Source organism: Sphingomonas sp. CFBP 13733 (assembly GCF_014841795.1).
In the GTDB taxonomy this organism is placed as follows: domain Bacteria; phylum Pseudomonadota; class Alphaproteobacteria; order Sphingomonadales; family Sphingomonadaceae; genus Sphingomonas; species Sphingomonas aerolata.
Map to the genome: position 1 here is coordinate 682,239 of NZ_JACYUP010000004.1, position 55,554 is coordinate 737,792.

55 protein-coding genes and 4 tRNA genes (2 of these 59 running past the window's edge) are annotated in these 55,554 nt (G+C 67.6%); 27 read left to right on the forward strand and 32 right to left on the reverse strand.

The window, feature by feature from the left end:
• Positions 1-1,068: the 3' portion of an MATE family efflux transporter gene (locus IFT71_RS15765; protein WP_192141926.1), read on the forward strand. Its footprint begins 402 nt before the window's first position; the window shows 1,068 of its 1,470 coding nt (coding positions 403-1,470); the start codon falls outside the window, past its left edge; its stop codon occupies positions 1,066-1,068.
• An 8-nt stretch (positions 1,069-1,076) separates the two neighbouring features.
• On the opposite strand, the gene IFT71_RS15770 is transcribed toward IFT71_RS15765, so the two are convergent.
• Complete coding sequence (locus IFT71_RS15770) at positions 1,077-2,024, reverse strand: diacylglycerol/lipid kinase family protein (protein WP_192141927.1); 948 nt, start codon at positions 2,022-2,024, stop codon at positions 1,077-1,079.
• Positions 2,025-2,142: 118 nt separating this feature from the next.
• Between IFT71_RS15770 and hemB the strand changes: the two genes are divergently transcribed.
• Genes hemB through IFT71_RS15785 form a run of 3 tightly spaced genes read left to right on the forward strand, consistent with a single transcriptional unit; the run spans position 2,143 to position 5,879 of the window.
• Positions 2,143-3,135, forward strand: coding sequence for a porphobilinogen synthase (gene hemB / locus IFT71_RS15775; protein ID WP_031396015.1), 993 nt, complete (start codon positions 2,143-2,145; stop codon positions 3,133-3,135).
• A complete protein-coding gene (locus tag IFT71_RS15780; RefSeq protein ID WP_192141928.1) occupies positions 3,128-3,673 on the forward strand; it encodes a GNAT family N-acetyltransferase in 546 nt (181 codons plus the stop codon). The genes hemB and IFT71_RS15780 overlap by 8 nt, the downstream gene beginning before the upstream one ends.
• Entirely contained in the window at positions 3,666-5,879 is a 2,214-nt protein-coding gene (locus tag IFT71_RS15785) for a hypothetical protein (protein ID WP_244654950.1), read from the forward strand. Before IFT71_RS15780 ends, IFT71_RS15785 begins: the two co-directional genes overlap by 8 nt.
• A gap of 15 nt (positions 5,880-5,894) precedes the next feature.
• Here the strand turns inward: IFT71_RS15785 and IFT71_RS15790 are convergent, their stop codons facing one another.
• Positions 5,895-6,410 carry a hypothetical protein gene (locus IFT71_RS15790; RefSeq protein ID WP_192141929.1) on the reverse strand — a complete coding sequence of 172 codons (516 nt, stop codon included), beginning with the start codon at positions 6,408-6,410 and terminating at the stop codon, positions 5,895-5,897.
• A gap of 94 nt (positions 6,411-6,504) precedes the next feature.
• Between IFT71_RS15790 and IFT71_RS15795 the strand changes: the two genes are divergently transcribed.
• The 6 genes from IFT71_RS15795 to IFT71_RS15820 all read left to right on the forward strand — a co-directional run bounded on the left by IFT71_RS15795 (position 6,505) and on the right by IFT71_RS15820 (position 11,514).
• A tRNA-Arg gene (locus IFT71_RS15795) sits at positions 6,505-6,581 on the forward strand.
• Between the two features lie 65 nt (positions 6,582-6,646).
• Positions 6,647-6,723: transfer RNA gene (locus IFT71_RS15800), tRNA-Arg, on the forward strand.
• 230 nt (positions 6,724-6,953) lie between these two features.
• Positions 6,954-7,030: transfer RNA gene (locus IFT71_RS15805), tRNA-Pro, on the forward strand.
• A 290-nt stretch (positions 7,031-7,320) separates the two neighbouring features.
• Entirely contained in the window at positions 7,321-8,004 is a 684-nt protein-coding gene (locus IFT71_RS15810; protein ID WP_192141931.1) for an NAD(P)H-dependent oxidoreductase, read from the forward strand.
• 64 nt (positions 8,005-8,068) lie between these two features.
• Positions 8,069-10,480, forward strand: a complete 2,412-nt coding sequence (locus tag IFT71_RS15815) for a phosphoketolase family protein (protein WP_192141933.1) — start codon at positions 8,069-8,071, stop codon at positions 10,478-10,480.
• Entirely contained in the window at positions 10,468-11,514 is a 1,047-nt protein-coding gene (locus IFT71_RS15820; protein ID WP_192141934.1) for an acetate/propionate family kinase, read from the forward strand. The genes IFT71_RS15815 and IFT71_RS15820 overlap by 13 nt, the downstream gene beginning before the upstream one ends.
• 23 nt (positions 11,515-11,537) lie before the next feature.
• Here IFT71_RS15820 and IFT71_RS15825 read toward each other — a convergent pair whose 3' ends face one another.
• From IFT71_RS15825 to IFT71_RS15850, 6 genes are all read right to left on the reverse strand, one after another.
• Positions 11,538-11,951 (reverse strand): response regulator, encoded by a 414-nt coding sequence (locus IFT71_RS15825; RefSeq protein WP_192141936.1) that lies wholly within the window; start codon positions 11,949-11,951, stop codon positions 11,538-11,540.
• A gap of 70 nt (positions 11,952-12,021) precedes the next feature.
• Positions 12,022-12,654 (reverse strand): response regulator transcription factor, encoded by a 633-nt coding sequence (locus IFT71_RS15830; protein ID WP_192141938.1) that lies wholly within the window; start codon positions 12,652-12,654, stop codon positions 12,022-12,024.
• Positions 12,647-14,284, reverse strand: coding sequence for a PAS domain-containing sensor histidine kinase (locus tag IFT71_RS15835; protein ID WP_244654951.1), 1,638 nt, complete (start codon positions 14,282-14,284; stop codon positions 12,647-12,649). Before IFT71_RS15835 ends, IFT71_RS15830 begins: the two co-directional genes overlap by 8 nt.
• Before the next feature lie 96 nt (positions 14,285-14,380).
• On the reverse strand, positions 14,381-14,956 hold the full coding sequence (locus IFT71_RS15840) for a GNAT family N-acetyltransferase (RefSeq protein WP_192141940.1): 576 nt from the start codon (positions 14,954-14,956) through the stop codon (positions 14,381-14,383).
• Between the two features lie 164 nt (positions 14,957-15,120).
• Positions 15,121-15,195, reverse strand: a tRNA-Glu gene (locus tag IFT71_RS15845).
• Between the two features lie 113 nt (positions 15,196-15,308).
• Positions 15,309-16,682 (reverse strand): class II 3-deoxy-7-phosphoheptulonate synthase, encoded by a 1,374-nt coding sequence (locus tag IFT71_RS15850; RefSeq protein ID WP_031441317.1) that lies wholly within the window; start codon positions 16,680-16,682, stop codon positions 15,309-15,311.
• A 207-nt stretch (positions 16,683-16,889) separates the two neighbouring features.
• Between IFT71_RS15850 and IFT71_RS15855 the strand changes: the two genes are divergently transcribed.
• Positions 16,890-17,045 (forward strand): hypothetical protein, encoded by a 156-nt coding sequence (locus IFT71_RS15855; protein WP_183936458.1) that lies wholly within the window; start codon positions 16,890-16,892, stop codon positions 17,043-17,045.
• Positions 17,046-17,082: 37 nt separating this feature from the next.
• Here IFT71_RS15855 and IFT71_RS15860 read toward each other — a convergent pair whose 3' ends face one another.
• Together IFT71_RS15860 and cysS are read right to left on the reverse strand one after the other, a co-directional pair.
• A complete protein-coding gene (locus IFT71_RS15860; protein WP_192141942.1) occupies positions 17,083-18,021 on the reverse strand; it encodes a D-2-hydroxyacid dehydrogenase in 939 nt (312 codons plus the stop codon).
• A gap of 61 nt (positions 18,022-18,082) precedes the next feature.
• Positions 18,083-19,549 (reverse strand): cysteine--tRNA ligase, encoded by a 1,467-nt coding sequence (gene cysS / locus IFT71_RS15865; RefSeq protein ID WP_192141943.1) that lies wholly within the window; start codon positions 19,547-19,549, stop codon positions 18,083-18,085.
• A gap of 186 nt (positions 19,550-19,735) precedes the next feature.
• Here cysS and rpsU point away from each other — a divergent pair, with 186 nt between their 5' ends.
• Together rpsU and IFT71_RS15875 are read left to right on the forward strand one after the other, a co-directional pair.
• Positions 19,736-19,942 (forward strand): 30S ribosomal protein S21, encoded by a 207-nt coding sequence (gene rpsU, locus IFT71_RS15870; protein ID WP_031394635.1) that lies wholly within the window; start codon positions 19,736-19,738, stop codon positions 19,940-19,942.
• Positions 19,943-20,074: 132 nt separating this feature from the next.
• The gene (locus IFT71_RS15875) at positions 20,075-20,650 is read left to right on the forward strand and encodes an FKBP-type peptidyl-prolyl cis-trans isomerase (protein ID WP_107929542.1); all 576 of its coding nucleotides are present in this window, start codon (positions 20,075-20,077) and stop codon (positions 20,648-20,650) included.
• A gap of 441 nt (positions 20,651-21,091) precedes the next feature.
• On the opposite strand, the gene IFT71_RS15880 is transcribed toward IFT71_RS15875, so the two are convergent.
• A complete protein-coding gene (locus IFT71_RS15880; RefSeq protein WP_031394633.1) occupies positions 21,092-21,337 on the reverse strand; it encodes a hypothetical protein in 246 nt (81 codons plus the stop codon).
• Positions 21,338-21,506: 169 nt separating this feature from the next.
• Positions 21,507-22,307: a metallophosphoesterase family protein gene (locus tag IFT71_RS15885; RefSeq protein WP_192141945.1), complete on the reverse strand. Its 801-nt coding sequence runs from the start codon at positions 22,305-22,307 to the stop codon at positions 21,507-21,509.
• A gap of 92 nt (positions 22,308-22,399) precedes the next feature.
• On the opposite strand from IFT71_RS15885, the gene IFT71_RS15890 reads away from it, so the two are divergent.
• Complete coding sequence (locus tag IFT71_RS15890) at positions 22,400-23,494, forward strand: M48 family metallopeptidase (protein ID WP_192141947.1); 1,095 nt, start codon at positions 22,400-22,402, stop codon at positions 23,492-23,494.
• Here the strand turns inward: IFT71_RS15890 and wecC are convergent.
• Positions 23,491-24,786 carry a UDP-N-acetyl-D-mannosamine dehydrogenase gene (gene wecC, locus IFT71_RS15895; RefSeq protein ID WP_192141949.1) on the reverse strand — a complete coding sequence of 432 codons (1,296 nt, stop codon included), beginning with the start codon at positions 24,784-24,786 and terminating at the stop codon, positions 23,491-23,493. The two genes, IFT71_RS15890 and wecC, sit on opposite strands and share 4 nt — an antisense overlap.
• Before the next feature lie 12 nt (positions 24,787-24,798).
• Complete coding sequence (gene wecB, locus IFT71_RS15900) at positions 24,799-25,950, reverse strand: non-hydrolyzing UDP-N-acetylglucosamine 2-epimerase (protein WP_192141951.1); 1,152 nt, start codon at positions 25,948-25,950, stop codon at positions 24,799-24,801.
• A 124-nt stretch (positions 25,951-26,074) separates the two neighbouring features.
• Between wecB and galU the strand changes: the two genes are divergently transcribed.
• Entirely contained in the window at positions 26,075-26,944 is an 870-nt protein-coding gene (gene galU / locus IFT71_RS15905; RefSeq protein WP_031394718.1) for a UTP--glucose-1-phosphate uridylyltransferase GalU, read from the forward strand.
• 58 nt (positions 26,945-27,002) lie between these two features.
• Here galU and IFT71_RS15910 read toward each other — a convergent pair whose 3' ends face one another.
• The 7 genes from IFT71_RS15910 to IFT71_RS15940 form a co-directional block, all read right to left on the reverse strand.
• Positions 27,003-27,758, reverse strand: a complete 756-nt coding sequence (locus IFT71_RS15910; RefSeq protein WP_192141953.1) for a HesA/MoeB/ThiF family protein — start codon at positions 27,756-27,758, stop codon at positions 27,003-27,005.
• Positions 27,755-28,270 (reverse strand): hypothetical protein, encoded by a 516-nt coding sequence (locus IFT71_RS15915; protein ID WP_192141955.1) that lies wholly within the window; start codon positions 28,268-28,270, stop codon positions 27,755-27,757. Before IFT71_RS15915 ends, IFT71_RS15910 begins: the two co-directional genes overlap by 4 nt.
• Entirely contained in the window at positions 28,267-28,707 is a 441-nt protein-coding gene (dut, locus tag IFT71_RS15920) for a dUTP diphosphatase (protein WP_192141957.1), read from the reverse strand. The genes IFT71_RS15915 and dut overlap by 4 nt, the downstream gene beginning before the upstream one ends.
• 10 nt (positions 28,708-28,717) lie before the next feature.
• On the reverse strand, positions 28,718-29,911 hold the full coding sequence (gene coaBC, locus IFT71_RS15925) for a bifunctional phosphopantothenoylcysteine decarboxylase/phosphopantothenate--cysteine ligase CoaBC (protein ID WP_192141959.1): 1,194 nt from the start codon (positions 29,909-29,911) through the stop codon (positions 28,718-28,720).
• 10 nt (positions 29,912-29,921) lie between these two features.
• Positions 29,922-31,043, reverse strand: a complete 1,122-nt coding sequence (locus tag IFT71_RS15930; protein ID WP_192141961.1) for a hypothetical protein — start codon at positions 31,041-31,043, stop codon at positions 29,922-29,924.
• A gap of 13 nt (positions 31,044-31,056) precedes the next feature.
• Positions 31,057-32,589, reverse strand: coding sequence for a 2-polyprenylphenol 6-hydroxylase (gene ubiB / locus IFT71_RS15935; RefSeq protein WP_159512496.1), 1,533 nt, complete (start codon positions 32,587-32,589; stop codon positions 31,057-31,059).
• 232 nt (positions 32,590-32,821) lie between these two features.
• On the reverse strand, positions 32,822-33,601 hold the full coding sequence (locus IFT71_RS15940) for a class I SAM-dependent methyltransferase (RefSeq protein ID WP_166748407.1): 780 nt from the start codon (positions 33,599-33,601) through the stop codon (positions 32,822-32,824).
• A gap of 56 nt (positions 33,602-33,657) precedes the next feature.
• Between IFT71_RS15940 and mutM the strand changes: the two genes are divergently transcribed.
• The 3 genes from mutM (at position 33,658) to dnaA (ending at position 36,766) form a co-directional block, all read left to right on the forward strand.
• On the forward strand, positions 33,658-34,473 hold the full coding sequence (gene mutM, locus IFT71_RS15945; RefSeq protein WP_192141963.1) for a bifunctional DNA-formamidopyrimidine glycosylase/DNA-(apurinic or apyrimidinic site) lyase: 816 nt from the start codon (positions 33,658-33,660) through the stop codon (positions 34,471-34,473).
• A 107-nt stretch (positions 34,474-34,580) separates the two neighbouring features.
• Positions 34,581-34,844, forward strand: coding sequence for a 30S ribosomal protein S20 (gene rpsT / locus IFT71_RS15950; RefSeq protein WP_031394736.1), 264 nt, complete (start codon positions 34,581-34,583; stop codon positions 34,842-34,844).
• A 461-nt stretch (positions 34,845-35,305) separates the two neighbouring features.
• Entirely contained in the window at positions 35,306-36,766 is a 1,461-nt protein-coding gene (gene dnaA / locus IFT71_RS15955) for a chromosomal replication initiator protein DnaA (RefSeq protein WP_342212671.1), read from the forward strand.
• 159 nt (positions 36,767-36,925) lie between these two features.
• On the opposite strand, the gene trpS is transcribed toward dnaA, so the two are convergent.
• From trpS to secB, 3 genes are read right to left on the reverse strand one after another with little or no spacing between them, the layout of a single operon-like run.
• Positions 36,926-37,933: a tryptophan--tRNA ligase gene (gene trpS / locus IFT71_RS15960; protein WP_192141967.1), complete on the reverse strand. Its 1,008-nt coding sequence runs from the start codon at positions 37,931-37,933 to the stop codon at positions 36,926-36,928.
• A gap of 9 nt (positions 37,934-37,942) precedes the next feature.
• Entirely contained in the window at positions 37,943-39,508 is a 1,566-nt protein-coding gene (murJ, locus tag IFT71_RS15965; RefSeq protein WP_192141969.1) for a murein biosynthesis integral membrane protein MurJ, read from the reverse strand.
• Between the two features lie 23 nt (positions 39,509-39,531).
• Complete coding sequence (secB, locus tag IFT71_RS15970; protein WP_031394740.1) at positions 39,532-40,041, reverse strand: protein-export chaperone SecB; 510 nt, start codon at positions 40,039-40,041, stop codon at positions 39,532-39,534.
• Between the two features lie 184 nt (positions 40,042-40,225).
• On the opposite strand from secB, the gene IFT71_RS15975 reads away from it, so the two are divergent.
• The 3 genes from IFT71_RS15975 to IFT71_RS15985 are packed head-to-tail and all read left to right on the forward strand — an operon-like array spanning position 40,226 to position 42,799.
• On the forward strand, positions 40,226-40,873 hold the full coding sequence (locus IFT71_RS15975) for a Tim44/TimA family putative adaptor protein (RefSeq protein WP_192141971.1): 648 nt from the start codon (positions 40,226-40,228) through the stop codon (positions 40,871-40,873).
• On the forward strand, positions 40,870-42,240 hold the full coding sequence (mltA, locus tag IFT71_RS15980; RefSeq protein ID WP_342212672.1) for a murein transglycosylase A: 1,371 nt from the start codon (positions 40,870-40,872) through the stop codon (positions 42,238-42,240). The genes IFT71_RS15975 and mltA overlap by 4 nt, the downstream gene beginning before the upstream one ends.
• Entirely contained in the window at positions 42,215-42,799 is a 585-nt protein-coding gene (locus IFT71_RS15985) for a Smr/MutS family protein (RefSeq protein WP_192141973.1), read from the forward strand. The genes mltA and IFT71_RS15985 overlap by 26 nt, the downstream gene beginning before the upstream one ends.
• A 9-nt stretch (positions 42,800-42,808) precedes the next feature.
• Here the strand turns inward: IFT71_RS15985 and dapE are convergent, their stop codons facing one another.
• The 8 genes from dapE to IFT71_RS16025 all read right to left on the reverse strand — a co-directional run bounded on the left by dapE (position 42,809) and on the right by IFT71_RS16025 (position 48,468).
• Complete coding sequence (gene dapE, locus IFT71_RS15990; RefSeq protein WP_192141975.1) at positions 42,809-43,930, reverse strand: succinyl-diaminopimelate desuccinylase; 1,122 nt, start codon at positions 43,928-43,930, stop codon at positions 42,809-42,811.
• The gene (locus tag IFT71_RS15995) at positions 43,927-44,601 is read right to left on the reverse strand and encodes a glutathione S-transferase (protein WP_107929510.1); all 675 of its coding nucleotides are present in this window, start codon (positions 44,599-44,601) and stop codon (positions 43,927-43,929) included. Before IFT71_RS15995 ends, dapE begins: the two co-directional genes overlap by 4 nt.
• 65 nt (positions 44,602-44,666) lie before the next feature.
• The gene (gene yihA, locus IFT71_RS16000; protein WP_192142112.1) at positions 44,667-45,329 is read right to left on the reverse strand and encodes a ribosome biogenesis GTP-binding protein YihA/YsxC; all 663 of its coding nucleotides are present in this window, start codon (positions 45,327-45,329) and stop codon (positions 44,667-44,669) included.
• A gap of 26 nt (positions 45,330-45,355) precedes the next feature.
• Positions 45,356-47,065: a membrane protein insertase YidC gene (gene yidC, locus IFT71_RS16005; protein WP_192141977.1), complete on the reverse strand. Its 1,710-nt coding sequence runs from the start codon at positions 47,063-47,065 to the stop codon at positions 45,356-45,358.
• Positions 47,062-47,310 carry a membrane protein insertion efficiency factor YidD gene (gene yidD, locus IFT71_RS16010; RefSeq protein ID WP_192141979.1) on the reverse strand — a complete coding sequence of 83 codons (249 nt, stop codon included), beginning with the start codon at positions 47,308-47,310 and terminating at the stop codon, positions 47,062-47,064. The genes yidC and yidD overlap by 4 nt, the downstream gene beginning before the upstream one ends.
• 196 nt (positions 47,311-47,506) lie before the next feature.
• Positions 47,507-47,845: a ribonuclease P protein component gene (gene rnpA / locus IFT71_RS16015; RefSeq protein WP_244654953.1), complete on the reverse strand. Its 339-nt coding sequence runs from the start codon at positions 47,843-47,845 to the stop codon at positions 47,507-47,509.
• 83 nt (positions 47,846-47,928) lie between these two features.
• Positions 47,929-48,063 (reverse strand): 50S ribosomal protein L34, encoded by a 135-nt coding sequence (gene rpmH / locus IFT71_RS16020; RefSeq protein ID WP_031393806.1) that lies wholly within the window; start codon positions 48,061-48,063, stop codon positions 47,929-47,931.
• 87 nt (positions 48,064-48,150) lie between these two features.
• Positions 48,151-48,468, reverse strand: a complete 318-nt coding sequence (locus IFT71_RS16025) for a hypothetical protein (protein ID WP_342212673.1) — start codon at positions 48,466-48,468, stop codon at positions 48,151-48,153.
• A 137-nt stretch (positions 48,469-48,605) separates the two neighbouring features.
• Between IFT71_RS16025 and IFT71_RS16030 the strand changes: the two genes are divergently transcribed.
• From IFT71_RS16030 to IFT71_RS16055, 6 genes are all read left to right on the forward strand, one after another.
• The gene (locus IFT71_RS16030) at positions 48,606-50,114 is read left to right on the forward strand and encodes a YifB family Mg chelatase-like AAA ATPase (RefSeq protein WP_192141985.1); all 1,509 of its coding nucleotides are present in this window, start codon (positions 48,606-48,608) and stop codon (positions 50,112-50,114) included.
• Positions 50,115-50,281: 167 nt separating this feature from the next.
• Entirely contained in the window at positions 50,282-51,127 is an 846-nt protein-coding gene (locus IFT71_RS16035; RefSeq protein WP_342212674.1) for an EAL domain-containing protein, read from the forward strand.
• Positions 51,128-51,266: 139 nt separating this feature from the next.
• A complete protein-coding gene (locus IFT71_RS16040; protein ID WP_192141987.1) occupies positions 51,267-52,079 on the forward strand; it encodes a DUF1206 domain-containing protein in 813 nt (270 codons plus the stop codon).
• Positions 52,080-52,162: 83 nt separating this feature from the next.
• Positions 52,163-53,794 (forward strand): M28 family peptidase, encoded by a 1,632-nt coding sequence (locus IFT71_RS16045; RefSeq protein WP_192141989.1) that lies wholly within the window; start codon positions 52,163-52,165, stop codon positions 53,792-53,794.
• A 144-nt stretch (positions 53,795-53,938) separates the two neighbouring features.
• On the forward strand, positions 53,939-55,516 hold the full coding sequence (locus tag IFT71_RS16050) for a L,D-transpeptidase family protein (protein ID WP_244654955.1): 1,578 nt from the start codon (positions 53,939-53,941) through the stop codon (positions 55,514-55,516).
• An 11-nt stretch (positions 55,517-55,527) separates the two neighbouring features.
• A protein-coding gene (locus tag IFT71_RS16055) for a hypothetical protein (RefSeq protein ID WP_082446833.1) crosses the window boundary here: on the forward strand, positions 55,528-55,554 show its 5' end (the start). Its footprint extends 327 nt past the window's final position; the window shows 27 of its 354 coding nt (coding positions 1-27); its start codon is at positions 55,528-55,530; its stop codon lies off the right edge, out of view.

A 55,554-nucleotide genomic window follows, 5' to 3' on the forward strand; every position in this document is an offset into this window, starting at 1 on the left:
ACGCCTGCCGAGGTCTATCCGCTCGCGCTCGCCTATCTGCGCGTCATCTTCGTCGCGATGCCCGCGGGGTTCCTGACGGTGCTGCTGACGATGGCGCTGCGCGGCACCGGCGATTCGCTGACCCCGCTCAAGTTCATGGCGCTCGGTTCGGTCGTCGACGTCGCGCTCAATCCGCTGCTGATCCGCGGCTGGGGGCCGATCCCCGCGCTCGGGATCGAGGGATCCGCGCTCGCGACGCTGATCGCCAACACGGTCTCGTTCGTCGCACTGCTCGGCTATATCTATGCCAGGGACCTGCCGATCCGGCTGCGTGGCGCGGAGCTGCGCTATATCCTGCCCGATCGTGCGCTGCTGAAGACGATCGTCGTAAAGGGCGTCCCGATGGGATTGCAGATGCTCGTCGTCTCGACCTCTGCGCTGGCGATGATCGGGCTGGTCAACCGGCACGGCACCACCACGACTGCGGCCTATGGTGCCGCCAACCAGCTCTGGACCTATGTGCAGATGCCCGCGATGGCGGTCGGTGCGGCGGTCAGCGCGATGGCGGCGCAGAATATCGGTGCGGGGCGCTGGGACCGGGTCGACCGGATCACGCGCGCGGGGCTGATGATGAATCTCGCGCTGACCGGCGGGCTGGTCGCGCTGCTGACGCTGCTCGACCGGCACGTGCTGTGGCTGTTCCTCGGGCAGGATACCGGCGCGATCGGCATCGCCACGCGGATCAACCTGATCGCGGGGTGGAGCTTCATCCTGTTCGGCGTGTCGATGGTCCTGTCGGCGACGGTCCGCGCGAACGGCGCGGTGGTCGGTCCCTTGCTGATCCTAGCGGTCGCGATGGGGCCGGTACGGTTCGGGCTCGCCTATGCGCTAGAGCCGATGATCGGCGCGGATGCGATCTGGTGGAGCTTTCCCGCGGGCTCGCTCGCCTCGATGCTGCTGACGATCGGCTATTATCTGCATGGCGGCTGGCGCAAGGGCCGGATCGTCACCGAGCCCGCCGCACACGACGCGGGCGAGGCAGCCAAGGCGGATTGCGAGCCCGCCAGCCGGTCCATGCCGGTCGGCTGAGCGCCGCCCTAGGCCTGGGGCGGCGTCACCGGGGCCATGACTTGGATGATCCCGGCGGCGATCCTGGCGGTCACCGGGGTCTTGGCGAGCACCTCGCCATCGATCGAGATCGGCAGCTTGGGGATCGTGTCGACGCGCATGCTCTTGCCGCGGAAGTCGCGGACCTCCTCGTGGCGCGATTCGTGACGGAAGACGCTGGCGACCCAGTTCTGGACCAGCCGCCGCTTCATCTTGCCCATCACCGCCTGCACGACGATCTCGCCCGAATCGACCGCCGCCGCGTCGACCAGCTCGGTCCCGCCATGATAGGGACCGTTCGAGATCCGCACCTCGACGACGCGCATCCGCACCGCGTCCGGGCCCTCGCCGACGATCAGCGTGAACGGACGGAAGCGCATGAACTGATACGCCGCCCAGCCGAGATAACCGACCCGGCCCAGCACCTTCTTGAGGCCGTGCGGCACCGTCTCGGCGATCTTCGGGCTGATCCCCATCGCCGCGCAATTGGCGAAATAATCGCCGTCGATCATGCCGAGATCGATCCGCCGCGGCGCGCCCGTCCGGATGACCTCGACCGCGCCCTCGATCGTCAGCGGAATGCCCAGCGTCCGCGCAAAGCTGTTCGCGGTCCCGAGCGGGAGCACGCCGAGGATGACGTCGTGCCCGACCATCAGGTCGACCAGCCCGCTGATCGTGCCGTCGCCGCCACCCAGGATCAGCAGATCGGGCTTGGCGGCGAGCGCACGGCGGACGGTGGGTTCCAGATCCTCGGGGTTCTCGACCGCATGCGCGTCGACCTCATAGGGAAGCCCCGACATCGCCGCACAGGCGCGCTTGAACAGCGCCTGTCCTTTGCGCGATTTCGCGTTCACCACGAGCGCGGCGGAGCGGATCGGCCGGTCGCGCGCCGGCCCGGTATCGGGCGCCTGGGTCGTTTCTGTGGTGGTGGCGGTCATGCGAGGCCCAACGCGCGAAAGGGAAATGCGTCCCCGAGGCCGAATCGGCAGCGATCGGTTTCGTTCGCGCCGACCGTAACGCTTGCCTGCGCGGCGTCCATCCCGCAAAAGCCGCGCCATGTCCGCAAGCTATCCCGCGCTGCGCCTGCGCCGCACCCGCTCGTCCGACTGGAGCCGCCGGCTCCATGCCGAGACCGTCCTCACGCCGGCCGATCTGATCTGGCCGCTGTTCGTCGTCGAGGGGGAGGGCGTCGAGCAACCGATCGCCAGCCTGCCCGGCGTATCGCGCTGGTCGGTCGACCAGATCGTCGCGCGCGGTCGCGAGGCGCGTGACCTCGGCATTCCGTGCATCGCGCTGTTCCCCTACACCCAGCCCGAGCGTCGCACCGAGGATGGCCGCGAGGCGCTCAACCCCGACAATCTGATGTGCCAGGCGATCCGTGCGCTCAAGGATGCGGTGCCCGAGGTCGGCGTGCTGACCGACGTTGCGCTCGATCCCTATACCAGCCACGGGCATGACGGGCTGGTCGACGCCGCGGGCTATGTCGTCAACGACACCACCGCGGAGATGCTCGTCGCGCAGGCGCTGAACCAGGCGGCGGCGGGCGCGGACATCATCGCGCCGAGCGACATGATGGACGGTCGGATCGGCATGATCCGCACCGCGCTCGAGGCGGAGTCGCATCACAACGTCCAGATCATGTCCTATGCCGCCAAATATGCGAGCGCCTTTTACGGCCCGTTCCGCGATGCGGTCGGCAGCCGCGGGCTGCTGAAGGGCGACAAGAAGACGTACCAGATGGACAACGCCAATGCCGAGGAGGCGCTGCGCGAGGTCGCGATGGATCTCGCCGAGGGCGCGGATACGGTGATGGTCAAGCCGGGCCTGCCCTATCTCGACATCATCGTCCGCGTCCGTCAGGCGTTCGAGGTGCCGGTCTTCGCCTATCAGGTGTCGGGCGAATATGCGATGATCGAGGCGTCGGCCGCAGCGGGCGCGGGCGACCGTGACGCGCTGGTGCTCGAGACGCTGATGGCGTTCAAGCGCGCCGGCTGTTCGGGCGTGCTGACCTATCATGCGGCACACGCGGCCCGGCTCCTGAATGGATGAGTTCAGGCTTGAGACCGAGCGTCTCATCCTGCGCGCGTGGCGGGACGCGGACGTCGAGCCCTTTGCGGCGATGGGGCGTGACCCCGATGTGATGCGCTTTCTCGGGCCGGCGGCGACGCTCGCCGAGACGCAGGCGGCGGTCGGCCGGATGGTCGATCGGCAACGTGCATCGGGGCATTGCTTCTGGGCGATCGAACGCAAGGCGGATGCCGCGTTTCTCGGCTTTTGCGGTCTGGTGCCGAGCAAGCCGCCGATCGACGGCGCGATCGAGATCGGCTGGCGTCTCGCGCGTCATGCCTGGGGGCAGGGCTATGCGTCCGAAGCCGCGGCGGCGAGCCTCGCCTGGGGCTGGGCCCATCTACCCGTCGCGCATATCGTCGCCATCACGGTCCCCGCCAACATGCGCAGCCGCGCGCTGATGGAGCGGCTGGGCATGACCCATGTCGAGGACGGCGATTTCGACCATCCCGATCTCGCCGCCACCGACCCGCTGCGCCGGCACGTCCTCTATCGGATCCATCGCCCCACCAATGTCTGATCCTTCCCCGATGGCGCGGTGGTGCCGCGTCCTGTTCGTCGCGACGATCCTGGCAGGGTCGTTCCTGCTGTTCCTCGTCCAGCCGATGGTCGCGCGCATGGCGCTGCCGCGGCTCGGCGGCGCGCCTGCCGTGTGGAACTCGGCGATGCTCGTCTACCAGGCGCTGCTGCTCGGCGGCTATGCCTATGCGCACTGGCTCGGACGGGTGAAGCCGCGCGCGCAGGCGGCCATCCATCTCGGCGTGCTCGCGGTCGCGGCTTTGTGGCTGCCGATCGGGCTGTTCGCGCTCGATCTGCCCGCCGATGCGCAGCCTGCGGTGTGGGTGCCTTGGCTGCTCGGCCTGTCGATCGGGCCGCTGTTCTTCGCGGTGTCGGCCCAGGCGCCGCTGATCCAGCGCTGGTTCAGCGCGTCGAGCGGCGGCGCGGATCCCTATGCGCTCTATGCCGCGTCCAACCTCGGCAGCTTCGCCGGGCTGATCGCCTATCCGCTGGTGGTCGAGCCGCTGCTGGCGATCCACGGGCAGAGCCTGTTGTGGACCGCAGGCTATGCGGTGCTCGTCCTGCTGGTCGCACTCTGCGCGACGCGGCTGCCGCGCACCGCGTCGGCCGAGCATGTCGCCGCGACCAGCTCGGCGCCGGGCGCGGCGCGGATCCTCCACTGGATCGCGCTCGCGCTGGTGCCGTCGGGGCTGATGCTCGCCACCTCGACCTATATCACCACCGATATCGTCGCGATGCCGCTGCTCTGGGTGCTGCCGCTCGGGCTCTATCTGCTCAGCTTTACCATCGCCTTCGCGCAGGACCGCACGCTCGCCGACCTGCTGACCCGGATCGCCCCGGTGACGATCCTGCTGTTCGGCGGGGTGATCATGGGCGGGTTCAACGACAAGCCAGTGTTCAGCGCGACGATCGCGCTGACCTTGCTGTTCATGGTCTCGGTCGCGCTCCACACCGCCATGTATCGCCGGCGTCCGGCCCCCGACCGGCTGACGGGCTTCTATCTCGCAATGTCGGTCGGCGGCGTGCTGGGCGGAGTGTTCGCGGCGTTGCTGGCCCCCGTGATCTTCGACTGGACCTATGAATATCCGCTGCTGATCCTGGCAGCGGGCGTGCTCGTGCCGCAGATGTATTTGCTGGCGACGTTTCGCGCGGTCTGGTCGGGGCCGGCGGTGCGGCGCCGTCTCGGGCTCGCGGCCATCATCCTCGTCATGGCGGTGGCCGCCGGGCTGAGGATCAGCAACCCCGACGGCATATTGGGCGACCAGCATCAGGGCGCGGCCTTCCTGATCGTCGCCGCGATCGGCCTCGCCACACTTGGCGCACGGCTGCCCTATGTAGTCGTGCTCGCCAGCACGCTGGTGATGTTCGGGGGCTATCGTGCGCTGGAACTCAGCGCCGAGCGGGGCGCGCGCGAGCGCAGCTATTTCGGCGTCTACACGGTGCGCGACGGAGAGGGGGTCCGCGAGCTCGATCACGGCACCACCGTCCACGGCATCCAGCTGCGCGGTTCGCCCGCGCGCGAGCGGACGCCGACCACCTATTACGTCGCCGGATCGGGCGTGGGGCAGGCGATGCTGGCGCTCGGCCCGCTCTATGGCCCGGCGGCGCGGGTCGGTGTCGTCGGGCTGGGGACGGGCACCCTGTCCTGCTACGCGCGTCCGGGCGAGCAGTGGCGCTTCTACGAGATCGACCCGGCGGTCGTGCGGATCGCGCGCGATACCGGCCAGTTCAGCTATCTGTCGCGCTGCCTGCCCGATCCGGTGATCCGGATCGGCGACGCGCGGATCGCGCTGGCGGGGGAGCAGACCGCGAGCCTCGACCTGCTCGCGCTCGACGCCTTCTCGTCGGATACGGTGCCGATGCACCTGATGACGCGCGAGGCGTTCGCGACCTATGGCCGCGTGGTGTCGCGCAACGGGCTGCTGCTCGTGCATATCTCGAACCGCTATATCGACCTCGAACCGGTGGTCGCGGCCGCCGCGCGCGAGGCGGGGTGGCACGCCGTCCACCTGCTCTATCGTCCCTCGCCGCTCGACGCCGATCATCCCTCGCCATCGGACTGGATCGCGCTGTCGCGGGACCCGCGGGCGATCGCGCTGCTCCGGCAACGCAATTCAGGCTGGGAGCCGATCGTCGCACGCGACGGCATGGCCGCCTGGACCGACGATTATTCGACGATCCTGCCGCTGCTCAAGGGGCTCTGGTAGGCTGAGGGGGCGGCGTCAGGCGGCCGGGAGGCTCGCCTGGATCTGCGTGATGGTCGTTCCCTGCTTCTCGGCTTCGGCCTGCGCCGCGTCGCGCACCGCATCGAGCGCGGGATAGGCCGGCGCGAGCGTCGCCGCGCGATCGGTCGCGCGACGCTCGATATCGGTGACGAGCAGCGACGTCTGCGCCCGCCAGTCGTCGAGACCGGCCAGCGCGGTCTGGGCCGTCAGCCACGGCTCGCTGCCGACCGCACCGCCGCGTGCGGCGCGGGCCGCGGCCTCGGTGCTCGCCGCATCCTTCGCAAAGCCCGTCCTGATCCGGTCGAGCTGCGTCCGGAACGCTGCAATATCGGTGTCGAGCGTCGGGTCGGGCTGGACCACCACCGGCTTGCCCGCGGGTTCCCCGAAGCCGATCGATTCGGTCGGGCGGATCCCGAGCGAGGGATAGCTGGCGGTATCCTTGCTGCAGGCGCCGACCGCCAGCGCGGGTGCGAGAAGAAGGGCGATCAGCGCGGGGCGGAAAGGCTGTTTCATGCCCGTCGCTCTATGCCGCCGGCGCGGCGTACACAACTTTATCGCGCAACACCCTTGCGCCGCGAAAAATGCCTGCTATCAGCGCCCCTCCAGTGCACCCATAGCTCAGCTGGATAGAGCATCAGACTACGAATCTGAGGGTCGGGCGTTCGAATCGCTCTGGGTGCACCAGGATTTCCTGCCTCGCGGCGGGGCCAGACGGCCAGACACGGGCCGGCCGTAAACGGCATGGCGATGCACCCATAGCTCAGCTGGATAGAGCATCAGACTACGAATCTGAGGGTCGGGCGTTCGAATCGCTCTGGGTGCACCATCGTCCACAACCTGCCGCGGCACGATGCCGATAGCGGTCAGATCCCATAATATCCGCACTGCATCGGCGTCGCGACGCAACTGTCCCGTCGCATCACGCAATGCCCCCGTGCTTTTCGTCATCCTCCGAAAACTTCTTGCCGCGGCCGCTTGCACAGCCGCGAAGTGCTGGGTATAGGCGCCCCTCCAGTCACCGGTCGGTCCCCCAAGGGCGTAACGATCGGACTCCGTCGGGGAGTAGCTCAGCCTGGTAGAGCACTGTCTTCGGGAGGCAGGGGCCGGAGGTTCGAATCCTCTCTTCCCGACCATCATGCACCGCATGATCATGGCATGCCCAGGCGGCAGGCCGCTATTCCGCACCATCAATGCCGTTAAGGCCAAGAAGGTCTTGATTGGGTCGCGTCGTGTCCGTGCGCGAGCGGCATTCCGACTTGTCCGCCTCCGGGCCGATGGGCGCGCGCAGGCTTACAGCGCGCTGCCTAGTGCGTAGTTTCCGAGGCTGAGAACCCGCGGCTCAATCCCGTACTCCTCGACTCCCTGACCGTCTCCGGCGCGGCGCGCGACCGGATGATGGCTGGCGCAGGATGGAGTCGGCGCGATGATGGATGACGAGCCCGGTGCGGCCCAGCCTCGGCATGCCGTGATCCTGTGCCATCCGGATCTTGCGAGCTTCAACCATGCGATCGCGCACCGCTATTGCGAGGCGGTGCGCGCGAACGGCCAGCACGTTGTACTGCGCGACCTCTATGCGATGGGCTTCGATCCGGTGCTCAAACCGGCGGAATTGCCGACGCGGGATGCGGCGGTTCTCGCGCAGGACGTGCAGGACGAACGCGCGGCGATCGCGGGCTGCGACGTGTTCGTCCTCGTCTACCCGCTCTGGTTCGGATCCCCGCCGGCGATGATGAAGGGCTATATCGAGCGCGTGTTCGGCGCAGGGATCGAGCCTGTCGCGGTCCAGCAGCGTGCGCGCAGCCTGCTGCTCGGCGGCAAGCGGCTGCTGACCTTCACGACCGCGGCGGGCAGCCGGGTCTGGCTCGACGATCAGGGGCTAGGGGCGGGGCTGACGACCATGGTCGACCAGTATCTGGTCCACGCCTTCGGCATGCGGTCGCAGGAACAGCGCCGATTCGCCAATATCACCAGCCATCTCGATCCGCAGGTCGCCGGCCAGCATCTGAACGCCGTCACCGCGCAGGCAAACCGCACCTGCGCGCAACTGGCATTCGGCGACGAAGCGCTGCTGCGCGACCCTTCGCTGACCAGCCGGCTGGCCGGCTGATGCGCCCCCATCAAAGGACTATCGACATGCGTCCCATACCGCCCGCGATCCCCGCCGCTCGTCGATGGACTCCGCAATCTTGACCGGCCTCGCCCACAAGGCACCGCCGCATGCCGTGTCGTGCGCCGATCCGTTGTCGCCCGATGAGCTGCAGCGGATGGACGCCTATTGGCGCGCCGCCAATTATCTCTCGGTCGGCCAGATCTATCTGCGCGACAACGCGCTGCTCGAACGTCCGCTGACGATCGCCGACGTCAAGCCGCGGCTGCTCGGCCACTGGGGCACGACGCCGGGGCTCAACTTCCTCTACGTCCATCTCAACCGGCTGATCGTCGCGCACGACCTCGACATGATCAACATCATCGGGCCGGGGCATGGCGGTCCGGGGCTGGTGGCCCACACCTATCTCGAGGGCTCCTATACCGAGCGCTATCCCGCGATCGAGCGCAGCCGGTCGGGCATGCACCGGCTGTTCCGGCAATTCTCCTGGCCGGGCGGAATCCCCAGCCATGTCGCGCCCGAGACGCCGGGATCGATCCACGAGGGCGGCGAGCTCGGCTATTCGCTGGCGCATGCTTACGGCGCGGCGTTCGACAATCCGGACCTGCTGGTCGCCTGCGTGATCGGCGACGGCGAGGCGGAGACGGGGGCGCTGGCGGCGAGCTGGCATTCGAACAAGTTCCTCAACCCCGCGCGCGACGGCGCGGTCCTGCCGATCCTGCACCTCAACGGGTTCAAGATCGCCAACCCCACGCTCCTCGCGCGGATCGACGAGGACGAGCTCGACGCGCTGCTGCGCGGCTATGGGCATGAGCCGCTCTATGTCGGCGGCAGCGACCCCGCGCTGGTCCACCAGCAGCTCGCCTCCGCGCTCGACACCGCACTGGCGAGGATCCAGGCGATCCAGGCCGAGGCACGCATCCCCGGCGCGACGCCCGAACGCCCGCGCTGGCCGATGATCGTGTTCCGCACGCCCAAGGGGTGGACCGGCCCGAAGACCGTCGACGGCAAGCCGGTCGAAGGCACGTGGCGCGCGCATCAGGTCCCGATCGCCGACTTCAAGGACCCCGAGCATCTGCGGCTGCTCGAGGACTGGATGCGCAGCTACCGCCCCGAGGAGCTGTTCGATGCGACAGGCAAGTTCCTCGACATCTACGCCTCGCTCGCCCCGACCGGGCATCGGCGGATGGGGTCGAACCCGCATGCCAATGGCGGCGAGACGATGGTGGCGCTGTCGCTGCCCGACTTCCGCGCGCATGCCGTGCCGGTCGCCGCGCCGGGCACGGTCATGGCCGAGGCGACGCGGGTTTTCGGTCGCTATCTGCGCGACGTGATGAAGCTCAACATGCCGAACGTGAACTTCCGCCTGTTCGGGCCCGACGAGACCGCGTCGAACCGTCTCGCCGATGTCTATGACGTGTCGGGCAAGGTCTGGATGGCCGAGGTCGAGGCGGTCGACGAGCACCTGACGTCCGACGGCCGCGTGATGGAGGTGCTGAGTGAGCATCTGTGCCAGGGCTGGCTCGAGGGCTATCTGCTTACCGGCCGCCACGGGCTGTTTTCCTGTTACGAGGCGTTCGTCCACATCGTCGATTCGATGGTCAACCAGCATGCCAAATGGTTGAAGGTGACGCGCGGCATCCCGTGGCGGCGGCCGATCGCGTCGCTCAACTATCTGCTGACGTCACATGTCTGGCGACAGGATCACAACGGCCTGTCGCATCAGGATCCGGGGTTCATCGATCACGTCGCCAACAAGACCGCGGAGGTCACGCGGATCTATCTGCCCCCCGACGCCAATTGCCTGTTGTCGGTCGGCGACCATTGCCTGCGCAGCCGCGGCTATGTGAACGTCATCGTCGCGGGGAAGCAGCCCGAATGGCAGTGGCTGGGGATCGACGCGGCGGTGCGGCACTGCACCGCGGGCGCCGGCATCTGGGACTGGGCTGGCGACGATGCGGAGCCCGATGTGGTGATGGCGTGCGCGGGCGACGTCCCGACGCTCGAGACGCTGGCTGCGGTCACGCTGCTGCGTGCCTATGTCCCCGACATCCGGATCCGGGTGGTCAATGTCGTCGACCTCATGGTGCTGCAGCCGCGATCCGAACATACGCACGGGCTCGACGAGCGCGAATTCGACGCGCTGTTCACGCGCGACACACCGGTGATCTTCGCGTTCCACGGCTACCCGGCGATGATCCACAAGCTGACCTACCGCCGCGCCAACCACGCCAACATCCATGTCCGCGGCTACAAGGAAATGGGCACGACGACGACGCCGTTCGACATGGTCGTGCTGAACGATCTCGACCGGTACCGGCTCGCGCTCGACGCGATCGAGCGGATCCCGCGGTTCCGCGACCGCGTCCCGCGCGAGACCGCGCGCTACTGGACGACGATGGAACGGCACAAGCTCTACATCGCCGAACAGGGCGACGATCTGCCGGAGGTGCGCGACTGGCAATGGGCGCGCTGATCCTCGCGCTGAACAGCGGGTCGTCGACGTTGAAATACGGGCTCTACGCCGTCGACCCGGAGCCTGCGTTACTGATCGGCGGGACGATCGAGACCGCCGACGGTCACGTTTCGGTCCTGGACGCGCTCGACGCCGCGTTGCGGGACAGCCCGGCGCCGACCGCGATCGGCCACCGGATCGTCCATGGCGGCCCGCATCGTACCGCGCATTGCCTGATCGACGATGCGGTGACCGCGGATCTGGTCGCGGCCTGTGCGTTCGCACCGCTCCATGGTCCGGCGGCGCTCGCGCTGATCGCGGCCGCGCGCGCGCGCTATCCCGGGCTGCCGCAGGTCGCCTGTTTCGACACCGCCTTCCATGCCGATCTGCCAGACGTCGCTCAGGTCCTGCCGATCCCGCGTCACTACCGCGCAAGCGGCGTGCGGCGGTACGGCTTTCACGGCCTGTCGTGCGAATCGATCCTGGCGCAGCTCGGTAAAAGAGTGCCGTCGCGCCTCGTCATCGCGCATCTCGGCAACGGGGCGAGCGTCACCGCGGTGCGCGACGGGCGATCGGTCGACACCAGCATGGGGCTGACGCCGTCGGGCGGCGTGATCATGGCCACGCGGACGGGGGATATCGACCCGGGCGTCCTGCTGTACCTGCTGCGCGAGACCGGGCTCGACGCCGGGGCGCTGGCGACGATGATCGATCACGGTTCGGGAATGGCGGGGATTTCGGGACTGTCGGGAGACATGCGCGTGCTGCGTGCGGCGGCCGGGAGCAACCCCGACGCCGACCTGGCGATCCGGATGTTCGAGCGATCGGTCTGCAAGCAGATCGCGGCGATGGCTGCGACGCTCGGGGGGATCGACCTGCTCGTGCTGACCGGCGGGATCGGCGAACATGACCGCGCGACCCGGCAGGCGATCGGTACCGGCCTGGCATGGCTGCCGGGCTTGGCGATCCGGATCGTCGCCTCGCGCGAGGATGACGAGATCGCCCGTCATGCCGCCCGGCTGAGCCAGGCGGGGGGCGTCGGACCCTCGCGCTGACCGCTTCGGTTCGCACGGCGTCCTCACCCGGCGAGCGTCAGCATGGCGGCCGCGATCGCCGCGAGCAGGGCACCGTCAGTCGTCGCGCGGTCGAGGATCCGGTCACCGTGCCGGTCCGCCGCCGCGCGCAGGGCCGGCGACGGCACCCGCCCGTCGAGCAGGATCGCCCGCCCAGCCCAGCCCAGGCCCCGCATCGTCGCGAGCGCCGCCATGCCGTCGTCATCCTGCCCCGCCAGCCGGGGATCGGAGAGGTCGAGGATGATGCACGCATGGTCGCGCGATGCCGGATCGGACACCAGGGCCGTACAGCTTGCATAGGACCGTACCCGGTAGCGTTCTGACAGCAGCAGGATCTGCCGCGCACGGCGTCGCGCGGGATTGCCGTCGACCAGCGAGATGCCCGGGCTGATAGGCAGAAACGGGGCCGGTGGGGTCATCGTCGATCCTTGTCGGACCTTCGATGACAGGACCCGCGGACCCGGTCTGTACGTAAAACACGGGGGGCGCTCAGGCGGGGTCGACAGGTTCGCCCAGGCCCGCGGCAAAGGCGATGCGCAGCACGTCCGACAGGCTGCGCGCCATCAGCTTTTCCATCAGATTGGCGCGGTGGACCTCGACCGTCCGCGTCGCGATGTCGAGATCGAACGCGATCAGCTTGTTCGGCCGGCCCAGGACCATCCCGTCGAGCACGTCGCGCTCGCGCGGGGTCAGCGCCGCGAGCAGGACGCTGGCCTCGGCCGCGGCGAGCTGGTCGCGGCCGATCCGTGCGGCCTTGGCGAGCGCGGTCTCGATCGCCGCGAGCAGCGTCGCGCGCTCGAACGGCTTTTCCAGAAACTCGATCGCCCCCGCCTTGATCGCACGCACCGCGAGCGCGACGTCGCCGTGCCCGGTCAGCATGATCACGGGCAGGGCGATGCCGCGCTGCGCCAGCGTCGCCTGGACCTCGAGCCCGTCGATATCGGGCATCCGCACGTCGAGCAGGACACAGCCACGCGCCTCGCGCGTGACGTGCTTGAGGAAATGCGTGCCCGACACATGTGTCTCGACCGCATAGCCCGCCTTGCGCAGCAGGAAGCCGACCGACTGGCGGATCGCGGGATCGTCGTCGACGACGTGCACGACTCGGCTGGTCTCATCCATCGACAACATCCTGTGTGGCGAGCGGTATCGTGAAGTGGAAGGCGGTACCGGCGGGGCATGTCGGTTCGACCCAGATCCGGCCGCCATGCGCCTCGACGATCGTCCGACAGATCGACAGGCCAAGGCCCATGCCGTCGCTCTTGGTGGTGGCGAACGCGTCGAACAGGCGTTCGCGGATCGCCGGATCGATGCCCGCACCGGTATCGGCCACGCTGATCCGCACCCAGCCTTCGCGATCCGCCAGCGTCGCGATCGTCAGGCGCTTGTCGGGCGCGCAGGCCATCGACTGGATGGCGTTGCGGATCAGATTGACCAGGACCTGCTGGATCTGGATGCGATCGACCCGCACCAGATCGGCGCCCTGGCGGATATCGGTGGTGACCGTGATCCCCGCCTCGTGCGCGCCGAGCAGTCCCAGGCTGATCGCCTCCTCGACGAGTGCGGCGAGCGGTTCGACGCGCAGCGCGGTGTCGCCGCCCTCGACGAACGCGCGCAGCCGCCGGACGATCGTGCCGGCGCGCAGCGACTGCGCCGCCGCGAGCTCGAGCGCCTCGGCGATCTCCGCCAGCAGCGGTGACGGCGCGTCGCCGATCATGTCCCGCGTCGCCTCCAGATAATTGGCGATCGCGGTCAGCGGCTGGTTGATCTCATGCGCGAGCGTCGATGCCATCGTGCCCATCGCGCTGACCCGCGAGACGTGGACCAGCTCGGCCTGCAGTTCCTTCAACCGGCGCTCGGTCGCCTGGCGCTGGCTGATGTCGCGGATGAAGCCGGTGAAGATCCGCTCGCCCGCGATCGACGCCTCGCCGACCGCGAGCTCGATCGGAAAGACCTCGCCATTCTTGCGCAGCGCGTGTTCGAGCCGGACATTGCCGATGACATGCCGCACCCCGGTCCGCCGGTAGGTGTGCAGATGCGCGTCATGCGCGGCGGCATTCGCGGGCGGCATGAGCATCGCGACGTTGCGACCGATCACCTCGTCCGTCTCATAGCCGAAGACGAGCGCGGCGGCGGCGCTGAACGATACGATGACGCCATATTCGTTCATCACGATCATCGCATCGGGAACGGTGTTCAGGATCGAGCGCAGATGATGTTCGCGCCGGAGGATCGCGGCCTCCGCCGCCTTTTCGTCGGTGATGTCGCGGATCACCTTGCCGAAGCCGCGCAGCGCGCCCGCATCGTCGTGCAGCGCGGTGATCGTCACGCTCGCGAGAAATTCCGATCCGTCCTTGCGGACCCGCCAGCTTTCCTCCTCGATCCGGCCACCGGCATGCGCGCGCTCGAGATCTGCGCGCGGCTTGCCTGCCGCGACGTCTTCGGCCGGGTAGAAGATCGCGGCATCGCGGCCGATGATCTCGGCCTCGGTCCATCCCTTGATCCGCTCGGCGCCCCGGTTCCAGATCGTTACACGCCCCTGCGGGTCGAGCATGTAGATCGCATAGGTCGTCGCCGCGTCGATCAGCAGGCCGAGCTCCTCCGCCAGTACGGCGGGACGTCCGGCAGCCGCGTCGCCCATGTCGGACGGATGCGCGATCATGCGGGCGAGGCGGCCGGTCGGGCTGGGCGCGTGCGGTTCATCGGGCTCTGGGCCTTGTCCGGCGGTCGGGTCCGATACGCCGGCGGCCAAGATCCTGGTCGCCGGTACGGAGCCGGCCTGCACGATAGACCAGAACCGCCGCACCGGCCACCGCGGGTCGATCGCGCACCCCAATGTCCGAACGGGTCAGGCGGGCGGCGATGCCAGCGTCAGTCGCAGGATCATCGCGGAGGGATCGCCAGGGCAGGGGGCTGCCGTCCACCCGCGCTCGCGCTCCATGTCGATCGCCTGGTGATTGTCGCGGCTCTCGATCGATTCGAGCGTGCGGAGGCCCTTGGCGCGCGCAAACGTCGCGACGTGATCGAGCAGGACCCAGCTGATCCCGCGCCGCTTGAAATCGCTGCGGATCGCGACCGCGACCTCGGCGCGCAGGCCGTCGTCATCACCGACCAGCATCGCGGTTGCGAGGATCCGGCCGCTGCCGATCTCGCAGGCAAGGAAATGCTCGCTATGCTCGTGATCGACGCGCAGCAGCGCGAGCAGCTGCTCGTGCCCGACATGGTCGATCGCACTGAGGAAGCGGAAGCGCAGATCCTCCTTGCCGACATGCGTGAAGAAGTCAGCCAGCGCCGCCTCGTCATCCGGCGTGATCGGGCGGACGTGAAACGCGTAGCCGGTCCGGGTCGTCAGATCCGCGCTCCAGTCGGTGGCCGGCGCGGGGAGGGTATCTGGCGAATCGGTGTTGCGGGCGGCATCGGCCATGCTGGCATCCTTCCACGGGGTGCACGCCCTCGAAAATGAGGACGGCCCCGGGTAGCGCCCGCTCGCCCGTCGCTGCACCGTCGGGAAACACGTAGCGACACGGTCACCGCACACGACGAACGGCGCGATCCGATAGAAACCAGCGATGTCGGAATGGGTAGACTTGGTGACCCCTACGAGAATCGAACTCGTGCTTACGCCGTGAGAGGGCGTCGTCCTAACCGCTAGACGAAGGGGCCGTGTAGTCGAGCCGCGCTCCTACGGAAGCGGGGCGCGGGCGTCAAGGCGGTGCGGCGGCAAAATCGCGCGATGTGCATGTTTTGCCGGCGGACCGCCTTGGCGGTCGGTGTCGTCAGGCGGCGACCTTCTTGCGCTCGGCCATTTCGGCGTTGAGCATTTCGGCCAGAAGAAACGCCATCTCAAGGCTTTGGCTGGCGTTCAGGCGCGGATCGCAATGCGTGTGATACCGGTCCGCCAGGCTCTGCTCGGTGACGTCGACCGCACCGCCGGTGCATTCGGTGACGTTCTGCCCGGTCATCTCGATATGGATGCCGCCGGCATGCGTGCCCTCGGCGCGGTGCACCGCGAAGAAGCCGCGTACCTCGGCGAGGATGCGCTCGAACGGGCGGGTCTTGTAGCCATTGGCCGCCTTCACGACGTTGCCGTGCATCGGGTCGCACGACCAGACGACGGGATGCCCCGCGCGGGTCACCGCACGGACAAGCTTGGGCAGCGCCGCCTCGATCGAATCATAGCCATAGCGCGTGATCAGCGTCATCCGGCCGGGGATGCGCGCGGGGTTGAGCGTGTCGAGCATCCGCAGCAACGCATCCGGCTCGAGGCTCGGACCGCATTTGATACCGATCGGATTGCCGATGCCGCGCAGATATTCGACATGGCTCGACCCCTCGAATCGCGTCCGGTCGCCGATCCACAGGAAATGCGCGCTCGTGTCGTACCAGTCGCCGGTCAGCGAGTCCTGCCGGGTCAGCGCCTGCTCATATTGCAGCAGCAACGCTTCGTGGCTGGTGTAGAAATTGGTCTGGGCGAGCTGCGGCACGGTTTCCGGATCGATCCCGCAGGCCGCCATGAACTCGAGCGCCTCGCCGATCCGGTCCGCGGTCTCGGCATATTTCTTCGACCAGGGGCTGCGGCCCATGAAGTCGTGCGTCCAGCGATGCACCTGATGCAGATTCGCATAGCCACCCTGCGCGAAGGCGCGGAGCAGGTTGAGCGTCGCCGCCGACTGCGAATAGGCGCGGATCATCCGCTGCGGATCGGGGGCGCGCGACTCGGCCGTGAAGGCGATGTCGTTGACGTTGTCGCCGCGATAGCTCGGCAGCTCGACGCCGCCGATCGTCTCGGTATTGGCGGAGCGCGGCTTGGCGAACTGGCCCGCCATGCGGCCGAGCTTCACGACCGGCAGCTTGGACGCGAAGGTCAGCACGACCGCCATCTGCAGGATGACGCGGAAGGTATCGCGGATGTTGTTCGCGCTGTGCTCGGCAAAGCTCTCGGCGCAGTCGCCGCCCTGGAGCAGGAACGCCTTGCCCGCCGCAACCTCGGCGAGACTCGCGGTCAGGTTGCGCGCCTCGCCGGCGAAGACGAGCGGCGGAAACGTCGCAAGCTGGGCGGTCGCGGCATCGAGCGCGCCGGCGTCGGGATACGAGGGGAGCTGGCGGGCTTCGTGCGTGGTCCAGCTGTCGGGGGCCCAGTTCGCGGCCATAATTGTTCGTCCGATTGGTGAATTCGAGGCGCGGCCATGCGCCGAATCAGCTTTTGGCGCAATCAAGTAAAGCTTGCAGGCGGGTGAGCACTGGATGCTATGTGGCCTGATCGCAGCGATCCGGTCGGTCAGGGGTTGCCCGAGATTGTAGAGAAAGCGCTTCTCAATGTCGGGCAGGTTTGGCACAGGGCGACGATGGATCTTCCCTTGCGAATTATCATTGCATTTTCGATCGTTGGCGTCGGTGTCGCGATCGGCGTGCCCGTCCTGATCATGACGATGAAGCGCCGCCGTCGCGACAAGCGCCGCCGTCGCGGGATCAAGGACTATAACAGCCCGAACAACGGCACCGCGCGCAGCTGATCGTGCGACCGCCGGTGCCTGCCACCGACGGTCTCGTTCAATAGCCCGCGCCGAGATTGGCGACGTTTCGCATCGCAGACCCCGCGCGGAACGCCTCCAGATTGTCGAGGAACAGCGCCGCGCCGCGCTGGAACATCCTGGTCTGGCTGCGACCCGACAGATGCATCGTTAGGATCGTGTTCGGCGCGGACCATAAGGGGTGATCGGCCGGCAGCGGTTCGGGGTGCGTCGGATCGAGGAACGCCCCGCCAATCTGTCCCGAACGCAAGGCGGCGAGCAACGCCTCGTCATCGATCATGTCGCCGCGCGCGATGTTGATCAGCCAGCCGCTGTCCTTCATCGCGGCAAGCTCACCGCTGCCGATCAGCGTCTTGGTCGCATCGGTCGAGGGCGCGGCCAGCACTACCCAGTCGAACTCCCCGAGACGGTCGCGCCAGGCATCGGGCGTGAGCGTCGCGTCGCGCCCGGTCCGGGTCACGCCGGTGACGTCGACGCCAAAGGCCGCGAGCCGATCGCCGATCATCGCGCCGATCGTGCCATAGCCAATGACCAGCGCGCGCGTGTCGGCAAGCTCGATCTTGCCCGGCGCGTCCTTCAGCCAGACATGTTCGGCCTGCGCGCGGAGGACGGTGTCGAGGCGCTTGGCGGCGACGAGTATCCCCATCACCGCATATTCCGCGACCGCGACCGCGTTGATGCCCGCACCGTTGGTCAGGATCACGCCCCGGTCGTGCAGCCATGCAAGGGGGAAGGCGTCGAGGCCCGCATAGATGGTCGACACCCATTTCAGCTGCGGCCCGGCGGCGCGAATCGCGTCCGCCACCAGGTGAGTCGGCTGCATGTCGACCCAGGCGATGTCCGCATCGGCGATCGCCGCATTCGCCTCGCTTGGCGTTGCAAACCATTCGACGTCGAGATCGGACGGCAGATGCGGTTCGAGCAGCGGGCGGGCGGCGGCGGGAAGGACGGCTTTCATCCTCGCGTCTGTACCGCGCTTCGGGTGCGACGCCAAAGCGCGGAGTCGTCTCCGCCGCCAATCAGCCGATCCGCCAGTCCCAGCCGAGCGGATCACCGTCCATCACCTCGACCCCGGCGCTGGCGAGGTCGTCGCGGATAGCATCGGACCGCGGGAAGTCCTTCGCAGCCCGCGCGGCGCGGCGCTCGGCAAGGCGTTCGTCGACGGCTGTGGCGTCGAGCGTCGCCGAGGCCGGACGGACGCGCAGATCCTCGCGGCGCAGGGCTGCGAGATCGAGTCCCAGCACTGCATCGAAATCGACCAGCGCGGCGAGTCGGTCGGCGGGCGACAGCCGCTTGTCCGCGAGCAGTTCGTCGAGGACCGGCAGGGCGCGCGGCGTCGCAAGGTCGTCGCAGACCGCGATGTCGAGTCGGTCGCGGTAGCCAGCGAGCAGCGCGCGGACGGCGTCGGTCGCGGGTTTGGCGGGATCGCTCGCCAAATTGCCTGGGGCCGCCCGGTCGCGCAACGCCTGCACGGTGAGTGCCAGCCGCTTCAGCCGCGTCGCCGCCGCCGCCAGATTGTCCCAGGAGAATTCCAGCTCGCTCCGATACTGCGCCTGCAGGCACATCAGCCGATAGGCGAGGGGGTGGAAACCGCGATCGATAAGCGTCTGGAGCGTCGTGAACTCCCCGCCGGATTTCGACATCTTTCCCGAGCGTTCGACCAGGAAGTTGTTGTGCATCCACAGGTTCGCGCCGGTATCCGCGCACCCGCAACGCGCCTGATTCTGCGCAATCTCGTTCGGGTGGTGGATCTCGCGGTGGTCGATCCCGCCGGTGTGGATGTCGAACTGCGGCCCCAGATATTTCTGGCTCATCACCGAGCATTCGAGATGCCAGCCCGGCGCACCGCGTCCCCAGGGCGAGTTCCATTCCATCTGGCGCATCTCGCTGGGGGCCGATGTCCGCCAGATCGCGAAATCCTGCGGGTGGCGCTTGCCCGCGACCGGATCGATCCGGCTCTCGCCGGCATCGTCGTTCGACCGGGCAAGCCGGCCATAATCCGGGACCGTGCTGGTATCGAAATACAGCCCGTCCTCGAGCCGGTAGCAATGCTCCGGCGCAATGGCCTCGGCAAAGGCGATCATCTCCGCGATATGGTCGGTCGCGAGCGGGAAACGCGTCGGCGTGCGGATGTGGAGGTCGATCAGGTTGCGTTTGAAGGCTTCGGTGTAATGTCTTGCGATCGCCCAGATATCCTGCCCGCTGGCGCGCGCGGCGGCCTCCATCTTGTCGTCGCCCGCATCGGCATCCGAGGTCAGGTGGCCGACATCGGTGATGTTGACGATGTGCGTGAGCCCAAAGCCCTTCCACGTCAGCGTCCGCGACAGCGTGTCGGTGAAGACATAGGCACGCAGATTGCCGATATGGGCATAGTTGTAGACGGTCGGTCCGCAGGAATAGAGCCCGACATTGGCGGGATCGATCGGCGCAAACGGCTCGAGCCGGCGCGTCAGGCTGTTATACAGGGTCAGGGCATGCGTGGTCATGCGCGGCTCTTAGCGCTGGCTTGGCAGGCCCGCAAACCGCCTCCCGACGTGAACCCCGACACGGACCGGGCGGGTTTGGCTTGAAACAGCGGGCACACGCTGTTAGGGGCTCCCGTTCATGCGGCGCGGACTTGTTCGCGACGGCACTATCCATTCGTATCTATTCGACCGGAGCTTAACGGGTTTATGCAAATCATCGTCCGCGACAACAACGTCGACCAGGCCCTTCGCGCGCTCAAGAAGAAGCTGCAGCGTGAAGGTGTGTATCGCGAGATGAAGTTGCGCCGCCACTACGAGAAGCCGTCGGAAAAGCGCGCTCGCGAGCGTGCGGCTGCGATCCGTCGTTCGCGCAAGCTCGAGCGCAAGCGCGCCGAGCGCGACGGCGCACGCTAAGCTTCGCCTGCAGTAGGAACCCTCGGCTGCACGCGCATCAGGGTTTTGGGGGCCGCGTCACCGCGGCTCCGATTACGAATTCTACGGCACGCGCGGCGCTCCGGCGTGACCAGATGACCCGGGGTTTGTCCGATGTCGACCGTCACCGCCGTTCCGCTGCAGCCGACCAAGCGCAGCTATCTCATCTATCTGTGGCTGGGCATCGCGCTCGCGCTGATCGGCGCCGTCGCGCTCGCGCGCCAGGGTGACGATCCGCTGACCCGCAACGGGCGCGCCAAGGGCGTGGTCACGACCGCCTCGGGCCTCCAGTACAAGATTCTGACGCCGGGCAAGCCCGGTGCCGCCAAGCCGACCGATGCCGACGTCGCGCTGGTGAATTACGAGGGCAAGCTCCTCAACGGCACCACCTTCGACAAGTCGCAGCAGCCCACGCCGCTGCCCGTCACCGGCGTCGTTCCCGGCTTTTCCGAAGCGCTCAAGCTGATGCCAAAGGGCGGCAAGTACCGTTTCTGGCTGAAGCCTTCGCTCGGCTATGGCGACAAGGCCAGCGGGCCGATCCCAGCCAACTCGACGCTCGTATTCGACGTCGAACTGCTCGACTTCCTGCCGCAGAGCGTCGTCCAGCAGATGCAGGCGCAGCAGCAGATGCAGATGCAGCAGGGTGCGCCCGGCGCCGGCGCCGGCGGCGCGGTACCGCAGCCGCGCTGATCGCCTCTTCGGGCGGTTCGCCGCCCGACCTGCCGGACTCGGCACCATGATACAGGGCCGTCCGTGACTGATCGTCGCGGGCGGCCTTGTTATGTCGGCGTGACGCGGATCATGCAGGGTTCGGCCGACGCGCCCGGTGATGCTTCGATTATCTCGCGCCCGCATGCCTTGGCCAAGGGTGGGTGCGCCGCGTCAGGGGTTAAGCACCATCCGGCATTACAGCGGCATGACGGATCATGCTCGACTGCCGGAATTCGTGTGCAGGCCTCAGTCCCGCGGATCGTCGCAATCTATCGTCGATCCCGGTGGCACGCGGTGCTTGCGCAGCGGTGCGAGGCGGGGAGGAGCGCTTGAGTGTCGCCGTACCCGCCCCGGGCCCATCTGCGGCAGGCAAAAAAATAGCGGCCCAAGGACCGCTATTTTCCAGAACTGAGCCTAGGCTTAGTTGCTGTCGCTGTCGTCGTCGTTATCGGCAACGATAACGATGCCGCCGACAACGGCTGCTGCTGCGAGAACTGCAACGATAACGCCGCCGCCTGCAACCTTGTTCTTCTTTGCGGTAACCGAACCGGCGCGAGCCGACTTCGAAACCGAAAGGCTTGCTGCCGAATTAACCGGTGCTGCCATGGCCGGAGCAACTGCCATCGTGGCTGCTGCTGCGGTCAGGAGATACTTCCCAAGACGCATGATGAACTCCCTTTGTGCTCGTCGCGTAGGTCTTTGGCACGAAACCTGACCTTGCGCAACCGAGGTAACTGGAACGGTACGGAAGAGTTCCATACTGTTGCGAGCGGGCAACATGCCCTGATCGCCCTGGGGGTATACCCTATTGTAGTAGGACGAGAAGGCATAGTTTTCAGGATTCGAGATAATTTTCCGACGAACCGGGGCGGGGTGCCGTCTGCAACGTCCATGTACGATCGCCCTCGATACCCAGCGCGGTCAGCCGACCGGTCGCATAGGCGCCCGTATCTATGCCGATACGATGCGCCATCGTCTGGACCTCTTCGATCACCGTGTGGCCATGGACGATCATCTTGTCGAGCGGGCTGCGATGATCGAGAAACGGGTCGCGGATCCAGCGCAGATCCGAACCGCGCTGGTCCTCAAGCGGCGTTCCCGGACGGACGCCCGCATGCACGAACGCATAGTCGCCGATCGTGATCAGATCCTCGAAGCCCGCCAGGAACCTGCGATGCGCCTCGGGCACGAGTTGCGCGAGACGTTGCACCAGCTCCTCGTAATCGAGCCGCTCATATTCCGCCGCGTCCATGCCGTAGCTCAGCACCGTCTCGCGACCGCCGATCCGGCAAAAGAGCCGCAGCGCCTTGGGCTCGCCGTCGAGCGCGCCGAGGAAGATCTCCTCGTGATTGCCCTGCAGGAACCGCACGTCGGCGCGCGCCGCGGCATAGCCGATCAGCCGATCGATCACCGCGGCCGAGCCCGGACCCCGATCGACGATATCGCCCAGGAAGATGACCGTCGTCTCCGCCGCGCCGCGCGCCGCATCGTCCGCGTCGATCTGCGCGATCAGGTCGTCGAGCAGATCGGCACAGCCATGGATGTCGCCGACCGCATAGACGCGACGGCCTTCGGGGATCGAGCAGGAGCGGCCCGCGGATCGCGGGGCCTTGGACCGAAAGAATCTTGAAATCATAAAGTCTATATCCGTTGGCACCGCACATAGAGGCTCGGGCGCGCCGTCGCAACGCGGCGCGGTTCGTCGACTCCTGCGCGAGGGTGGATGGCGTGCGGCTGAAAGCCGTCTATCAGGGCCGCATGTCGATCGTCATGCGTATCCTGCCCGCAGTCCTGCTAAGCGCTGGTGCGGCCTCCGCGGTTCCGCCGCTGCCCGTCTCCGTTTCCGTCTCCCTCGCCGGCACTATCGCCGCTCCGGCTGCGGCACCCGCGGAGGCCCCGCCCAGGGCATTCTTCGAAGCGTTGCGCGCCGCGGATCTGCGGCTTGCGACGATCGGATACCGGCTGACCACCGCCAATGCGGCGTTGTGCGATCGTCTTCAGCCGCAGATCGGCATGCCGATCCATGCGCTTAATCAATATAGTGCGGAGGCGAGGCCGAATGCGATCGGCGTGTTCGGGTTCGAAACGCGGCTGGGGGTCGAGGCGGTGGTCGCCGACGGACCGGCCGCGCGGGCGGGCGTCCGGTCGGGAGATTCGATCCAGCTGCTCGCGGGCAAGCGGCAACCCGGGATCGGTGCCGCCGACGCCGCGGAAAGCCCCGCCGACCGCGACGCTGCCGAGGCCCTGATCGCAGCGCAGCCGCCCGGCGCACCGATCGCGATGACGGTCCTGCGCGACGGGCGCGCGGTCACGGTCTCGATCCCGGCTGTCGCGGGGTGCCGCTCGCGATTCGAGATCTTGCTCGGCAGCGGCCTCGATGCGAGCGCGGACGGCTCGGTCGTCCAGATCGGCGAGAAATATTTCGAAGGCTATAGCGACGCGGAGATCGCAGTGATCGTCGCGCACGAGCTGGCGCACAACATCCTGCGCCACCGCGACCGGCTCGATGCGGCGAAGATCAGTCGCGGGCTGATGGCGGAACTCGGCCGCAACGGCCGCCTGATCCGTCAGACCGAGGACGAGGCGGATCGGCTCAGCGTCTATCTGCTCGCCAATGCCGGCTATGATCCGCGCTCGGCGCCGCAATTCTGGCGCGAGAAGGGGGGCACGATCGACGGCGGCCTCTTCCGCAGCCGCACCCACGCCTCATCGAAGGCGCGGGCGACCGCGCTCGACGCCGTCGTCCAGGACATTGCCCGCCGCCCCGAACGGCCGATCCTGCCCGCCGATGTCCTCGCGCTGCGGACCCAGCCGCTCCGCTAGCCCGCGGTCCGCGCCGCCTGCTGCGCCGTGCCGCGCGGCTGGTCGGGCCAGATCCCGCGCGTATCGAGCACCGTCTTCTCGCTGCGCTCCTCAAGCGGGATCGAGCGGAAGACGTCGTGATCGACCAGCACGACCATGATCGGGCAGGTCTCGATCGCGGTGTCGACGTCGATCAGGGTCGCACCCGTGCCGTCGAAGGCCGGTGGCAGCGTGCTGGCATAGGGCTCGACGATCCGCACACGATCCCCGAAGCGATTCGCCACCGCCAGCGCGACCTTCATCGCCGGGCTCTCGCGGAAATCGTCGATATTGGCCTTGAACGCGAGGCCCAGGCACGCGACCGGCGCGGCCGGATCCGCCGCGATCATCGCGGCGACCTGCGCGATGACGTGATCGGTCTTGCCGTCATTGACCTCGCGCGCGGTGCGGATCAGCGGCGTCTGGTCGGGCGCGGCATGGACGAGAAACCAGGGGTCGACCGCGATGCAATGCCCGCCGACGCCCGGCCCGGGCTGCAGGATGTTGACGCGCGGGTGGCGGTTGGCGAGCCGGATCACCTCCCAGACATCGACGTTCATCGTGTCGGCGATCAGCGACAACTCGTTGGCGAACGCGATGTTGACGTCGCGAAACGCATTCTCGGTCAGCTTCGTCATCTCCGCGGCGCGCGCGGTGGTGGTGACGCACGCGCCGCGCACGAACCGGCGATAGAAGGTCAGCGCCTTGCGCGCACAGCGCGGCGTGATCCCGCCGATGACGCGGTCATTGTCGATCAGCTCGACCAGGATGCGTCCCGGCAGCACGCGTTCGGGGCAATAGGCGATCGCGATATCGGCCTGGTCCCGGGTCCGCCCGGGCACGCGCAGATCGGGGCGCAAGGTCGCCAGCAGGTCGCGGACCTTCTCGGTCGTCCCGACGGGCGAGGTCGATTCGAGGATGACGGTATCGCCGGGCTTCAGCACAGGCGCGATCGTCGTCGCGGCCCCCAGGACATAGCTGATGTCGGGCGCGTGCGCGGCGTCGAACGGGGTCGGCACCGCGATCACGAAGACGTCGGCGGGCTCGACCGTCATCGCCGCGCGCAGCGTACCGCGCGCCACCACGCCCGAGACCAGACCGTCGAGATCGACCTCCTCGATATGCACGCGCCCCGAATTGATCGTCTCGACGACGCGTTCGGTCACGTCGACGCCGAGCACGCGCGCGCCGGTCCGCGCGATGATCGCCGCGGTGGGCAGGCCGATATAGCCCAGCCCCATGACGACGACGTTCAGTTCAGTATCGGAAAGCATGACGGATGTTCCTCAACGATGGGCCGGTGGGCTGGCGACGGCCTGGGCCATGGTCTGCGCGATGGTCTCGGCGATCCGGGCTGCGGCGTGGCCGTCGCCGAACGGATTGTGCGCGCGCGCCATCGCGGAATAGGCTGCTTTGTCGTCGAGCAGCGTGAAGATTTCGGAAACGATGCGGTCCTCCGACGTCCCGACCAGCCTTGCGGTACCCGCCTCGACGCCCTCGGGGCGCTCGGTCGTCTCGCGCATCACCAGCACCGGCTTGCCGAGCGCAGGCGCTTCCTCCTGCACGCCGCCCGAATCGGTCAGGACGATCTCGGCAAGCCCCAGCGCGCGGACGAAGCTCGGATAATCGAGCGGCGCGATCCGCGCGATATCGGGCTGGTCGCCGAGGATGCGGTCCATCACCGCGACGACATTCGGGTTGGGATGCATGGGAAAGACGACCGCGACGTCATCGCGCGCCGCGATCCGCGCGATCGCCCGCGCGATCCCGGCCATCGCGTCGCCGAAATTCTCGCGCCGGTGCGTCGTGACGAGGATGATCCGCTTGCCCGCACAGTCTGCCACGACCGGGTCCAGCGCGGCACCGAGCGCCGGATCCGCCGCCACCCGCGCATGGGTCCAGTGCAGCGCGTCGATCACCGTGTTGCCCGTGACGTGAATCGTCGAGGGGGCGACATTCTCGCGCAGCAACGCGTCCGCCGCAGTCTGGGTCGGCGCGAAGTGCAAGGCGGCGATCGGCGCGACGATCCGCCGGTTCACTTCCTCGGGCCAGGGATGATGGATGTCGCCCGAGCGCAGCCCCGCCTCGACATGCGCGACCGGGACCTTGCGGTAATAGGCCGCCAGCGCGCCGGTCATCGCGGTCGCGGTGTCGCCCTGCACGACGACCATGTCGGGCTGCTCGGCGTCCATCACGTCGCCCAGCCCGACCAGCAGGCGCGCGGTCAGCCGATCGAGCGTCTGCCCCGCTTCCATCAGGTCGAGATCGATATCGGGGGATAGCCCCGCGATCGCGAGCACCTGGTCGAGCAGCCCGCGATGCTGCGCGGTCACGCAGGTCCTGACGACCAGCCCCGGCTGCGTCTGCAACGCCCGGATGACCGGGAAGAGTTTGATCGCTTCGGGGCGCGTCCCGAAAATGACGAGTATTTTTGACATGGAACCCGCCTACACCCCACGTCTTTAATGACGCGCTAACCGCCGCAGTTGATTTGCCGACTCCGTTCGGCGGCTTTATGCACCCGCAACGATCTGCACCCGCAACGATACAAGGGACTACTGAATGACGATCAAACCGCTGCGCAAGGCCGTATTCCCCGTTGCTGGGCTTGGCACGCGATTCCTTCCGGCGACCAAGTCGATGCCCAAGGAGATGCTGACCGTCGTCGACAAGCCGCTGATCCAATATGCCGTCGAAGAGGCGCTTGAGGCGGGGATCGAGCAGATCATCTTCGTCACCGGACGCGGCAAGGGTGCGCTCGAGGATCATTTCGACATCTCCTACGAGCTCGAGGCGACGATGCGCGCGCGCGGCAAGTCGCTGACCGTGCTCGACGGCATCCGCCAGCGGCCCGGCTCGCCCGTCTATGTCCGTCAGCAGGAGCCGCTGGGTCTCGGCCATGCGGTCTGGTGCGCGCGCGAGATCGTCGGCGACGAGCCGTTCGCGGTGCTGCTCCCCGACGAGCTGATGGTCGGCAAGCCCGGCTTCATGAAGCAGATGGTCGAGGCGTATAACAAGGTCGGCGGCAACGTCATCGGCGCGCTCGAGGTCGCTGATTCGGAAACCGACAAATACGGCATCATCTCGCCCGGCGCGACCGACGGTCGCCTGACCGAGGTCACCGCGCTGATCGAGAAGCCCGCCAAGGGCACCTCGCCGTCGAACCTGATGATCCCGGGCCGCTACATCCTTCAGCCCGAGGTGATGCGCATCCTCGAAGGGCAGGAAAAGGGTGCCGGCGGCGAGATCCAGCTGACCGACGCGATGGCGCAGCTGATCGGCAACCAGCCGTTCCACGGCTTCACCTTCGATGGCCAGCGCTACGACTGCGGCGACAAGGCGGGCTATATCCAGGCCAACCTCGCGCTCGCGCTCGCACGCGACGATATCGGACCGGTCGTCCGCGCCTTCGCCAAGACGCTGCTGGGCTGAACGGCCCGCAACATGCGGGGCGGGTGGGTTCAGCCCATCCGCCCCGCTCGTTTTCGGATCAGCCGCCGCCGCAGCAGGGGCAGCCGGGATCCTTGGGCAGCCGGATCGTCCGGAAGCGGAGCGACAGCAGGTCGATCAGCAACAGCTGCCCCGCCACGTCGTCGCCGAACGGCGCGACCGCACGAATCACTTCCAGGGCGGCCAGGCTGCCGACCACGCCCGTGACGGGGCCGAGGATGCCGTCCTCCGCACAGCTCGTCTCGGCACGCTCGGGGTTCTCGCCGACGAAGCAGCGATAGCAGGGCCGGTCGGGCTCCCAGCCGCGATAGACGCCGAGCTGGCCTTCGAACTGTCCGACCGCCGCCGAGACCAGCGGGATCCGCGCCGCATGCGCCGCATCGGCGACGACGAACCGCGTCGCGAAATTGTCACAGCCGTCGAGCACCACGTCCGCGCCCGCGATCAGCGCGCCGATATTGCCCTGGTCGACCCTCAGGCGGTGCGCGTCCACCGCGACGTTCGGATTGATCCGGCGCAGCGCCGCGGCCGCGGCCTCGACCTTGGCGAGACCCTGGTCTTCGGTGCGGAAGATCGTCTGACGCTGCAGGTTCGACGTCTCGACCGCGTCGTCGTCGATCAGCACGAGGCGCCCGATCCCGGCGGCCGCGAGATACTGGATCGCCGGCGAGCCGATGCCGCCGGCGCCGATCACCACCGCCGTAGCCGCCTTCAGCCGTAGCTGACCGGTGCCGCCGAACTCGCGAAGAACGATGTGCCGGGCATAGCGCGCGAGTTCGTCGTCGGAGAGCGTCATGCCTTCCACGCGAACACCATCGTCGTGCGGTACCAGCTGTCGGAGGCGGCGCCGCGCAGATCGACATTGTTGCGCGCTGCGCCCAGCAGCAGCCCGGCGGCGAACTGCTCGACCGTCGGACAATCGATCGCGCGCGGCGTCACCCGTCGCACCCGGCCATCCGCCGCGGCGAGCAGCGCGAGGTCGAGGTTCAGGACCCAGCCCTGCGGCGTCCGCGTCGCGCCGCCGCACCGCCCGGCAAGCACCTCGCGCTGGACGAACGTGCTGGCATCCAGCGACGGGGCGACCGCGCGCCGCAGCCGCAACACCGGCAGCGCGCTCCAGTCCTGTGGCGGCAGCGGGACGCCACCCGTCACCTGAGGCGGCGCGGACGGCGCAGGCGCGGGGGGCAGGGTCGGAACGACGGGCGGGGGGATGATTCGCGGCACGGGCAGCGCCGGTGCGGTCTGCAGATCGGCGGCCGGCGCCTGCACGGCGCCCAGCGACGCTGCCAGAAGGAGCAGCGCGATCATCGTCCGGTCGACCCGAATCCTCCATGCCCGCGCACCGTGTCGTCGAGCGTCTCGACCTCGCCGAGGCTCGCGCGCACCACCGCCGCTGGAACGAGCTGTGCGATCCGGTCGCCCCGGGCGATGTCGAAGGGGGCATCGCCGAGATTGGCGAGGATCACCTTCACCTCGCCGCGATAGTCCGAATCGATCGTCCCGGGCGTGTTGAGGCAGGTCACGCCGTGCTTGAGCGCAAGCCCCGAGCGTGGCCGCACCTGGACCTCGTAGCCTTCGGGAATCGCGATCGCAAAGCCGGTCGCGACCGCCGCGCGGGCGCCCGGTGCGAGCGTCAGCGGCTCGGCCGCCACCACGTCCATGCCCGCGGCACCCCCGGTGGCATAGGCGGGCAGGGGGAGGCCGTCGCCATGCGGCAATCTCTTGAGGTCTATACGGATCGTCATGCGGCGCGGTTTAGCGCATCGGCTGTGCGGGTTCCAGCGCATCGGCGACGCGCCGTGCCAGCTGCGCCGCGACTGCATCCTTGCCCTGCCGCGGCCAGCTCTCGACGCCGTCCTTCGTGACGATGTGGACGCTGTTGCTGTCGCCGCCCATCACGTCGCCCGACACGTCGTTGGCGACGATCCAGTCGACGTCCTTGCGTGCGCGCTTGGCGGTCGCATGCTCGACGACGCGTTCGGTCTCGGCCGCGAAGCCGATCAGCAGCGCGGGGCGCTGCGGGCTGCGCGCGAGTGTCGCGAGGATGTCGGGGTTCTCGGACAGCGCGAGCGTCGGCGTCGCGTCGACCTTCTTGATCTTCTGCACCGCGGCGTCGACGTGCCAGTCGGCGACCGCCGCGACCATGATCGCGACATCGACGGGCAGCGCGCGGTCCACCGCATCGGCCATCTCGCGCGCGGTCTCGACGTCGATGCGCGTCACGCCGGCGGGGGTCGGCAGCGTCACCGGCCCCGCCACCAGCGTCACCCGCGCGCCAAGTGCCGCCAGCGCGCCCGCGATCGCGAAGCCCTGCCGCCCCGAGGACCGGTTGGCGATGTAGCGGACGGGGTCGATCGGCTCGTGCGTCGGCCCTGCGGTGACGAGGATGTGCCGGCCCGCGAGACGCTGCGGCTCGGCCTCGAGCGCCGCATCGATCGCGTCGGCGATCTGGTCGGGCTCGGGCAGCCGCCCCGGTCCGAATTCACCGCACGCCATCGGCCCCTCGTCGGGCGCCATGACAGTAATGCCGTCCGCGCGCAGCTGTGCGACGTTGCGCACCGTCGCGGGGTGCAGCCACATCCGCACGTTCATCGCCGGCGCCGCGAGCACCGGCTTGTCGGTCGCGAGCAGCAATGTCGTCGCAAGATCGTTGGCGAGCCCGCTCGCCATCCGCGCGATCAGGTCCGCGGTCGCGGGCGCAACGACGATCAGGTCGGCCTGCCGGCTGAGCTGGATATGCCCCATCTCCGCCTCGTCCTTCAGATCCCACAGGGTGGTATAGACCTTGTCCTCGCTGAGTGCTGCGAGCGTCATCGGCGTGACGAAATGCTGCCCCGCCTCGGTCAGCACGCAGCGGACCGCATGGCCCCGCTTGCGCAGGAGTCGGACGAGTTCGCTCGCCTTGTAGGCGGCGATGCCGCCCCCGACGATCAGGAGAATACGCTTCATGCCGCGAGTCCTAGCGGATCACGCGCGTCACCGTAATCCGTCGTGTATCGCGCGCCGCGACGATCATGTCGCGCAGGCCATCGACCGCGAAGACGATCCCGACCAGCAGGACGGGGGTGGTGATCAGCGCCCAGGGGAAGTCGTCGCTGCGCACGCCCAGCGCAATCACCGCCGCATAGCCCAGCAGCGTCGCGAGCGCGCGGACGGCGGCAGGATCGCGCCACGCCAGCCATCCGAACAGCGCGGTCGCGATCAGGACCGCCGCCAGCCAGTCCGGCAGCAGCGCGAGGCCCGACGACAGCGTCACGAGCTGCACATAGAAGCCGAACCCCTCCAGACCGCTTAGCCCCTGCGCGCTCCTGTCGAGCGGACCGGTGACCAGCGTCACCGCATGCGCATGCGCGGCGAGCGCGACGAAGAAGACGAGCGTCGCGCCGACCCATGCGGCGGCCTCGCGGCGCTCGCCCTCGATCCACGCGATCACCGCCATGATCACGACATAGATCAGCGCGGTCTCGCGGATCAGCATCGCCGACAGGCCGAGCGCGACCGCGGGGATCCACTCACCGGGGCGCCGCAAGGCGAGCGAAAGCGCGATCAGAGCCCCCGCCCAGACTTCGGGGAAGACGACCAGCGGCGGCTCGAGATGCACGTAGAGCCCCGTCAGGATCAGCAGCCCCGCGATCCCCACGGGGATCGGCCCGGTCATCGCCGGGCGCAGCCGGACGATCCACGCGCCCATCGCGCCAATGCAGAGGAGCGGCAACAGCGCAGTGACGAGCAGCGGCGGCACCGCCGCCTGCACCACCGCCAGCGTCGGCAGGCGGACCGTCGTATAGGGCTTGAGCGGGGCGCGCGCGACGCGGTGCGCTTCTGCCGCCGCGACATAATAGGGCGTCCCGCTGCGCACGTTCGCGACGACGCTCTGATAGAGCAGCAGCTCGGTCTGGCCTAGCGGCGCGGACGCCACGCCCGCCTCGCTCGGACGCGGTCCGGGCGCGCTGGTCGCGGTCAGGCACGCGAGCAGCAGCATCGCGAACAGCGCGAGCCCCAGCCGCGCCTGCGACCGGGACATGCCGGCAAACCGGCTCGGGCTGACCAGCCACAGGGGGGCGCCCCGCCGCGTCCTCATCCGACGTGCAGGCTCAACCGAAGACCAGCGTGGCGGCAACCCCGGCCATCGCCGCGATCACCGCGACGAGGCCATAGCGCCAGCCGCCGCCGATCCGGATGACCTCGATCTCGCGCAGCGGCATCGTCGGCGGCGCGCCGCCGGGTGCCGGGTAATGCGCCTCGATCCGGCGGACCAGTTCGGGCAGCCGGGTCAGCGTACGCACGTCCTCGATGATCCGGTCGGCGATCGCCGCCTCGGGGCCCAGTTCGCCGCGGATCCAGTCGCGCACGAACGGCTCCGCGCTCTCCCACAGGTTGATGTCGGGATCGAGGCTGGTCGCCACGCCCTCGACCATCACCATCGTCTTCTGCAGCAGCAGCAAATGCGGCTGCGTCACCATGTCGAAATCGCGCGTGATCGAGAACAGGCTGTCGAGCATCATGCCGATCGACATGTCCTTGACCGGCAACCCGCGCATCGGCTCCCCGACCGCGCGCAAGGCGGTGGCGAATTCGGCGACGTCGTGGTGCGCGGGGACATAGCCCGCCTCGAAATGGATCTCGGCGACGCGTTTGTAGTTGCCGGTGATCAGCCCGTAGAGGATCTCGGCGAGCCAGACGCGCGCGCGCCGGTCGATCCGGCCCATGATGCCGAAATCGATCGCCGCGATCCGGTTGCCCGGCAGCGCGAACAGGTTTCCCTGGTGCATGTCGGCATGGAAGAACCCGTCGGCGATCGCCTGGCGCAGGAACGCGCGGACCAAGGTCTGCGCGAGGCCGGGCAGGTCGTAGCCGGCCGCAACCAGCGCGGGACGATCCGACAGCTTGATGCCGTTGATCCACTCGATCGTCATGACCTTGGCGGTCGATCGGGCCCAGTCGATTGCGGGGATGACGAAATCGGGCTCGGCGGTCATGCCGTCCGCGAGCTCGGACGCCGAGGCGGCCTCGCGCCGGAAGTTCAGCTCGCGCAGCGTCCAGCGCTTGAACGTCTCGATCGTCAGGCGCGGCCGCAGACGCATCGCCTCGGGGCTCAGCGCCTCGAGCTGCGCCGCCGCCCAGCTATAGGTGTCGATCGCACGCGCGAAATCATCCTCGACGCCGGGGCGGAGCACCTTGACCGCGACCTGGCGGCCATCGGTGGTCGTCGCGCGGTGGACCTGCGCGATCGACGCGGCACCGACCGGGACCTGCTCGATCCGCGAGAACAGCGTTTCGAGCGGCTTGCCGAAGCTCGCCAGCATCGCCGCCTCGATCGTCTCGTAAGGGACGGGCGACAACTGGTCCTGCAGCCGCAGCAGATCCTGCGCGGCATCCTCGCCGACCAGATCGGGGCGGGTGGCGAGCGTCTGCCCGAGCTTGATCGCGGCGGGGCCGATCGCCTGGAACGCGTCGGCATAGCGCGGCACCTTGGGCACGCGCGCGCCGAACCGGGCGATCCGCGCGAGGCGACGCACCGCGGCCGGCGTATTGGGATCCCGCTCGATCCCGCGCAGCGCGCCGTGCCGGGCGAGAATGCGACCCCATTTGAGGAGGCGCCAGACATGGGTGGTCGAGGCGGTCATCGGGCTTGTGCGTCGTGAGAAGGGGTTTGTTCACGCGAAGGCGCGAAGGCGCGAAGAGAAGAATTTGGTTCGCGCGGAGACGCGGAGGCGCGGAGAAGGTGCACCCTGCCGCAACTGCGGCTTTCCAACACTAATGTTGTAGCAAAATGATGCTGCCGCGCGCGCAACATCTCAGCGTCCTCTGCGCCTCTGCGCGAAACCCTCTTCGCGCCTTCGCGCCTTCGCGTGATCACTAAATCTTCCAACCCGAATGAATCGCGACGAGTCCGCCCAGCAACGGCTCGACCTTCGTCTGCACGAAACCCGCATCCGCGATCATGCCCTTGAACTTGGGCATGTCCGGGAACCGACGGATCGACTCGATCAGATAGCGATAGCTGTCGGCATCCTGCGCGAGCAGTTGCCCGAGCTTCGGGACCATCTTGTGCGAATAGGCATCGTACACCTCGGCAAAGCCCGGCCAGACGGTGGTCGAGAATTCGAGACAGTAGAAGCGCCCGCCACGCCGCAATACGCGGTGGGCCTCGCGCAGCGCCTTGGGGATGTCGGTCACGTTCCGGATTCCGAACGCGATCGTGTACGCGTCGAAGAACCTGTCGGGGAAGGCCAGCGTCTCGGCATTCGCCTCGGTCCAGACCAGCCCGTCGAGCCCGCGCTTGTGCGCGCGTTCCATGCCGACCTCGAGCATCTGCGGATTGATGTCGGCAACCGTGATCGACGCGCCCGACGGCTCCATGCGGAACGCGATGTCGCCGGTGCCGCCCGCCATGTCGAGGATCTGCTCGCCTTCGCGCGGCTTCACGCGGCGGACGAAGCGGTCCTTCCACAGCCGGTGCATGCCGCCCGACATCGCGTCGTTCATCAGGTCATATTTGCTCGCGACGTTCGAAAACACGCCGCCGACGCGCGCGGTCTTCTCGGTGGCGGGAATGTCCTCATAACCGAACGAGACGGTATCGGCCTTCGGGGCGGTGTCGGGGATGAGAGCGGGGGCGGGCGCGATGTCATTCATGCCCCGTGCTCTAGCGGCGCCTTGTGGCGCGGGCAAACGCAACCTAGCTGGAAAACGTGCCAGAACTTCCCGAAGTCGAAACCACCGTGCGCGGGCTCGAACCCGTGCTGCTCGGCCAGCGCCTGGCCTCGGTCGAACCGCGCCGTGCGGACCTGCGCAAGGCGATTCCCGTCGACCTGCGGCAGCGCATGACCGGCGCGACCGTCACGCGGCTGTCGCGGCGCGCCAAATACGGCCTGATCGACACCGATCGCGGCGATACGCTCGTCTTCCATCTCGGCATGTCGGGACGCTGGCGGGTCGATCCCAGCGCGCTCCTGCCGCACGACCATCTGCTCATCGGCACCGCGGCGGGTCGGACGGTCGCGCTCAACGACCCGCGGCGCTTCGGCTTTCTCGATCTCTGGTCCAGCGACGCGATCGCGCAATATCCGCCGTTCCTCGCCATGGGCCCCGAGCCGCTCGGCCCCGATCTGACCGCGGCCTATCTCCTCGCGGCGCTCGAAGGGCGGGGGGCGTCGATCAAGGCGATGCTGCTCGACCAGCGGATCGTCGCAGGCCTCGGCAACATCTATGTGTGCGAGGCGCTGCACATGGCGAAGATCGCGCCGAGCCGGGCGGCGGGGCGGATCGCGCTGCCGCGACTCGAACGGCTGGTCGAGGCGATCCGCGCGGTGCTGACCGCCGCGATCCTCGCGGGCGGATCGAGTCTGCGCGACTATGCGCGACCTGACGGCGAGCTTGGCTATTTCTCGAAACAATGGCGCGTCTATGGTCGCGAGGGCGAGCCCTGTTCGTGCGGCGCGCTGGTCCGCCGCAGGACGGAGGGTGGGCGTTCGACCTTCTGGTGCGCGCGCTGCCAAAAGGCATGACGGAACGCGGTTGACGATTCGGTGCGGAGTGGGTAGGAGCCGCGCTTCGAGAGGGCGTAGGAGCAATCCGGCGCCCCTTTTTATCATTCGAACATCCAGAGGGCTTCATGGCGAACACGCCGCAGGCGAAAAAGCGTATCCGTCGCAACGACCGTCGCGCGGAAGTGAACGGCAACCGCGTTGGCCGTATCCGTACCTTCATCAAGAAGGTCGAGGCCGCACTGGCTTCGGGCGACAAGGGCGCAGCGACCACCGCACTGGCCGCGGCACAGCCTGAGCTGCAGCGTGGCGTCGCCAAGGGCGTGCTGCACAAGAACACCGCGAGCCGCAAGTTCGCGCGTCTGACCAAGGCCGTGACCGGGCTCGCATAAGCGACCCGACATGGCCGGAGCGGATTGCCCGCTGGGATCTTCCCGGCGGGTTTTTTGCGTCTGCAAAGGGAACGGAAGGCGCGCGCGCGCAACCCACGGATTCCCCGCGATTCGAGTGATGCCGGATCATGCCGCACCGGCTCCGAAATCGTAAAAATTGGCCAAACACAGCCACTTATAAAAATATCGACGCATTTCCGGGGCTTGATCAAGTCAACCCGCTTTATTTCGAAAATGTGACGTGCTCGGGCCTTGCTAGACTCGCCGATCGCTTCATAACTGAGCGAACGGCGGCGGTGAATCACGGACGTGAATCACCACTGCGCAAGCAACAGGGCGAAGATGCCGGGCGACCCTATGGGTCGTCACGGGGGATCATTTTCTGTCGGGACTATATCACCAGCGCGGCTGTCGCGCGGGGTCGGAGAAGTGTGCGCGTGACGAATTGGCAAGGATCGACCGTGCACGCTTCGGAGGCCGAAAAGGCCTGGGATCGCGTGCGCTCGTCCCTGCGCGAGTCTGCCGGCGCGCGCCTGTTCGAGCAGTGGCTGAAGCCGATCGAGCTGATCCCGAGCGACGACGAGGAGTCGATCCGCCTCGCCTTGCCGTCCGCCTTCATGACGAACTGGGTCCGCAACCATTATGCGGACCGGCTCGCCCTCGAATTCCGGCAGATCCTGCCGCAGGTCCGCACCGTCCAGATCGAGACGCGCAGGCCCGGCCCGAAGCCCGTGCTGCTGGTGATGCCGACCCCCGCGGAGACCCTGGACCGCACCACCGCAGCTGCGGCCGTGGAACCCGCGCAGGTCCTGGTCAAATTCGGCGTCGACCCGTCGCTGAAGCCCGCCCCCGCCCCCGCGGCACAGCCCGCGCCCGCCTACGACACCGTCATCCCCGAGCGCCCGCCGCTCGATCCGCGCTACACGTTCGACCGCTTCGTCGTCGATGCGTCGAACAAGGTCGCGTTCAACGCCGCCAAGGTGCTCGCCGAGCCCGGACCCGTGCGGTTCAGCCCGCTGTTCCTTCACAGCAACACGGGGCAGGGCAAGACGCATCTGATGCATGCGATCGGCCACACGTTCCTCGCGGCCAACCCGCACGCGGTCGTGCTGTGCATGTCGGCCGAGCGGTTCATGTATGATTTCGTCGCGGCGATGCGCGCGCGCGACACGCACGCGTTCAAGCGCCGGCTGCGCGGCGCCGACCTGCTGCTGATCGACGATCTCCAGTTCATCGCCGGCAAGGACGCGACGCAGGAGGAATTCTTCCACACGATCAACGAGATCATGACCGCCGGCAAGCGGCTGGTGATCTCCGCCGATCGCTGCCCGCAGGCGCTTGAGGGCGTCGAATCGCGGATCATCAGCCGCATGGCGGTCGGGCTGGTCGCGGACATCAAGGCGCCCGACCTGCTGCTGCGCCGGACGATCCTCGACCGCAAGCTCGTCGACCTGCCCGACCTGCGCGTGCCGACCGACGTGCTCGACCTGATCGCCAGCCGGATTCACGCCAATATCCGCGAGCTCGAGGGCGCGCTCAACCGCGTCATCGCCTATGCGCAGCTGACCGGCGAGACGATCGACCTTGAGTTCGCGATCGCGACGCTCGGCGAAGTGCTGCGCGGCGCGCAGAAGCGCGTGACGATCGACGAGATCCAGAAACTGGTGACGGCGCATTTCGAGCTGAAGCCGCTCGACATGATCTCGGCACGCCGCGCCCGTGCGGTCGCGCGGCCGCGACAGATCGCGATGTATCTCGCCAAGCGCCTGACGACGCGGTCGCTGCCCGAGATCGGGCGCAAGTTCGGCGGCCGCGATCACTCGACGGTCATCCACGCGGTCCGCAAGATCACCGAACTGCGCGACCAGGACCGCGACATCGACGCCGCGGTCCGTGTGCTGATGCGCGAACTGGAGGGCTGAGGCCTTCCCGCCTCTTACTCCGTCATCATCCTGACGAACGTCAGGACCCAGAGCCACAAACCACACCGCCTGTTACCCTGGGTCCTGACGTTCGTCAGGATGACGGGAGGGGGCGTCAGTATGACGGGAGGGGCGTCAGTATGACGGGTGCGAGGCAGCCTAGACCTGCAACCCCATCGCATCCTGCGTCTGCTTCAGCACCGGCGCCGCCAGCGCGCGCGACTTTTCCGCGCCGTCGCGCAGCACCGCCGTCACCGCGCTGCGATCGTCGAGCAGCCGCACCATCTCGTCACGAATCGGCCCGAGCTTGGCGACCGCCAGATCCGCCAGCGCCGGCTTGAACGCGCCGAACCCCTTGCCGCCATATTCGCCCAGAACGGTCGCCACATCGCTGTCCGCCAGCGCGGCATAGATCGTCAGCAGGTTGCGCGCCTCCGCCCGGTCGCCGAGCTCGTCGACGGTCGCGGGCAGCAGGTCGGGATCGGTCTTCGCCTTGCGGAACTTGTCCGCGATCGTGTCGTCGCTGTCGATCAGCTTGACCACCGACTGTTCGGACGGGTTCGACTTGGACATCTTCGCCGACGCATCGCGCAACGACATGATCCGCGGCGCCGCCTTGCTGATCAGCGGCGCGGGGAGCGTGAACAGGTCGACGCCGTAATCGCCGTTGAACTTGGTCGCGATGTCGCGCGCAAGCTCGAGATGCTGCTTCTGGTCCTCGCCGACCGGCACGTGAGTCGCATTGTAGAGCAGCACGTCCGCCGCCATCAGCACGGGATAGTCATACAGCCCGACGCTCGCACCCTCGCGGTTCTTGCCCGCCTTGTCCTTGAACTGCGTCATGCGGTTCAGCCAGCCGACGCGCGCGACGTTGTTGAGCAGCCATGCCATCTCGCTGTGCGCGGGCACGCGCGCCTGGTTGAACAGGATCGACTTGGCCGGATCGACGCCCGCCGCGATCATCGTCGCGGCGACCTCCAGCGTGTGCGACGAGAGTTCGGCGGGCGCGATCCATTCGGTCGGCGCGTGCAGGTCGGCGATGAAGAACATCGACTCCCCGCCCTGCGCGACGACGTCGTCCTGCAACGCCACCCATTGCTTCACCGCCCCCAGGTAATTGCCGAGATGGAGATTACCGGTGGGCTTGATGCCGGAGACGACGCGCATGGGAAAACCTTATTTGGAACGACGCAGGAGCGTGGAGATGTCGCCCAGCCGGAACGCGCCGGTGAGCAGGGTGGCGATCGCATAGACGACCCCGCCGGTCGCGACCAGCACGAGCATCGCCCCCCAGCGCTCGGTCCCGCTGCCCGTGACGAACGGCTGGAACAGGTCGTTGAGGAAATACATCACGCCGCCCATGATCAGCGCGGCGACCAGCAGCCGCCACGTCCGCCGCACCAGCCGTGCATCGGGGACGAAATGCCCGCGACGGACGAGCGTCCGGTAGAGCATCGCGACGTTGACCGTGCTCGCGATCGCGGTGGCGAGCGGCGGACCCATATGGCCGAGCGGCTTGATGAAGGCGAGGTTGAGGACGAGGTTCACGACCATCGACATCGTCGCATAGCGCACCGGCGTCTTCGTGTCGGACCGCGCATAATAGCCCGGCGTCAGCACCTTCACGAGGATATAGGAGGGCAGCCCGATCGAGAAAGCGGCGAGCGCCTGCGCGGTGAGGATGCTGTCGTCGAGCGCGAACTTGCCGTGCTGGAACAATGCGCCGACGATCGGCACGCCGCAGACGATCAGCGCCACCGTCGCGGGCAGCGTCAGGAACAGCGCGAGCTCCATGCCGCGATTCTGCGTCGCCATCGCCTCCGTCTCCTCGCCGCGACCGAGCTGGCGCGAGATGGTGGGGAGCAGGACGGTGCCGAGCCCGATGCCGATCAGCCCGAGCGGCAGCTGGTTCAGCCGGTCCGCGAAATAGATGTACGAGACCGATCCCGCGGGCAGCAGCGCGGCGGCGAGCGCGGTCGAGACGACGAGGTTGATCTGCACCGCACCCGCACCCGCGGCGGCGGGCCAGATCAGCGACATCAGCCGCTTCACCTCGGGGTTGAGCTGGGGCCGCTTCAGCCGGAGCACGACGCCCGATCGGCGGCAGGCATAGATCAGCCAGAGAAGCTGGAGCGCGCCCGACACCGTCACCGCGATCGCCTGGTTGCGCACGGTCATCAGCGGCAACCGCTCGTGGAACAGCAGCAGCGCGGCGATCAGCGTCGCGTTGAGCAGGATCGGCGCGGCGGCGTTGATCCAGAATTTATGCAGCGAATTGAGGATGCCGCCGAGCAGCGAGACGAGGCTGATCAGCAGCAGATAGGGCAGGGTGATCCGCGACAGGTGGACCACATAGGCAAACCGCTCGGCACTCGCCCCGTTGAACCCGAAGGTCAGCAGCCACGTGACGGGCCAGGCGGCAAGCTCGAGCAGCACCGTCATGCCGATCAGCACCGGCAGCAGTACCGACAGCGCGTCTTCGGCAAAGGCGATGCCGTCGGGCAGGCCGCGGCCATCCTTGTCGCCGACCTTGCGGTTGAACATCGGGATGAACGCGGCCGAGAACGCGCCCTCGGCGAAGAGGGCGCGGAACATGTTGGGAAGGCGGAAGGCGATCAGGAACGCATCCGATGCGAACCCCGCGCCGACGAACCGCGCGAACAGCGAATCGCGCACCAGCCCCAGGATTCGGCTGGCGAGCGTCAGCCCGCCAACCGATCCCAGCGCCTTGGTCAGGTTCACCTATGCGCCCTCCGGTCCGGGCTTCACGCCTGGCCGAAATCGCCGACGTTCGGCTGGATGCCCTGCTGCTCCGACTGCTGGAGATAGAGCTGCGCGAAATCGATCGGCTCGAGCAGCAGCGGCGGGAAGCCGCCGTCACGCACCGCATCCGACAGCACGCGGCGTGCGAACGGGAACAGCAGGCGCGGGGCCTCGCCCAGCAGGAAGGGCTGGACATGCTCGGCGGGGATGTTGCGCAGCCCGAACAGGCCCGCAAAGGACAGGTCGACGATGAAGGCGACCTGGCCGTCGGTCTCGGCGCGGACGTCGATCTTCAGAACGACCTCGTGCACCTCGTCGCCGACCTGCGCCGCGCCGATGTTGAACTGGACGTCGATCGCGGGCGGGGTCTGGTTCTGGTAGACTGCGGGCGCGTTGGGGTTCTCGAACGAGAGATCCTTGACGTATTGCGAGATCAGGCCGGCGGCGGGCGCTTCGTCGGCACCATTGGCAAGCGGCTGATCCGCGATCGACATGCCGTTCTGGTCGTCCATGATCTGCGAATCCTTCGTATAAATGAGGTGGGACCGAAGCGGACGGGTCGCGCGTTCGTGTCTTGAGGCAGTGCGCGTAGCAGTGCCCGACGGGTGTTTCAACGGCTACGGATCCCACGGAATCCTAGGCGGGTTTGAAAAGAGACGCCGTTGCCCTATGTTGGGACGAAGATCGGAGGCACGGTTGTTTTACGTAGTACTTCTCGCGATGGTCGCAGGGTTCCTGGCGATGCGTCTTTATAGCGTGCTCGGAAAGCGGACCGGTCATGAACAGCAGCCCCTGCCGCGTGCGGCAGAGGAGCGGTCCATACCCGTCACGATCCCGCGCACGATCGATGCGGCCGCCGAACAGCGGACGATCGCGAACCGCAACATCGACGCGCGCGCCGAACCCGGCCTGCGCTCGATCATCGCCGTCGAGCCCGGCTTCGACGTCAACCAGTTCCTCGAAGGCGCGCAGGCGGCCTATCGCATGACGCTGGAAGCCTTCTGGAAGGGCGATTCCGATACGCTCGCCGATCTGGCCGAGGACGACGTCCGCACCGCGTTCGTCGAGGCGATCGCGGCGCGCGAGGCGGCTGGCGAGACGCTCGACAATCGTCTGGTGACGATCGAACGCGCGGTGATCGCCGATGCGTCGGTTTCGGGCCGTGAAGCCCGCATCTCTGTGCGCTTCGATGCGGACATCGCCGCGATCACGCGCAACGAGGCGGGCGAAGTCATCGCCGGGTCGCTCACCGACGCGGTCGAGACGCATGACATCTGGACGTTCGTCCGGACGCTCAAGAGCGCCGGCCCGAACTGGAAGCTCGCGGACACCGACGAGGCGTGACGCGCGCGATCAGGGGGATTGGCGGTTCGTTCGCGCTGGCCCTGGCCCTCAGCGGGTGCGTCGGCGGTGTCGCCGCACCAACCGACCGCCCGTCCTCGCCGGGCACCGCATCGCCGGCGGCCACCGCCGGAAAGCCGTCACGGGGTCAATTTACCCCAAACAGTGACAACATTCGCAACATTCGCGGCATCCAGATACCCGCCCGCATTGTTGGGGCGGTACCGCTGGCTGCCGTTCCCGTCGCACCGCCTCTGCCCGGTGCGCTCGCCCCGGTCAGCGCGGTCACGGCCGGCGTAACGCCGGGGCCGTCGCTCGCTACGCTGCCGATCAGCGATGCGCAGGCCGAGGCCGCACGCCTGGCCTTCGTCACGAGCTGCCCCGGCTTGCAGCGTCGTTCCGACCAGTCGGGGCTGACCCGCGGCGCCGATTGGCAGCCCGCCTGCGCCGCGGCGCAGGCGACCGGACCCGGTGGCGCGCGCGCATTCTTCACCCAGTGGTTCGAGGCGGTCCAGGTCGGTGACGGCAAGGCCTTCGCGACGGGCTATTACGAGCCCGAGATCGCCGGCTCGCTCGAGCGTCGCGACGGCTATGCCCCGGTCTATGGTCGCCCGCGCGATCTGATCGACGTCGATCTCGGCGCCTTTTCGACATCGCTGAAAGGCAAGAAGATCCGCGGCCGCGTGGCGGGGTCGAACTTCATTCCCTATTATGACCGCACCGCGATCGAGCAGGGTGCGCTGGCCGACACCGCGCCGATCCTTGCCTGGGCGAAGGATCCGGTCGAGCTCTTCTTCCTGCAGATCCAGGGGTCGGGGCGGCTGCGCCTGCCCGACGGGTCGATCCTCCGGATCGGTTACGATACGCAGAACGGTCGCGACTATACCGGCATCGGCGCGCTGATGAAGACGCGCGGGCTGTTGCAGCCCGGCCAGACGTCGATGCAGGGCATCGTGCAGTGGCTCCACGATCACCCCGTCGAGGGGCAGGCGATCATGCGCGAGAACAAAAGTTTCGTGTTCTTCCGCGAACTCGACGGCGCGCCGCAGGGTGCGATGGGCTATCCCGTGACCGGGCAGGTCAGCGCGGCGGCGGACGTGAAGTTTGTGCCGCTCGGCGCGCCGGTGATCCTGTCGCTCGACCGGCAGGACGCGACCGGCCTGTGGATCGTCCAGGATACCGGTGGCGCGATCAAGGGCAGCAACCGGTTCGACACCTTCTGGGGTGCCGGCGCCGCTGCCGAGGCAACCGCTGGCGGCATGGCGGGGCGCGGCACCGCGTTCCTCCTGCTCCCGATCGGCACCACCGCACGGCTCAACGCCGCAACTGCGAACGGGGCGCGCTATGACGGGTCGTCCGCTCAACCCTGACGAGGCGCATCTCTGGGCGCGCGTGATGCAGACCGTGCGCCCAATGCGCGCGGTCCCCAAGCTCGTGCCCCCGGTCGTGCCGTTAGCCGCGCCCGTCGCGACGACGCGCAAGGTAAAGCCTACCAAGGGCATCCGCCTGCCAACGCTCCCACCCCCGCCCGGCGCAGCGCCGTTGAAGGCAGCGGCGCGCACCCTGTCGCCGGCCAACACGCTCGACGGTGGCTGGGACAAAAGGCTGCTGCGCGGCGCGGTCAGTCCCGACAGTTCGATCGACCTTCACGGGCACACGCTCGCCTCCGCGCATGCAATCCTCGACACCGGCCTGTCCCGCGCGATCGCCCGCGGCGACCGCGTGCTGTTGCTGGTGACAGGCAAGCCGCCGCGCCCCGAGAGCGAACGCCCGCATGCCCGCGGCGCGATCCGTGCGGCGGTCATCGACTGGCTGTCGATCTCGCGTCATGCCGGCGGGATCGTCGCGGTCCGCGGCGCGCATCCCCGGCACGGCGGGGCAGGGGCGCTCTACATCATCCTGCGCCGCAGCCGCGAACTGGGCGGCTGACACGATGGGTTATCCGCGCTCGACCGCACGAACGATGACGTCGGCATAGATGTCGGTCAGGCGGTACAGGTCTTCGACCGCAACCGCCTCGTCGACTTTGTGCATCGTCGCATTGATCAGCCCGAATTCGACCACCGGGCACAGCTTCGCCAGAAACCGCGCGTCGGACGTTCCGCCCGTCGTCGACAGGTCGGGAACGACCCCCGTTACCGCGGTGATCGCGTCGGACACCAGCGTCGACAGCGGCCCGGGCGTCGTCAGAAAGGCCTCACCCGACACGCGGCCGGTGACGACCGCTGCGGGATCATGCCGTGCCGCCAGTGCGCCGATCCGGGCGATGAGCGCGTCGCCGCTGTGCGTGTCGTTGAACCGGATGCTGAGCCGCGCCGACGCTGCGGCCGGGATGACGTTATGCGCGGGATTGCCGACCGCGATATCGGTGACCTCGATGTTCGACGGCTGGAACCACGCATTGCCCTGGTCGAGCGCGACGGTCTCGATCTCGGCAAGGATCGCGACCAGCCGGGGGATGGGGTTGTCGGCGAGATGCGGATAGGCAACGTGACCCTGCCGCCCGGGGACGCTGATCCAGATATTGACCGAGCCGCGCCGGCCGATCTTGATCGTGTCGCCGAGCGCGGCGGTGGAGGTCGGTTCACCGACGATGCACTGGTCAGGGCGGATGCCCCGTGCCGCCATCCGATCGATTAGCGCGCGCGTCCCGAAGGTGGCAGGACCTTCCTCGTCCCCGGTGATGATCAGCGACACGGTGCCCGCGTCGGTCCGGCTGGCGGCAGCAGCAAAGGCGGCGATCGCGCCTTTCATGTCGACAGCGCCGCGCCCGTAGAGCAGGCCGTCGCGGACCTCGGCCGACCAGGGCGAGCCGTGCCACCCCTCGCCCGGGGGGACGACGTCGAGATGCCCCGCAAATGCCAGATGCGGCCCCGATCCGGTCCGGACCGCGAGCATGTTTTCCACCGGACCGTCGGGCGCTTCGCCGATCGTGAAGCGGTCGACGTCAAAGCCGATCGGCGTCAGCGCCGCCTCCAGCACGTCGAACACACGGCCACGCGCCGGCGTGACGCTGTCCTCGGCCAGCAGCGCCTGCGCCAGCGCCAGCGGATCGATCACCGCAGCGCGCTCGGCGCCGGCTGCTCATATTGTTCGATCACCCAGTCCTCCTCCTGCGCACCGGCGATCCAGTCCTGCATGAAGGGGTGGTCGAACATCGCCTGCATATAGCCCTGCGCGAACCGGGCGATCGGCAACTGATAGGTAACGATCCGCGTGACGACGGGCGCGTACATGATGTCGGCCGCGCCGAACGTACCGAACAGGAAATCGCCGCCGCCGCCAAAGCGCGCACGCGCCTGTGCCCAGAGCTCCATGATCCTCTGGAGATCGACCAGGACATCGTCGTCGGGGCGCTGTGCCGGGAAGATCTGACGGACGTTCATGCTGTGCTTCTTGCGCAGCGCGGCAAAGCTCGAATGCATTTCGGCCGCCATCGAGCGGGCCATCGCGCGTGCCGCCTCGTCGTCGGGCCAGAACCGGTCGCGACCGACCTTGTCGGCAAGATAGTCGACGATCGCCAGGCTGTCCCATACGACCGCCTCACCATCCCACAGGATCGGCACCTTGCCCGACGAGGGGGCGAACTCATCGCCCTGGCGTCGCTTTTCCCATTCCGCATCGTAGAGCGGGACGACGACCTCGTCGAAGGGCAGCCCGGACTGCTTGCAGGCGAGCCAGCCGCGAAGCGACCAGGAGGAATAGGCCTTGTTGCCGATGACGAGTTTCATGCCCTGCGAACTAGCGGGCCGAACGCGCGAGGGCAATCTCCACGGCCTCTGCGGCCGCGCCGACCTCAGCTGACGGCTTCGACGACCGCCGCGCGCAGTTCGGGGATGCCCATGCCGTACTCGCTCGACGTCACGAGGATGTCGGGATGCGCGGCGGGGCGCTTGCGGGCCTCGGCCGCGGTGCGCTCGGTGACCTCGACGAGTTCCGACGCCTTGATCTTGTCCGCCTTGGTCAGCACCATGCGATAGCTGACCGCAGCCTTGTCGAGCATCTCGAGGATCTCGCGGTCGACGTCCTTGATGCCGTGGCGCGAGTCGATCAGCACGAGCGCGCGCTTGAGCACGTCGCGGCCGCGAAGGAAGTCGTTGATCAGGAAGCGCCACTTCTTGACGACATCCTTGGGCGCCTTGGCAAAGCCATAGCCGGGCATGTCGACGAGGCGGAAGGCGAGCGGCGCGCCGACTTCGAAGAAGTTCAGTTCCTGCGTGCGTCCGGGCGTGTTCGACGTACGCGCCATCGAATTGCGCCCGGTCAGCGCATTGAGCAGCGAAGACTTGCCGACGTTCGACCGCCCGGCAAACGCCACCTCCGGCACCGACGCATCGGGCAGGAATTCGAGCGTCGGCGCCGATTTCAGGAAGCCGACATGGCCGGCGAACAGCTTGCGCGCATACTCGAGCTGCTCCGCGGTGAACGGCGCGTCGGTCGGCTCGAGATGGGGACCCAGATTCGGGCCGGCGGTTGGAAGGTCGTTCACTTGGTCACCGGTGCTTGCAGGCCCGGATGTCGGGCGTAGAGGAGCTTCTGCTGAAGGATCGTCAGGCAGTTCGACGTGATCCAGTAGACCTGAAGACCGACGGCGAACGGCGCCATCACGAACATCAGCACCCAGGGCAGCAGCTTGAAGACCTGCTTCTGCGTGTCATCCATCGGCGTCGGGTTCAGCTTGAACTGGAAGTACATGCTGATGCCGAGGATGATCGGGACGATGCCGATCGCGATCATGTGCGGCGGGGTGAACGGCAGTAGACCGAACAGGTTGAGCGGCGTCAGCGGATCGGGCGCGGACAGATCCTTGATCCATGCGACGAACGGCTGGTGACGCATTTCGATCGTCAGCATCAGCACCTTGTACAGCGCGTACATGATCGGGATCTGCAGCAGCGTCGGCGCGCAACCCGCGAGCGGGTTAACCTTCTCCGCCTTGTACAGCGCCATGACCTCCTGCTGCATACGGACCTTGTCGTCCTTGTACTTCTCCTGCAGCGCCTTCGTCTTGGGCTGGACCGCGCGCATTGCGGCCATCGACTTGAACTGGCGCTGCGCGATCGGGAAGAGCAGGCCGCGGATCGTCACCGTCAGCAGGATGATCGCGACGCCGAAATTGCCGACCATGCGGAACAGCCAGTCGAGATAATAGAAGATCGGCTTCTCTACGATCCGGAACCAGCCCCAGTCGATCGCATAGTCGAGCTTGGCGACGCCGCCCGCCTGGTCGGTATAGCGATCGAGCAGCCGGACCTCCTTCGCGCCTGCAAAGAAGCGCGACGTCTGGGTCACCGCCTGGCCGGGGGCGACGAGCTTGGGCTGCAGCGCGTAATCCGCCTGATACGCCTTGTTGGCGCCCGCGCGGAACTGGCCGTCAAACGCCTGGCCCTGGTCGGGAACGAGCGCGGTCAGCCAGTATTTGTCGGTGAAGCCGAGCCAGCCGCCGGTGGTCGTGAACTTCTGCGGTGCCTCGTCGATGTCGTCATAGTTCGGACGGTAATGCGCGCCGCCATTGTCGACCGACATCGGCCCGACGTGGATCGTCATCGACGACGGATCCTTGGAGATGCCGACACGGTTGACGAGACCATAGGTGGCAACGGGGACGGGCGCGGTGCCAGCGTTGAGCACGGTCTGGCGGACCGTGAACATGTAATCGCCGTCGACCGCGATCTGGATGCGGAAGCGCTGGCCCGTGGCGTTGGTCGCATCGAGCGTGACCGGAGTCGTCGGCGTCAGCGTCGTCGCGCCCGACGCAGTCCAGACGGCGTCAGCGGCAGGCGGAGCAAGCCCCTGCGCGCGCCAGCCGAAGCTCGCGAAATAGGCGTCGGGTGCACCGGCCGGTGAAAGCAGACGGATCGGCGGAGAATCCTTCGCGACGGTCTCGTCATAGCCCTTGAGAACGAGATCATCGATCCGCGCACCCTTCAGGTTGATCGAGCCGGACACCCGCGGGGTTTCGATACGGACGCGCGGCGTCTCGGCGATGACCGCGGCGCGATCGCGCACTGCGGCGGCACCATCGGCGGCCGGATCGGCGGCGGGGTTCGCGACGGGCTTGGTCTTGCCGCCTTCGATTTTCGTCACCGGTGGATTGGCCGTCGGGAAGAATTTGCCCTGGATCATCGGCCATCCGAACAGGATGAGCGCCGCGATAACCGCGAACAGCACGAAATTCTGCTTGTCGTCTTTCACAGGGCGGCGTCTTTCAATTTCTCAGGCTTCAGCTCTGGGACTGGGTCGGGTCCGTACCCGCCCCAAGGATGGCAGCGCGCGATGCGCTTCGCCGCCAACCAGCCCCCCTTGCGCGCGCCATAGCGCCCAACGGCCTCGATTGCATAGGCGGAACAGGAAGGATCGTAGCGACAGCTAGACGGCAGGACCAGCGAAGGACCGAGTTGCCAGCCGCGCGCGACGAGGATGATGAGGCGGGCTAGCACGATGCGGCCGGGACCAGTGCACCCCAAAACTGTTTCCCCGCGAAGGCGAGGATCGAGACTGGACTCCCGCCTTCGCGGGAGAACAAGAAGCGGTGCAAGATCGCGCCTTCGGCACAGCGCCATTCCAGACTGCGGACCACCCCGGCATAGGCCGGGGCCCAGTTGGGGGACGCTAGTGACGAGTGGCTGCGGTGCATTAAAGAGGCTTTCCCACCTGGGTTCCGGCCTTCGCCGGGGTGGTGGTATCCACTGCAGCAGCAGCTGGTGCTTGCGGCGTGACCTTGCGGAACGCCTTGCCGAGCTCGGTCCGCAACAGCGCGTAATCACGCTCGATGCCGCCGTTGCGCCCGATCAGCACGTGATCGGCGCCAGCGACACCGCGTTCCGCCAACAGCTCACGCGCCAAAGCCCGCAACCGCCGTTTCATGCGGTTACGGACGACGGCGTTGCCAATCTTCTTGGTGACGGTGAAGCCGATTCGCATCGTCTCGTCACCGTCATCGCGGGGGCGCATGAGCAGGACGAATCCCGGCATCGGTGCGCGCTTCCCCGCATTCGCCGCGAGAAAATCGCGGCGTTTCGACATGATCGTCAGGCCGGCATCGCCGGCCGCGACGGTCAGGCCGACAGCTTCTTGCGACCGCGGGCGCGGCGGGCGTGGATCACTGCCCGGCCGCCGACCGTGGCCATCCGTGCGCGGAAGCCGTGACGGCGTGCACGTACCAGGTTGCTCGGCTGAAAGGTCCGCTTCATTGGTCATTCCCTAGGTCATCAAATAGAAAACGGCCGCCACGGGGACGGCCTTGATGGGTGGGCGCTTAGGCAAACTAGGGGGACAAGTCAATTCACCCGCTCCGTCTTCGCTGAATCGCCTCGCTGCGAAACCGCGGCGGCACGATCGCGCGCGTGCCGTCGCAACGCGCTGCGGCGGCGCATCATCCGGTCGACGAAATGGCCGCCCCGCGGCCAGCGGCGCTTCAGCCGGCCCCAGCGTCGCCGTGCCCGTGGCGAATTGCGCAAAACCAGGACCATGCCGCCGGCAAACACGAAGACCCCCGCCGGCCCGGGCACCGGTGTCAGCAGGGGGGCGGCAAGGATCATTATCCCGCCGCACAACAGCTGGACGAGGCGATAGGTCGAGGAGCGGACGGCGTTCACGCGAGGCATTTGGGACCGGTGTGTTAGATTGGCAAGACGGCACCGTGCCGCCTGCCATTGCCCAAAGGCCAAATCCGGTATGAATAGGGCGTGACGGTGGCGATCCGCCATGACGAGCGACGCGGCGGGGGATTTTCATGGCGGCGATCGTGTCGACAGTGGCGTATCTGGGGCTGGAAGCGCGCGCAGTCGAAGTACAAGTCCAGCTGATTCCGGGACTTCCCGCGTTCAACCTCGTCGGGCTGGCGGACAAGGCGGTCGGCGAAAGCCGCGAGCGGGTCCGCGGCGCGATCGCGGGGATGGGCCTGGCATTGCCGCCGAAACGGATCGCGGTGAACCTGTCGCCGGCCGATCTGCCAAAAGAAGGATCGCATTTCGATCTTCCGGTCGCGCTCGCATTGCTGGCGGCGATGGGGGTGATCGATGCGGAAATGCTCGCCGATTATGTCGTCGTCGGCGAGCTCGGCCTCGATGCGCGGATCACCGCGTCGCCCGGTGTCCTGCTGGCCGCGCTGCATGCGTCGAACGAGGGCAAGGGGCTGATCTGCCCTGCCTCACAAGGATCGGAAGCGGCCTGGGCCGGGTCGATCGAGGTAGTTGCCGCGCCCGACCTGCTCGCGCTGATCAACCATTTCAAAGGCCATGGCCTGCTGCGCGCGCCCCAGCCTGGTGAGGTCGATGTCGCGCCGGCCGGGCCTGACCTTGCGCAGGTTCGCGGGCAGGAGACCGCCAAGCGCGCACTGGAGGTCGCTGCGGCGGGTGGGCACAATCTGCTGATGTGTGGTCCGCCGGGGTCGGGCAAATCGCTGATGGCGGCGTGCCTGCCGGGGATCCTGCCGCCGCTCGACCCCGCCGAGGCGCTCGAAGTGTCGATGGTCCAGTCAGTGGCAGGCGCGTTGTCGGGGGGGCGGCTGACTCGAACCCGCCCGTTCCGCAGCCCGCATCATTCGGCGTCGATGGCTGCGCTGACCGGGGGAGGGCTGAAGGTGAAGCCCGGGGAGGTCAGCCTAGCGCATCTGGGTGTGCTGTTCCTCGACGAATTGCCCGAGTTCCAGCGGGCGGTGCTCGATTCGCTGCGCCAGCCGCTTGAGACGGGAACGATCAGCGTCGCGCGCGCCAATGCGCATGTGACCTTCCCCGCGCGCGTCCAGCTGATCGCGGCAATGAACCCGTGTCGTTGCGGTCATCTCGGCGATGCCGGCCTCGCCTGTGTGCGGGCACCGCGCTGCGCCGCGGACTATCAGGCCAAGGTGTCCGGGCCGCTGCTCGACCGAATCGACCTCCACATCGACGTGGCAGCGGTCACGGCGGCGGATCTAGTCCTGCCCCAGGCCGGCGAGGGATCGGCAGCGGTGGCAGTGCGAGTGGCCGCCGCCCGCAGGGTGCAGACGGAGCGCTATCGTGATCATCCCGTGCGGACGAATGCCGAAGCGGACGGTCCGTTGCTCGAGTCGGTCGCTACCCCCGATGCGCCGGGACAGCGTCTGCTGGTGCAGGCGGCAGAGGCGATGCGGCTGACCGCTCGAGGTTATACGCGAATACTGCGCGTCGCGCGGACGATCGCGGATCTGGCCGGCGCCGATCACGTAGCGCGTATCCATGTCGCGGAAGCGCTGAGCTATCGCCGCCGTCCGCCAACCAATTGACGCATGTTTTCACGTCTACAAGATACTTGATCTATGATAATAAGCTAGTACTACTCATTCTGTTAATTGTTGTAGATTAACAATGACCACACCGAGTTTGGAGTGAGGTGGCGTCGCGCCGGTCCTTATGCCCGTCCGGCCCCGATAGAGCGCGGTAAGGAGCGACAGTGACATTTATCGACCCCGCCCCATTCCGGGCTGCAGCCCGCGCTCCAGCAGACGCGATCGCACCAGTCGAGACGGCGACCCGTGTGACGTGCGGTGCCTGTGGCACCGGCAGCGTGCTCCCGTTCGATTTCACGATGGCGTTCCAGCCGATCGTCAACATCGCGACGGAGCGGGTCTGGGCCTATGAAGCGCTGGTTCGCGGCACCGACGGTGCGGGCGCGGGGGCGATCCTCGACAGGGTGTCGGGGGACATGATCTACGGGTTCGATCAGGCTTGCCGTGTGCGTGCGGTGGAGATGGCTGGCGCGTTGTTCACGCCGGGCGAGGACGTGAAGCTGTCGATCAATTTCATGCCGAACGCGGTCTATGAACCCAATGCCTGTATCCGGGCGACGCTGGGGGCAGCGGCGCGGGTCGGCTTCGACAAGCGCAACCTGATGTTCGAATTCACCGAGAACGAACGCATGCGCGACGTGCCGCATGTACGGCGGATCATCGAGGCGTACCGTGCGCAAGGGTTCGTGACCGCGATCGACGATTTCGGCGCGGGCTATGCGGGGCTGGGGCTGCTCGCCGAACTTAATCCCGATGTCATCAAAATCGACATGGCATTGATCCGCGGGATCGACGGGTCCGCCGTGAAGCGGTCGATCGTCGCCGCGGTCATCGCATTGTGCGACGAACTTGGCATCATCCCGATCGCCGAGGGGATCGAGACTTCGGGCGAACTGGCGGCGTTGCGCGCGCTCGGGGTACGGTTGTGCCAGGGCTACCTGATCGCGCGTCCCGCGATTGCACGCCTTCCGGTCCCCTTCGCGGACGCCGCAGAGGTGGTCCACGCCTGACGGTCCGGTGCGGCCCGGGCGCGGTACCGGGCTGCGCCGATCCGCGTCGCCGCGGCGATGTCGTGACCGCCGGCGGAACGTCGCTGCGCACGGCGGGTTTAGCCGGCGTAACGATCAATATGATCCAGGGGGATTTGCGGTGACCATCTCGGATGTCCGTGCGACGCAACTCGCACGTCTTGGCTTCGCCGCGCGCGGGCTGGTTTATTGTCTGGTGGCCTGGTTTGCGGTCGATGCCGCAATGCGCGGCGGGACGATCGCCGACAATCAGGGGGCGATCGGATCGCTGGCGGACGAGCAGCTAGGTGTCGTCCTGCTGGCCGTCATTGCCGCGGGTCTGCTCGGCTATGCGGTGTGGCGGCTGACCGAAGCGATCGCCGATCCGGAGCAGATCATGCGCGACGCCAAGGGCGCCCTGACACGGATCGGGCACGTCGTCAGCGGGATCGCGCACCTCATCCTTGCCTGGAGTGCGGCACGTCTCGCCTGGCAACCACGGACGGGCGGCGGCGGGCAGTCCCCGGGTGACGAGAGCGCCCGCGACTGGACAGGCTGGCTGCTTTCGGTGCCGTTCGGCCGCGTGCTGGTTGCCGTAGTCGCAATCGGTATCCTCACCGCGGCTGTGATGCAGGCGAAGAAGGCCTGGAAGGGCGATTTCGTCAAGGACCTGCACAATGACGGCTCGCTGCCTTCCTATGTCTGCACGATGGGGCGGCTGGGCTATGGCGCCCGCGCAGTCGTCTTCACGATCATCGCCGGCTTCTTTGCGGTCGCGGCATGGCAGGCGCACGCCACTGAAGCCGGCGGCATGGCCGACGCGCTGGCGATGCTGCAGGACCAGCCGGGGGGCAAATGGCTGTTGGCCGCGACGGGCGTCGGGCTGGGATTGTTCGGCGTCTACAGCTTTGTCGAAGCGCGCTTTCGCCGCGTTCAGGTTCGTCTGCCGGGGTGAAGATCGCGGCCTAAGGCGCGGGAATAGCGTGCGATCTCATTCGTTCGCTTGTGCACGTGACACATCGCGGGCAGGTTGTGCCGATGAAACGCCTCCTGCCGCTGCTGCTGCTCACCGTCTCGGCCACCACCGCCGCCATCGCCGCTGATCCACGGCCGCCTATCCTGTCACCGGACCGGATCAAGTTGGACGTCAAGACACTGAGCGCGGATGCGTTTCACGGGCGCGGGCCGACCCAGGCGGGTGAGGCGGTCACGCTCGATTTCCTTGAGCGACGCTTCAAGCAACTCGGGCTGAAACCCATTGCCGGTACCAGCTATCGGCAGCGTGTGCCCCTGCTGCGTTGGACCCGCGATGCCGCAACCTTCACGCTGCATCTCGGCGATCAGTCGGTGCCGTTGCGGCCCGGAATCGAGATCGCGGCATCGTCGCGGATCGTCGGCACGACCGCGCTCGATCATGCCGATATCGTTTTTGTCGGCTATGGCGTGGTCGAACCGAAGCTCGGCTATGATCCGTATCGCGGCGTCGATGTGCGCGGCAAGATAGTCGTCGCCCTGGCCGGCGATCCCGATGTCGAGGCGGGACGCGACCTGGGATTTGGGGGACGGGCCTCGAGTCCGGCCGCACGGACCAAGCTGAGCGAGGCGCAGAAGCGCGGCGCAGCGGCGTTCCTGACGATCCACGAGACGTTTCCCGCAAGCTATCCCTGGCTGCAGATCGCGAACGGCGACGCGGTACCGGGCTATGCGCTCGACACCGGGACGGTGCCTGCGGCGTTCGGACTGCGCGGCAACCTGCGCAACGACATTGGAATCCGTCTGCTGCGGCAGGCGGGGCTGGATTATGCCACGGCGAAGGCTGCCGCACAGCGCGCCGATTTCGCTGCGATCATATTGAAGGGGGCGACCCTGTCGGCGCGTGTTCAAACGCGGATGGAGCATGTCGCGAGCCACAATGTCGTCGGCCTTCTTCCGGGCACCGATCCCGCGGCGGGCAGCATTCTCTATGGCGCGCATTGGGATGCCTATGGGGAGAACGCGTTCGATCCGCCCGCGGACCGAATCCGCAACGGCGCGATCGACAACGGGACCGGCACCGCGACGCTGCTCGAGATCGCGCACGCCTATGCGGGCGCCGCCCGGCCGCGGCGTTCGGTCGTGTTCGCGCTGTGGACTGCGGAAGAAAAGGGGCTGCTCGGTGCAAGCTGGTATGCCGACCACCCCGTCCTGCCGCTCGCGACGACCGCCGCACAGTTCAATCTCGATCCACATGTCGTGCTGGGGCGGACGCGCGATCTCGAGCTGATCGGCGTCGGGAGAACGCCGATGGAGCGCGATCTCGAGCGGGTTGCGGCGGCGCAGGGGCTGCGAATCGTGCCCGAGGAGAATACCGAGGCGGGCTGGTATTACCGCTCGGACCATTATGCGCTGGCGCAGAAGGGCGTGCCGGGGGTGTATTTCCGCGCGGGCCGCGATCTGGTGACGGGTGGGGCGAAGGCGGGCGAGGCAATGCGCGATCGGTTCAACGCACGATGCTATCACCAGACCTGCGACGAATTCGACACACGCTGGGACATGACCGGCGCCGCGCAGGAGGGCAGCGTCGCCTATGCGCTGGGCCGCGAGGTCGCCGAGGGGACGGTATGGCCGGTCTGGAACGCGTCCGAGCCGTTCGCAGCGGAGCGCGACACGACTCGGGCGGCGCGCAAATGACGGGCACGGCCGTGGCCGGGCCGAAGGGGCGTTGGGCCCTGTGATAGTCAGCAAGGCGGCGGGAAATATCGCGTCATCCGGGCTTTATTCAGGCTAGGGCGATATTGCCCGTGCGACGCAGGACGCGATCGCTATAGGGACGCTATGCAAAGCCTTTCAAAGACAAAGACGAACGCCCCCTGGTTCGGTACGATGCTGAGCGGTGCCGCGGTGGTGGCCCTGTTGCTCCCGGTCGACGCCGTTTCGGCCCGAGCGGCGCAGGAGCAGCTGGTGCCGCCGCAACTGTTCCAGACCCAGCCGCAAAGGCCCGTCGCCCCATCGAACCCGCCGGCCGTCCAGCCTGCGCTTCCGGCGCAGGCGATGACGCCGCGCATGGCGGTGCCGCCAGTGGTTCCTACCGTTCGCATGCCGGTGCTGTCCGTTGCCCAGGTCAAGCAGCTGCAGAAGCTGCTTGCGTCGGACACGATGGGGCAGGGGCTCGCGTTCGCGCGGCCGTCGCTCGTACTCGACGTCGACAATGACACATTGGTCCGCGAAGCGCTCGACCATGCCCGCGCCGTCCATGCCGGGCGCTTGTCCGAAGCCGACTTCCAGCGGGACTGGGGCATGCGCCCGCCGGCCTTCGATCCGCTGCCGGGCTTTGCCGATGCGGTGAAGCGTGACCGGATCGCCGCGTGGATCGCCGCGTTGCCGCCGCCCTATTCAGGGTATGACGGGCTCAAGGCCGGGCTCGAGCGCTATCGCGCGATCGCGGCGGCGGGCGGTTGGTCGGTGCTGGCGAGTGGGCCGGACATGACGATCGGCGCGACGGGCCCACGCGTGACCGCGCTCCGCCAGCGCCTCGCGGTCGAGGACAAGGACGTATCGGCCGGTGGTGACCGGTTCGACGCTGCGCTGCTCGAGGGGGTACGTCGCGCGCAGCGGCGCTACGGGCTCAATCCGAGCGGGATCGTGTCGGGGCAGACGCTGGGTGCGCTGAACGTCTCGGCGACCGATCGCGTCCGCCAGATCATGGCGAACATGGAACGCTGGCGCTGGCTGCCGCAGGAGCTGCCCAAGGATCGCATCCAGGTGAACATCGCCGCCGCGGTCCTGACGGTATTCGATGGCGACCGGCCGATCACTTCGATGCGCGCGGTCACCGGGCGCCCCGGCGACGAGACGCCAATGCTGACCTCGACGATCCACAGCGTCGTGATCAACCCGCCCTGGAACGTCCCGACCTCGATCGCGACGCGCGAACTGTGGCCGAAGGAAAAGGCCAATCCGGGATACCTGAAGCGCAATGGCTTCAAGGTGATCGGCGGCACGCGGCTGCAGCAGGCCGCTGGTACGCAGAGCGCGCTGGGGCGGTACAAGTTCGATTTCGACAATCCCTATTCGGTGTATCTGCACGACACCCCGTCACGCGCGAAGTTTGCGAGCTTCAGCCGTCTGGCGAGCCACGGGTGCGTCCGGCTCGAAAAGCCCGCCGAGCTTGCCAACCTCCTGCTCGCGGGTGATCCGCAATGGACCCCCGAGATGGTCGCGGCGACGGTCGACAAGGGCACGACGGTGCGGGCGCGGCTCAGCAAGCCCGTGTCGGTTTATCTCCTCTATTGGACGGCATTCGCCAGTGGTAACGGCCAGATGAACTTCCGCGCGGATCCCTATAGCTGGGATTCGACACTGGCCTCCAAGATCGAGGCACGGTCGGCGGCGCAGGCGATGGCAGCACGATGAGGGACATGACCATGACGACCAAGACACATGCGATCCGC

What these genes read in the sequence shown, in the direction of transcription:
- IFT71_RS15875 (WP_107929542.1), top strand. Translation starts at nt 20,075, where the DNA reads ATGTCGACCGTCACCGCCGTTCCGCTGCAGCCGACCAAGCGCAGCTAT.
- IFT71_RS15885 (WP_192141945.1), bottom strand. Translation starts at nt 22,307, where the DNA reads ATGATTTCAAGATTCTTTCGGTCCAAGGCCCCGCGATCCGCGGGCCGC.
- secB (WP_031394740.1), bottom strand. Translation starts at nt 40,041, where the DNA reads ATGGACGACCAGAACGGCATGTCGATCGCGGATCAGCCGCTTGCCAAT.
- IFT71_RS15840 (WP_192141940.1), bottom strand. Translation starts at nt 14,956, where the DNA reads ATGGCCGATGCCGCCCGCAACACCGATTCGCCAGATACCCTCCCCGCG.
- IFT71_RS15940 (WP_166748407.1), bottom strand. Translation starts at nt 33,601, where the DNA reads ATGAATGACATCGCGCCCGCCCCCGCTCTCATCCCCGACACCGCCCCG.
- IFT71_RS15910 (WP_192141953.1), bottom strand. Translation starts at nt 27,758, where the DNA reads ATGACGCTCTCCGACGACGAACTCGCGCGCTATGCCCGGCACATCGTT.
- IFT71_RS15850 (WP_031441317.1), bottom strand. Translation starts at nt 16,682, where the DNA reads ATGGCCGCGAACTGGGCCCCCGACAGCTGGACCACGCACGAAGCCCGC.
- dut (WP_192141957.1), bottom strand. Translation starts at nt 28,707, where the DNA reads ATGACGATCCGTATAGACCTCAAGAGATTGCCGCATGGCGACGGCCTC.
- rnpA (WP_244654953.1), bottom strand. Translation starts at nt 47,845, where the DNA reads ATGCCGGGATTCGTCCTGCTCATGCGCCCCCGCGATGACGGTGACGAG.
- IFT71_RS15790 (WP_192141929.1), bottom strand. Translation starts at nt 6,410, where the DNA reads ATGAAACAGCCTTTCCGCCCCGCGCTGATCGCCCTTCTTCTCGCACCC.
- ubiB (WP_159512496.1), bottom strand. Translation starts at nt 32,589, where the DNA reads ATGACCGCCTCGACCACCCATGTCTGGCGCCTCCTCAAATGGGGTCGC.
- IFT71_RS15815 (WP_192141933.1), top strand. Translation starts at nt 8,069, where the DNA reads ATGGACTCCGCAATCTTGACCGGCCTCGCCCACAAGGCACCGCCGCAT.
- IFT71_RS15880 (WP_031394633.1), bottom strand. Translation starts at nt 21,337, where the DNA reads ATGCGTCTTGGGAAGTATCTCCTGACCGCAGCAGCAGCCACGATGGCA.
- wecB (WP_192141951.1), bottom strand. Translation starts at nt 25,950, where the DNA reads ATGTCAAAAATACTCGTCATTTTCGGGACGCGCCCCGAAGCGATCAAA.
- trpS (WP_192141967.1), bottom strand. Translation starts at nt 37,933, where the DNA reads ATGCGCGTCGTCTCCGGCATCAAGCCCACCGGTAATCTCCATCTCGGC.
- IFT71_RS16050 (WP_244654955.1), top strand. Translation starts at nt 53,939, where the DNA reads ATGCAAAGCCTTTCAAAGACAAAGACGAACGCCCCCTGGTTCGGTACG.
- wecC (WP_192141949.1), bottom strand. Translation starts at nt 24,786, where the DNA reads ATGCTTTCCGATACTGAACTGAACGTCGTCGTCATGGGGCTGGGCTAT.
- rpsT (WP_031394736.1), top strand. Translation starts at nt 34,581, where the DNA reads ATGGCGAACACGCCGCAGGCGAAAAAGCGTATCCGTCGCAACGACCGT.
- IFT71_RS15810 (WP_192141931.1), top strand. Translation starts at nt 7,321, where the DNA reads ATGATGGATGACGAGCCCGGTGCGGCCCAGCCTCGGCATGCCGTGATC.
- IFT71_RS15930 (WP_192141961.1), bottom strand. Translation starts at nt 31,043, where the DNA reads ATGAGGACGCGGCGGGGCGCCCCCCTGTGGCTGGTCAGCCCGAGCCGG.
- hemB (WP_031396015.1), top strand. Translation starts at nt 2,143, where the DNA reads ATGTCCGCAAGCTATCCCGCGCTGCGCCTGCGCCGCACCCGCTCGTCC.
- rpmH (WP_031393806.1), bottom strand. Translation starts at nt 48,063, where the DNA reads ATGAAGCGGACCTTTCAGCCGAGCAACCTGGTACGTGCACGCCGTCAC.
- IFT71_RS15825 (WP_192141936.1), bottom strand. Translation starts at nt 11,951, where the DNA reads ATGACCCCACCGGCCCCGTTTCTGCCTATCAGCCCGGGCATCTCGCTG.
- rpsU (WP_031394635.1), top strand. Translation starts at nt 19,736, where the DNA reads ATGCAAATCATCGTCCGCGACAACAACGTCGACCAGGCCCTTCGCGCG.
- IFT71_RS16030 (WP_192141985.1), top strand. Translation starts at nt 48,606, where the DNA reads ATGGCGGCGATCGTGTCGACAGTGGCGTATCTGGGGCTGGAAGCGCGC.
- IFT71_RS15780 (WP_192141928.1), top strand. Translation starts at nt 3,128, where the DNA reads ATGGATGAGTTCAGGCTTGAGACCGAGCGTCTCATCCTGCGCGCGTGG.
- IFT71_RS15820 (WP_192141934.1), top strand. Translation starts at nt 10,468, where the DNA reads ATGGGCGCGCTGATCCTCGCGCTGAACAGCGGGTCGTCGACGTTGAAA.
- IFT71_RS15785 (WP_244654950.1), top strand. Translation starts at nt 3,666, where the DNA reads ATGTCTGATCCTTCCCCGATGGCGCGGTGGTGCCGCGTCCTGTTCGTC.
- coaBC (WP_192141959.1), bottom strand. Translation starts at nt 29,911, where the DNA reads ATGAAGCGTATTCTCCTGATCGTCGGGGGCGGCATCGCCGCCTACAAG.
- IFT71_RS15860 (WP_192141942.1), bottom strand. Translation starts at nt 18,021, where the DNA reads ATGAAAGCCGTCCTTCCCGCCGCCGCCCGCCCGCTGCTCGAACCGCAT.
- IFT71_RS16045 (WP_192141989.1), top strand. Translation starts at nt 52,163, where the DNA reads ATGAAACGCCTCCTGCCGCTGCTGCTGCTCACCGTCTCGGCCACCACC.
- galU (WP_031394718.1), top strand. Translation starts at nt 26,075, where the DNA reads ATGACGATCAAACCGCTGCGCAAGGCCGTATTCCCCGTTGCTGGGCTT.
- IFT71_RS15995 (WP_107929510.1), bottom strand. Translation starts at nt 44,601, where the DNA reads ATGAAACTCGTCATCGGCAACAAGGCCTATTCCTCCTGGTCGCTTCGC.
- IFT71_RS15770 (WP_192141927.1), bottom strand. Translation starts at nt 2,024, where the DNA reads ATGACCGCCACCACCACAGAAACGACCCAGGCGCCCGATACCGGGCCG.
- IFT71_RS15915 (WP_192141955.1), bottom strand. Translation starts at nt 28,270, where the DNA reads ATGATCGCGCTGCTCCTTCTGGCAGCGTCGCTGGGCGCCGTGCAGGCG.
- cysS (WP_192141943.1), bottom strand. Translation starts at nt 19,549, where the DNA reads ATGACCACGCATGCCCTGACCCTGTATAACAGCCTGACGCGCCGGCTC.
- IFT71_RS15985 (WP_192141973.1), top strand. Translation starts at nt 42,215, where the DNA reads ATGACGGGTCGTCCGCTCAACCCTGACGAGGCGCATCTCTGGGCGCGC.
- IFT71_RS15830 (WP_192141938.1), bottom strand. Translation starts at nt 12,654, where the DNA reads ATGGATGAGACCAGCCGAGTCGTGCACGTCGTCGACGACGATCCCGCG.